This window comes from Gymnodinialimonas phycosphaerae (assembly GCF_019195455.1).
Lineage (GTDB): Bacteria > Pseudomonadota > Alphaproteobacteria > Rhodobacterales > Rhodobacteraceae > Gymnodinialimonas > Gymnodinialimonas phycosphaerae.
Genome location: NZ_JAIMBW010000001.1, coordinates 3,932,668 through 3,988,674, shown reverse-complemented (window position 1 = coordinate 3,988,674; position 56,007 = coordinate 3,932,668). Strand labels below are relative to the sequence as shown.

At 62.9% G+C, this 56,007-nt stretch carries 56 protein-coding genes (2 of these 56 cut by a window edge); 18 read left to right on the top strand and 38 right to left on the bottom strand.

What is annotated here, in order from left to right; genetic code table 11:
- From KUL25_RS20030 to pdeM, 4 genes are all read left to right on the top strand, one after another.
- On the top strand, window positions 1–487 hold the 3' portion of the coding sequence (locus tag KUL25_RS20030) for a prepilin peptidase (RefSeq protein ID WP_068353691.1). Its footprint begins 17 nt before the window's first position; only the last 487 of its 504 coding nucleotides appear in the window; its start codon lies beyond the left edge, outside the window; the stop codon is at window positions 485–487.
- Window positions 488–553: 66 nt separating this feature from the next.
- Window positions 554–1,879, top strand: coding sequence for a P-loop NTPase family protein (locus KUL25_RS20025; RefSeq protein ID WP_068353687.1), 1,326 nt, complete (start codon window positions 554–556; stop codon window positions 1,877–1,879).
- A 173-nt stretch (window positions 1,880–2,052) separates the two neighbouring features.
- Window positions 2,053–4,488 carry a ligase-associated DNA damage response DEXH box helicase gene (locus KUL25_RS20020; RefSeq protein ID WP_257894501.1) on the top strand — a complete coding sequence of 812 codons (2,436 nt, stop codon included), beginning with the start codon at window positions 2,053–2,055 and terminating at the stop codon, window positions 4,486–4,488.
- 39 nt (window positions 4,489–4,527) lie between these two features.
- Window positions 4,528–5,190, top strand: a complete 663-nt coding sequence (gene pdeM, locus KUL25_RS20015) for a ligase-associated DNA damage response endonuclease PdeM (protein ID WP_257894500.1) — start codon at window positions 4,528–4,530, stop codon at window positions 5,188–5,190.
- A gap of 18 nt (window positions 5,191–5,208) precedes the next feature.
- On the opposite strand, the gene KUL25_RS20010 is transcribed toward pdeM, so the two are convergent.
- Window positions 5,209–6,015 (bottom strand): LytTR family DNA-binding domain-containing protein, encoded by an 807-nt coding sequence (locus KUL25_RS20010; RefSeq protein ID WP_257894499.1) that lies wholly within the window; start codon window positions 6,013–6,015, stop codon window positions 5,209–5,211.
- Between the two features lie 92 nt (window positions 6,016–6,107).
- On the opposite strand from KUL25_RS20010, the gene KUL25_RS20005 reads away from it, so the two are divergent.
- A complete protein-coding gene (locus KUL25_RS20005; RefSeq protein WP_257894498.1) occupies window positions 6,108–6,524 on the top strand; it encodes a PaaI family thioesterase in 417 nt (138 codons plus the stop codon).
- A gap of 40 nt (window positions 6,525–6,564) precedes the next feature.
- On the opposite strand, the gene folD is transcribed toward KUL25_RS20005, so the two are convergent.
- Genes folD through KUL25_RS19990 form a run of 3 tightly spaced genes read right to left on the bottom strand, consistent with a single transcriptional unit; the run spans window position 6,565 to window position 9,622 of the window.
- Window positions 6,565–7,491 carry a bifunctional methylenetetrahydrofolate dehydrogenase/methenyltetrahydrofolate cyclohydrolase FolD gene (gene folD, locus KUL25_RS20000; RefSeq protein WP_257894497.1) on the bottom strand — a complete coding sequence of 309 codons (927 nt, stop codon included), beginning with the start codon at window positions 7,489–7,491 and terminating at the stop codon, window positions 6,565–6,567.
- Window positions 7,488–7,943 (bottom strand): OsmC family protein, encoded by a 456-nt coding sequence (locus KUL25_RS19995; RefSeq protein WP_257894496.1) that lies wholly within the window; start codon window positions 7,941–7,943, stop codon window positions 7,488–7,490. Before KUL25_RS19995 ends, folD begins: the two co-directional genes overlap by 4 nt.
- A 2-nt stretch (window positions 7,944–7,945) precedes the next feature.
- Window positions 7,946–9,622 (bottom strand): formate--tetrahydrofolate ligase, encoded by a 1,677-nt coding sequence (locus KUL25_RS19990; protein ID WP_257891833.1) that lies wholly within the window; start codon window positions 9,620–9,622, stop codon window positions 7,946–7,948.
- 372 nt (window positions 9,623–9,994) lie between these two features.
- Between KUL25_RS19990 and KUL25_RS19985 the strand changes: the two genes are divergently transcribed.
- Window positions 9,995–10,285 (top strand): sll1863 family stress response protein, encoded by a 291-nt coding sequence (locus KUL25_RS19985; RefSeq protein ID WP_257894495.1) that lies wholly within the window; start codon window positions 9,995–9,997, stop codon window positions 10,283–10,285.
- A gap of 131 nt (window positions 10,286–10,416) precedes the next feature.
- Here the strand turns inward: KUL25_RS19985 and KUL25_RS19980 are convergent, their stop codons facing one another.
- From KUL25_RS19980 to ruvC, 17 genes are all read right to left on the bottom strand, one after another.
- Window positions 10,417–10,866, bottom strand: coding sequence for a hypothetical protein (locus KUL25_RS19980; RefSeq protein ID WP_257894494.1), 450 nt, complete (start codon window positions 10,864–10,866; stop codon window positions 10,417–10,419).
- Window positions 10,867–10,999: 133 nt separating this feature from the next.
- Window positions 11,000–12,913, bottom strand: coding sequence for an ATP-dependent zinc metalloprotease FtsH (ftsH, locus tag KUL25_RS19975; RefSeq protein WP_068353659.1), 1,914 nt, complete (start codon window positions 12,911–12,913; stop codon window positions 11,000–11,002).
- A gap of 75 nt (window positions 12,914–12,988) precedes the next feature.
- Entirely contained in the window at window positions 12,989–14,212 is a 1,224-nt protein-coding gene (gene tilS / locus KUL25_RS19970; protein ID WP_257894493.1) for a tRNA lysidine(34) synthetase TilS, read from the bottom strand.
- Window positions 14,213–14,259: 47 nt separating this feature from the next.
- Window positions 14,260–15,096: a tol-pal system protein YbgF gene (gene ybgF, locus KUL25_RS19965; RefSeq protein WP_257894492.1), complete on the bottom strand. Its 837-nt coding sequence runs from the start codon at window positions 15,094–15,096 to the stop codon at window positions 14,260–14,262.
- 1 nt (window position 15,097) lies between these two features.
- Complete coding sequence (gene pal, locus KUL25_RS19960) at window positions 15,098–15,613, bottom strand: peptidoglycan-associated lipoprotein Pal (RefSeq protein WP_068353650.1); 516 nt, start codon at window positions 15,611–15,613, stop codon at window positions 15,098–15,100.
- 62 nt (window positions 15,614–15,675) lie between these two features.
- Window positions 15,676–16,998, bottom strand: a complete 1,323-nt coding sequence (tolB, locus tag KUL25_RS19955; RefSeq protein ID WP_427854488.1) for a Tol-Pal system beta propeller repeat protein TolB — start codon at window positions 16,996–16,998, stop codon at window positions 15,676–15,678.
- Window positions 16,999–17,051: 53 nt separating this feature from the next.
- Window positions 17,052–18,473 (bottom strand): hypothetical protein, encoded by a 1,422-nt coding sequence (locus tag KUL25_RS19950; protein ID WP_257894490.1) that lies wholly within the window; start codon window positions 18,471–18,473, stop codon window positions 17,052–17,054.
- 86 nt (window positions 18,474–18,559) lie between these two features.
- Window positions 18,560–19,054 (bottom strand): hypothetical protein, encoded by a 495-nt coding sequence (locus tag KUL25_RS19945; protein ID WP_257894489.1) that lies wholly within the window; start codon window positions 19,052–19,054, stop codon window positions 18,560–18,562.
- Complete coding sequence (locus KUL25_RS19940; protein WP_257894488.1) at window positions 19,051–20,229, bottom strand: hypothetical protein; 1,179 nt, start codon at window positions 20,227–20,229, stop codon at window positions 19,051–19,053. Before KUL25_RS19940 ends, KUL25_RS19945 begins: the two co-directional genes overlap by 4 nt.
- A 19-nt stretch (window positions 20,230–20,248) precedes the next feature.
- Complete coding sequence (gene tolR, locus KUL25_RS19935) at window positions 20,249–20,746, bottom strand: protein TolR (RefSeq protein WP_257894487.1); 498 nt, start codon at window positions 20,744–20,746, stop codon at window positions 20,249–20,251.
- The gene (gene tolQ / locus KUL25_RS19930) at window positions 20,746–21,438 is read right to left on the bottom strand and encodes a protein TolQ (protein ID WP_068355198.1); all 693 of its coding nucleotides are present in this window, start codon (window positions 21,436–21,438) and stop codon (window positions 20,746–20,748) included. The genes tolR and tolQ overlap by 1 nt, the downstream gene beginning before the upstream one ends.
- Before the next feature lie 124 nt (window positions 21,439–21,562).
- Window positions 21,563–21,970, bottom strand: a complete 408-nt coding sequence (gene ybgC / locus KUL25_RS19925) for a tol-pal system-associated acyl-CoA thioesterase (RefSeq protein WP_257894486.1) — start codon at window positions 21,968–21,970, stop codon at window positions 21,563–21,565.
- Window positions 21,967–22,596, bottom strand: coding sequence for a hypothetical protein (locus KUL25_RS19920; RefSeq protein ID WP_257894485.1), 630 nt, complete (start codon window positions 22,594–22,596; stop codon window positions 21,967–21,969). Before KUL25_RS19920 ends, ybgC begins: the two co-directional genes overlap by 4 nt.
- The gene (locus tag KUL25_RS19915) at window positions 22,593–23,429 is read right to left on the bottom strand and encodes a hypothetical protein (RefSeq protein ID WP_257894484.1); all 837 of its coding nucleotides are present in this window, start codon (window positions 23,427–23,429) and stop codon (window positions 22,593–22,595) included. The genes KUL25_RS19920 and KUL25_RS19915 overlap by 4 nt, the downstream gene beginning before the upstream one ends.
- 77 nt (window positions 23,430–23,506) lie before the next feature.
- On the bottom strand, window positions 23,507–24,517 hold the full coding sequence (gene ruvB / locus KUL25_RS19910; RefSeq protein WP_257894483.1) for a Holliday junction branch migration DNA helicase RuvB: 1,011 nt from the start codon (window positions 24,515–24,517) through the stop codon (window positions 23,507–23,509).
- A 119-nt stretch (window positions 24,518–24,636) separates the two neighbouring features.
- A complete protein-coding gene (ruvA, locus tag KUL25_RS19905) occupies window positions 24,637–25,332 on the bottom strand; it encodes a Holliday junction branch migration protein RuvA (protein WP_257894482.1) in 696 nt (231 codons plus the stop codon).
- Entirely contained in the window at window positions 25,329–25,832 is a 504-nt protein-coding gene (ruvC, locus tag KUL25_RS19900; RefSeq protein WP_068355187.1) for a crossover junction endodeoxyribonuclease RuvC, read from the bottom strand. The genes ruvA and ruvC overlap by 4 nt, the downstream gene beginning before the upstream one ends.
- 382 nt (window positions 25,833–26,214) lie before the next feature.
- Between ruvC and KUL25_RS19895 the strand changes: the two genes are divergently transcribed.
- The gene (locus KUL25_RS19895; protein ID WP_257894481.1) at window positions 26,215–26,418 is read left to right on the top strand and encodes a DUF1127 domain-containing protein; all 204 of its coding nucleotides are present in this window, start codon (window positions 26,215–26,217) and stop codon (window positions 26,416–26,418) included.
- Window positions 26,419–26,599: 181 nt separating this feature from the next.
- Here KUL25_RS19895 and KUL25_RS19890 read toward each other — a convergent pair whose 3' ends face one another.
- A complete protein-coding gene (locus KUL25_RS19890) occupies window positions 26,600–26,914 on the bottom strand; it encodes a hypothetical protein (RefSeq protein ID WP_257894480.1) in 315 nt (104 codons plus the stop codon).
- Window positions 26,915–27,096: 182 nt separating this feature from the next.
- Complete coding sequence (locus KUL25_RS19885; protein ID WP_257894479.1) at window positions 27,097–27,969, bottom strand: 50S ribosomal protein L11 methyltransferase; 873 nt, start codon at window positions 27,967–27,969, stop codon at window positions 27,097–27,099.
- Between the two features lie 147 nt (window positions 27,970–28,116).
- Between KUL25_RS19885 and KUL25_RS19880 the strand changes: the two genes are divergently transcribed.
- Window positions 28,117–28,536: a hypothetical protein gene (locus tag KUL25_RS19880; protein ID WP_257894478.1), complete on the top strand. Its 420-nt coding sequence runs from the start codon at window positions 28,117–28,119 to the stop codon at window positions 28,534–28,536.
- Window positions 28,537–28,548: 12 nt separating this feature from the next.
- On the opposite strand, the gene KUL25_RS19875 is transcribed toward KUL25_RS19880, so the two are convergent.
- Window positions 28,549–29,796, bottom strand: a complete 1,248-nt coding sequence (locus KUL25_RS19875) for an MFS transporter (protein ID WP_257894477.1) — start codon at window positions 29,794–29,796, stop codon at window positions 28,549–28,551.
- Between the two features lie 242 nt (window positions 29,797–30,038).
- Here KUL25_RS19875 and KUL25_RS19870 point away from each other — a divergent pair, with 242 nt between their 5' ends.
- Window positions 30,039–31,340, top strand: a complete 1,302-nt coding sequence (locus KUL25_RS19870; protein WP_257894476.1) for an SNIPE associated domain-containing protein — start codon at window positions 30,039–30,041, stop codon at window positions 31,338–31,340.
- Between the two features lie 266 nt (window positions 31,341–31,606).
- On the opposite strand, the gene KUL25_RS19865 is transcribed toward KUL25_RS19870, so the two are convergent.
- Entirely contained in the window at window positions 31,607–33,028 is a 1,422-nt protein-coding gene (locus tag KUL25_RS19865) for a homospermidine synthase (RefSeq protein WP_257894912.1), read from the bottom strand.
- A gap of 271 nt (window positions 33,029–33,299) precedes the next feature.
- Here KUL25_RS19865 and KUL25_RS19860 point away from each other — a divergent pair, with 271 nt between their 5' ends.
- Window positions 33,300–34,280, top strand: a complete 981-nt coding sequence (locus KUL25_RS19860; RefSeq protein ID WP_257894475.1) for a sterol desaturase family protein — start codon at window positions 33,300–33,302, stop codon at window positions 34,278–34,280.
- A gap of 44 nt (window positions 34,281–34,324) precedes the next feature.
- Here the strand turns inward: KUL25_RS19860 and KUL25_RS19855 are convergent, their stop codons facing one another.
- From KUL25_RS19855 to KUL25_RS19830, 6 genes are all read right to left on the bottom strand, one after another.
- Window positions 34,325–34,804: a pyridoxamine 5'-phosphate oxidase family protein gene (locus KUL25_RS19855; RefSeq protein WP_257894474.1), complete on the bottom strand. Its 480-nt coding sequence runs from the start codon at window positions 34,802–34,804 to the stop codon at window positions 34,325–34,327.
- Window positions 34,805–34,931: 127 nt separating this feature from the next.
- Window positions 34,932–35,552 (bottom strand): 30S ribosomal protein S4, encoded by a 621-nt coding sequence (gene rpsD / locus KUL25_RS19850; RefSeq protein WP_257894473.1) that lies wholly within the window; start codon window positions 35,550–35,552, stop codon window positions 34,932–34,934.
- Window positions 35,553–35,801: 249 nt separating this feature from the next.
- The gene (locus KUL25_RS19845) at window positions 35,802–36,800 is read right to left on the bottom strand and encodes a Hint domain-containing protein (RefSeq protein ID WP_257894472.1); all 999 of its coding nucleotides are present in this window, start codon (window positions 36,798–36,800) and stop codon (window positions 35,802–35,804) included.
- A 246-nt stretch (window positions 36,801–37,046) separates the two neighbouring features.
- Window positions 37,047–37,982: a lipid A deacylase LpxR family protein gene (locus tag KUL25_RS19840; protein ID WP_257894471.1), complete on the bottom strand. Its 936-nt coding sequence runs from the start codon at window positions 37,980–37,982 to the stop codon at window positions 37,047–37,049.
- A 148-nt stretch (window positions 37,983–38,130) separates the two neighbouring features.
- Window positions 38,131–38,265, bottom strand: coding sequence for a hypothetical protein (locus KUL25_RS19835; RefSeq protein ID WP_257894470.1), 135 nt, complete (start codon window positions 38,263–38,265; stop codon window positions 38,131–38,133).
- Window position 38,266: 1 nt separating this feature from the next.
- The gene (locus KUL25_RS19830) at window positions 38,267–40,768 is read right to left on the bottom strand and encodes an adenosylcobalamin-dependent ribonucleoside-diphosphate reductase (protein ID WP_257894469.1); all 2,502 of its coding nucleotides are present in this window, start codon (window positions 40,766–40,768) and stop codon (window positions 38,267–38,269) included.
- Window positions 40,769–40,894: 126 nt separating this feature from the next.
- On the opposite strand from KUL25_RS19830, the gene KUL25_RS19825 reads away from it, so the two are divergent.
- Together KUL25_RS19825 and KUL25_RS19820 are read left to right on the top strand one after the other, a co-directional pair.
- Window positions 40,895–41,587: a phytanoyl-CoA dioxygenase family protein gene (locus KUL25_RS19825; protein WP_257894468.1), complete on the top strand. Its 693-nt coding sequence runs from the start codon at window positions 40,895–40,897 to the stop codon at window positions 41,585–41,587.
- 61 nt (window positions 41,588–41,648) lie between these two features.
- Window positions 41,649–42,080, top strand: coding sequence for a DUF1489 family protein (locus tag KUL25_RS19820; protein ID WP_257894467.1), 432 nt, complete (start codon window positions 41,649–41,651; stop codon window positions 42,078–42,080).
- Window positions 42,081–42,139: 59 nt separating this feature from the next.
- Here KUL25_RS19820 and KUL25_RS19815 read toward each other — a convergent pair whose 3' ends face one another.
- From KUL25_RS19815 to hisS, 4 genes are all read right to left on the bottom strand, one after another.
- Window positions 42,140–43,123 carry a porin gene (locus tag KUL25_RS19815; protein WP_257894466.1) on the bottom strand — a complete coding sequence of 328 codons (984 nt, stop codon included), beginning with the start codon at window positions 43,121–43,123 and terminating at the stop codon, window positions 42,140–42,142.
- A gap of 202 nt (window positions 43,124–43,325) precedes the next feature.
- On the bottom strand, window positions 43,326–44,012 hold the full coding sequence (hisG, locus tag KUL25_RS19810) for an ATP phosphoribosyltransferase (protein WP_257894465.1): 687 nt from the start codon (window positions 44,010–44,012) through the stop codon (window positions 43,326–43,328).
- Window positions 44,009–45,121 (bottom strand): ATP phosphoribosyltransferase regulatory subunit, encoded by a 1,113-nt coding sequence (locus tag KUL25_RS19805; protein ID WP_257894464.1) that lies wholly within the window; start codon window positions 45,119–45,121, stop codon window positions 44,009–44,011. The genes hisG and KUL25_RS19805 overlap by 4 nt, the downstream gene beginning before the upstream one ends.
- Complete coding sequence (hisS, locus tag KUL25_RS19800; protein WP_257894463.1) at window positions 45,118–46,593, bottom strand: histidine--tRNA ligase; 1,476 nt, start codon at window positions 46,591–46,593, stop codon at window positions 45,118–45,120. Before hisS ends, KUL25_RS19805 begins: the two co-directional genes overlap by 4 nt.
- A gap of 75 nt (window positions 46,594–46,668) precedes the next feature.
- On the opposite strand from hisS, the gene KUL25_RS19795 reads away from it, so the two are divergent.
- Window positions 46,669–46,875 (top strand): SlyX family protein, encoded by a 207-nt coding sequence (locus tag KUL25_RS19795; RefSeq protein WP_068355152.1) that lies wholly within the window; start codon window positions 46,669–46,671, stop codon window positions 46,873–46,875.
- 82 nt (window positions 46,876–46,957) lie between these two features.
- Here KUL25_RS19795 and KUL25_RS19790 read toward each other — a convergent pair whose 3' ends face one another.
- Entirely contained in the window at window positions 46,958–48,181 is a 1,224-nt protein-coding gene (locus tag KUL25_RS19790; RefSeq protein ID WP_257894462.1) for an MFS transporter, read from the bottom strand.
- 172 nt (window positions 48,182–48,353) lie between these two features.
- Here KUL25_RS19790 and KUL25_RS19785 point away from each other — a divergent pair, with 172 nt between their 5' ends.
- Complete coding sequence (locus KUL25_RS19785) at window positions 48,354–48,782, top strand: hypothetical protein (protein ID WP_257894461.1); 429 nt, start codon at window positions 48,354–48,356, stop codon at window positions 48,780–48,782.
- Window positions 48,783–48,879: 97 nt separating this feature from the next.
- On the opposite strand, the gene KUL25_RS19780 is transcribed toward KUL25_RS19785, so the two are convergent.
- Together KUL25_RS19780 and dnaE are read right to left on the bottom strand one after the other, a co-directional pair.
- Window positions 48,880–49,575 carry a VPLPA-CTERM sorting domain-containing protein gene (locus tag KUL25_RS19780; RefSeq protein ID WP_257894460.1) on the bottom strand — a complete coding sequence of 232 codons (696 nt, stop codon included), beginning with the start codon at window positions 49,573–49,575 and terminating at the stop codon, window positions 48,880–48,882.
- 280 nt (window positions 49,576–49,855) lie between these two features.
- Window positions 49,856–53,389 (bottom strand): DNA polymerase III subunit alpha, encoded by a 3,534-nt coding sequence (dnaE, locus tag KUL25_RS19775; protein ID WP_257894459.1) that lies wholly within the window; start codon window positions 53,387–53,389, stop codon window positions 49,856–49,858.
- 117 nt (window positions 53,390–53,506) lie between these two features.
- Here dnaE and KUL25_RS19770 point away from each other — a divergent pair, with 117 nt between their 5' ends.
- From KUL25_RS19770 to xdhA, 4 genes are all read left to right on the top strand, one after another.
- Entirely contained in the window at window positions 53,507–53,827 is a 321-nt protein-coding gene (locus KUL25_RS19770; RefSeq protein WP_257894458.1) for an ArsR/SmtB family transcription factor, read from the top strand.
- Entirely contained in the window at window positions 53,824–54,279 is a 456-nt protein-coding gene (locus KUL25_RS19765; protein ID WP_257894457.1) for an SRPBCC family protein, read from the top strand. The genes KUL25_RS19770 and KUL25_RS19765 overlap by 4 nt, the downstream gene beginning before the upstream one ends.
- Window positions 54,276–54,761, top strand: a complete 486-nt coding sequence (locus KUL25_RS19760; RefSeq protein WP_257894456.1) for an SRPBCC family protein — start codon at window positions 54,276–54,278, stop codon at window positions 54,759–54,761. The genes KUL25_RS19765 and KUL25_RS19760 overlap by 4 nt, the downstream gene beginning before the upstream one ends.
- 140 nt (window positions 54,762–54,901) lie before the next feature.
- Window positions 54,902–56,007, top strand: partial view of a xanthine dehydrogenase small subunit gene (xdhA, locus tag KUL25_RS19755; protein ID WP_257894455.1) — the 5' portion only. The gene runs 337 nt beyond the window's last position; only the first 1,106 of its 1,443 coding nucleotides appear in the window; it begins with the start codon at window positions 54,902–54,904; its stop codon lies off the right edge, out of view.

Below are 56,007 nucleotides of genomic sequence, written 5' to 3'. Positions count from 1 at the left end.
GACGCTGGAATCCATGTGGTTCCTCCCCCTCGCCTTGCCGATCTGTATCTGGGTCGCCCTTTCGGACCTGCGCCAGATGCGCATCCCGAACGTAGCGGTGCTGGCGCTGACGGGTGTGTTCCTTGTCACGGGGCTTTTCGCCCTGCCGATGGACGCCTACCTCTGGCGTCTTGCGGCCCTGGGCATCGTGCTCGTGGCGGGCTTCGTCATCACCTCCCTCGGCCTTGTGGGTGCGGGCGACAGCAAGTTCGCCGCCGCCATGGCGCCCTTCATCGCGCCCGGTGACTACCTGTTTTTCCTGGCTCTTTTCAGCCTGGTGCTGATCGGCTCATGGATCACCCACCGCTCTGCGGGCCGCGTGCCCGCCGTGCGCCGTGCGACGGCCCATTGGTCCAGCTGGGAACAGGGCAAGCTCTTCCCCATGGGGGTGGCTCTGGCCGGTGCCTTGGTCATCTACCTTGCCATGGGCTTCACCGCCGGCGTCTGACATCGCCACTCTCCTGCCCCATTTCTGGGGCAGGTATTGCTTGAAAGATTCTCCAAGGGTCAACCGATGAACATGCAAGCCCCCCCCGCTGAGCCCGGCTTCGCCCCGCCTGCCCTGCGCACGCTGGCCGACACCGGGCTGACACCTGTGATGATGCGCGACATCCTGCTGAAGACCATCTTCCGCAAGAACGTTGAACAGGCCTCGGACATCGCGAAGGCGATTTGCTTGCCGATCCCACTGACCACGCAACTCATTGATATGTTGCGGGATATGAACTTCCTGCAGGCGACCGGCACGATGCACGCCACCTCCAGTAGCGAGATGGGCTTTCAGTTGACCGATGCGGGCAAGGCGCGCGCCCTCGATGCGCTATCGCAGTCCGAATACTACGGCGCCATGCCGGTGCCGCTGGAAGACTACAAGGTGCAAGTGAAGCGCCAGTCGATCCGTGATATCAAGCTGACCCGCCCGATGCTGGAGGCCTCCATGGGCCATCTGATCTTGCCCGATGGCCTGATCGATCAGCTTGGACCCGCCGTTGGCTCTGGCCGCTCGGTCCTGATGTACGGCCCTCCCGGAAACGGTAAATCTTCCATCGCGGAGGGCATCCGCGCCGCCATGGGTGACAATATCTACATCCCCCACGCGCTGTCCTATGCGGGCCAGGTGATCACGCTGTTTGACCCGATCGTCCACACCCCCGTGACCGCCGCCACGGAAACGGAAGGCCAAAGCCCCCTGCGCAAGAACGCCGCCCGTTTCGACACGCGCTACCTGCTGTGCACCCGCCCCACCGTGATGACGGGCGGTGAATTGAAGTTGTCCATGCTGGATCTGAACTACAATGCCGTCTCGCGCACCTATCAGGCCTCCATGCAGTTGAAATCCACCGGCGGCGTGTTCATCGTCGACGACCTTGGCCGTCAGGCTGAACCGCCCCAGACCCTGATCAACCGCTGGATTGTTCCGATGGAGGTCAACTACGACATCCTCGCCCTGCAATCTGGTGAGAAGTTCGAGGTGCCCTTCGACACGCTCGTGGTGTTCTCCACCAACTTTCACCCGAATGAGATCTTCGACCAAGCCGCCCTGCGGCGGATCTTCTTCAAGGTGAAGATCGACGGGCCGAACCAGGAACAATTCCTGAAGATCTTCGCCATGGTCGCCAAGAAAAAGGGTATTCCGCTGGATGAGAAATCGCTTATCCACATGCTGAAGGTCCGCTATCCCACGATCGACAACGTCTACGCCAACTACCACCCGGTGTTCCTGTGCGACCAGATCAAGGCAATCTGCGATTTTGAGGGGCAGCCTTATCACATGACCCCCGAATACATCGACCGCGCGTGGGAGAACCTCTACGTCCGCGAAGAGACGATCGTGCACTAAAAGCCAGCTCGACAAGTTACGGCACGCCTTTACGGGACGGGGGGCGGGGCGCCTTTGGCCAACGGCCAAACAGCGTCGCCCCGTCCTGCAAACCGTAAGGCGCGGTGTCGTCACGAAATAACTACAGAATAACTACGGGTTCATTACGCCGATTTTCGACCTATCTTAGCGGCATGGACACCTGCGCCCCCCGGCCCCTCCCGCCTCAGATCGAAGACTGGTTCACGGCCCGGGGCTGGTCGATCCACCCCCACCAACGCGACATGCTCGCGCTGGCGGATCAGCCCTGCCAACTGCTGATCGCCCCCACTGGCGGTGGCAAGACGATGGCGGGGTTTTTGCCCACTCTGGCCGAACTGGCAGACGGCACCCATGAGGGGCTGCACACGCTTTATATCAGTCCCCTCAAGGCGTTAGCCGCCGATATCAAGCGTAACCTTTCGGGTCCCGTGGCCGAGATGGGCCTGCCCATTCGTATCGAGGATCGCACCGGCGACACCCCGTCCTCGCGCAAACGCCGCCAGCGCGCCGACCCGCCCCATATCCTCCTGACCACCCCGGAATCGCTGGCGTTGCTGACGTCTTATGAGGATGCCGCGCGCACCTTCAAAGGCCTGAAGCGAGTAATTGTTGACGAAATTCACGCCCTTAGCGAATCCAAACGCGGCGACCAGCTTATGCTGGCGCTATCGCGCCTCAGCACCCTCGCCCCTGGCTTGCGTCGCGTGGGCCTGTCGGCCACGGTCGAAGACCCCACCGCCATCGCCCGCATCCTTGCCCGCAACCCCGATCCCTGCGCCATTCTGCAGGCCGACCCCGGCCCTGATCCCGATATCGCCATGCTGACGACCGACACGCCCCCGCCCTGGTCCGGCGGCGGCGGAAAATACGCGATGGAAGCGGTTCTCGCACAGGTAAAGGCCCATAATACAACGCTTATTTTCCACAACACCCGCGCCCAGGCCGAGATTTTCTTTCACAATCTCTGGCTTGCCAATGACGATCAAATCCCTATCGGCATCCACCACGGTGCCCTGTCGCGCGAGCAGCGCGAGCGGGTGGAGCAGGCCATGGTCGCGGGCGCGTTAAAGGCCATCGTCTGCACCGGCTCCCTTGATCTCGGGATCGACTGGGGCGACGTGGATCTCGTGATCCAGGTCGGCGCACCAAAGAACGTCAAACGCCTTGTTCAACGGATCGGGCGGGCCAATCACCGCTACAACGCGCCCTCCAAGGCCTTGATTGTACCGGCAAATCGGTTCGAGGTCATCGAATGCGTCGCCGCCCTGCAAGCAGTGCGTGACCGCACCCTGGATGGCGATACCGACCATACGGGCCCCCTCGACGTGCTGTGCCAGCACATCGCGATCCGCGCCTGCGCGGGGCCCTTCACCGCCGATGACCTCTACGCCGAGGTCAAGACCGCTGGCGCCTATACCGATCTGCCGCGCGCCACGTTCGATCGGTGTCTCGATTTCGTCGCCACCGGCGGCTACGCGCTGCGGGCCTATGATCAATGGCAGCGCCTGATCCAGATCGGCCAGGAATACCGCCTTCGCGACCCCCGCGCGACGACACGCATTCGCATGAACATCGGCACCATCGTCGACGCCGACAAGATGCCCGTACGGATGCAAAAAACCCGTGGCGGCAAGCCCTTGGGTGAGGTGGAGGAGTATTTCGCCTCCACCCTGCGCAAGGGCGATACCTTCCTGATCGGCGGCAAGATCGTGCGCTACGAGGGCATGCGAGAGATGACGGTCGAGGTCTCTCGCACCGCCCACAAAAAGCCCAAGATCGCCACCTTCATGGGCACGAAATTCGCAACCTCCACACAGCTCTCGGACCGCATCCTGAGCATGTTCCAACAAGAGGATTGGCCCGAGCTGCCACACCACACCCGCGATTGGCTGCACCTGCAACGCGCGGTGTCGCAGCTGCCCGAGCGTGACCGCCTGTTGGTCGAAACCTTCCCCCACGACGGGCGCGAACACCTTGTCGCCTACGGGTTCGCGGGCAAGAATGCGCAGCAGACCCTTGGCCTGCTTCTGACCCAGCGGATGGAGAGCCAAGGCCTGAACCCCTTGGGGTTTGTCTCGACCGACTACGCGACGATGATCTGGGGCCTGGACCAAGTTACTGATCCACAACCTCTTTTCACGCGCGACAACCTGCTGGAGACGATGGAAACCTGGCTCGCCGACAATGCGGTGATGAAGAAGACCTTCAAGGGCAGCGCGATTATCGCGGGGCTTGTCGATCGCGCATTGCCCGGCGGCAAGCGGAAGACGGGGCGGCAGGCGACGTTCTCGACCGACATTCTCTATGACACCCTGCGCAAGTATGACCCCGACCATGTGATGATGGAGATCACGCGCCAAGAGGCGATGCGCGGTCTCGTGGATTTCGGCCGGATCGAGGAAATGCTGGCACGCATCGCCGACCGGATCGACCATCGGCCCCTGTCCCGCGTCAGCCCGCTGGCCGCGCCGCTGTTCCTTGAAGCCGGACGCGTTCCCGTCCAGGGCCTCGCCAACGAGCGGTTGTTGGAAGAAGAGACGCAGCGCCTGATGCAAACGGCGGGGCTGGATTTCGGACCGGGCCAATGACGCTTGCGCCCAACAGTCCGGCGCAGCTATGAACGAACCATGAACGCCTTGGCCTTTACCTTCTGCGGTGCCCCCCTGCGTGCCCTGCCGTCCGGGGCGCTTCATTGGCCAGGGCAGGCCACGCTAGTTGTCAGTGACCTGCATCTGGGAAAGACCGAACGCACTGCCCGGCGCGGCGGGCCGATCCTGCCGCCCTACGAGGTGATCGAGACGCTGGATCGCCTGCTGCACGACATCGCCACGACGCAGCCCCGTACCGTCATTTGCCTGGGCGACAGCTTCGATGACCTCACTGCCGCCCGCGCCACCCAAGGCGCGGTATCCGAGCGTCTGGCCCCAGCCCTTGCCGGGCGGCGCTGGGTCTGGATCGAAGGCAACCACGACCCCGGCCCTGTCGACTTGGGCGGCGAGCACTTGCGCGACCTCACACTCGGCCCCCTCACCTTTCGACACATCGCGCAGCCGACGGCGCCCGGGGAGGTTTCTGGGCACTACCACCCAAAGGCCCGCGTACGCACGAAGGGACGCAACATAACCCGACGCTGCATGCTGATCGATGATAACCGGCTGATCCTGCCCGCCTACGGCACCTATACGGGCGGCCTTTTCAGCCATGAACCGGTGTTGTCCGACCTGATGGCCACCAACGCCAAAGCGATCCTGATGGGGCCGTCTCCGACCGCCCTGCCCATGCCGCGCTAGGACGGCGCCGCCACCTTCCTACCGGTCCTGAACGGCGATACCCGCCTCTTTCAAGGCTTTCAGGCCGCTTGGACTGACCGGCAACTGCATCCCGCAGTCGAGTTTTGCTGTGTGACGGCGGCCGTCGGGCACGACGGCGACAATCGCGCTATAGGCCACCCAATGGGATCGATGGATACGCGTGCCATCGAAAGCTGTCAGTTCCTCCAGGGCATCGCCGAAGCGCAGCCGCAACTTCGAGCCCCCCTGATCGGTCCAGACCTCCACCTGATGGTCATCGGCCGAGACCCGAATGACGACGCCACGTTTCTCGGGCTTCAGCCGTCGCACGAAGGCCGCCTGCGCTTCGGTCATGATCGGCTGATCGACATCATTGGCCACAGATTGCGATTGGATATCATGAAGGCTCATGCGCAAGTAGACGCGGACAGACACCGGCACCAGGCAGACCAATAGGACGATCACGATATGCTCCAAATAGAAGAGCCCTGTGGCGACGTCGAAAGACATGAAAAAATGGTTGAATGCCCAGACCACGGAGCCGACCATGATCGAGACAGCCCCAGCCGCAAGGAGATCGCGCTTCAGGGGAGAGCCGGGAGAAATTCGATAAACGGTGTCGCGAACGATTTGCGCGGGAAAAAGGAGCACCATGATCAATCCGCCCCAATAGAGAAGGCGTTCAATAAATGAATAATGCTCATAGGTCGCAAATGGGCCTAGCATAGCTGCAACCAGGCTGGCGAAAATCGCAACAGCAAGGCGAATGACCCAGTCTTGCCTCTTTCCAGCAAGAGATCCTGATGCATTTGTTTTCATTCGCATTTATGGCCTCAGCCAAAGGATGGTCTTTGAGGATATGCGGCTGAAACGATCATGATCAAGCGCGTTCTGAATGAAAATTGGACTTATCACCGATGGATGAAACGAAAGACCTCCGCATTAGGGAAAGCTTTGCCCGCCAAGGATTGATGCAAACACTCGGGTGCAGGATTAATCATATAGAAGAAGGTCGCGTGGTGCTTGAGTTGCCAATAACGCGTGAAGTCTCTCAACAGCACGGCGTGGCCCATGCGGGCGCGAGCTTTGCCTTGGGCGACAGCGCCTCGGGCTACGCGGCGCTAAGCGTCATGGCGGCGGACGCAGAGGTGATGACGGTGGAAATGAAGATCAATCTGGTAGCACCGGCAGCCGGTAGGCGGCTTTTGGCCACTGGCGAAGTCGTGAAAGCGGGCCGCAGGCTGGTCATCACCCGCTGCACCGTTCAGGCGGAGGCCGATGATGGCAGCCTCCACGACGTGGCCTTGCTACAGGGCACGATGATCCCGGTATGACGCCCCTTTGGCGGTGTTGATCCTAGGCTGACGTCCCGACCTAGGCGGTCAACCCCTCAGGCTCTTCCAACCCATTGGCCCGGCAACAGGCCGTGATGGTGTTGGCCAGCAGGCAGGCAATGGTCATGGGCCCGACGCCCCCCGGCACGGGCGTGATCGCGCCCGCAACCTCTACCGCTTCCGCGAAGTTCACGTCTCCGATCAGTTTCGTCTTGCCCGGCTTGTCGGGGTGCGGCACGCGGCTGATGCCTACATCGATCACGGTTGCGCCTGGCTTGACCCAATCGCCCCGGACCATCTCGGCGCGGCCCACGGCGGCCACCAGAATGTCGGCGCGGCGGCAGACTTCGGCCAGGTCCTTCGTGCGCGAATGGGCGATGGTCACGGTGCAATTATCGCCAAGCAACAGTTGTGCCATGGGTTTGCCGAAAAGGTTCGAACGCCCCACCACCACGGCCTCTTTGCCAGACAAGCTGTCAAATTCGGCACGCAAAAGCATCAGGCACCCCAGGGGCGTGCAGCTGACCAGGGCTTTCCCGCCGGTCGACAGAAGGCCCGCATTGGTCACGCTCAACCCGTCGACGTCCTTGGCAGGGTCGATGCGCGCGACTGTGCGGCGCTCATCCAGATGGTCGGGGACGGGGAACTGACAAAGGACACCGTGGACATTCGGGTCCGCATTCAACTTGTCGATCAGCGCGAACAGCTCTTCTTCCGATGCATCGGCAGGCAGCTTGTGCTCGAACGATGCCATACCGACCTCGACCGTCGCCTTGTGCTTGTGACTCACATAGACCTCGCTGGCGGGGTCCTCGCCGACCAGCACCACCGCCAAGCCCGGCGTGATCCCGTGATCCGCCTTCAGGCGCGCCACATGCTCGGCCACCTGTGCGCGCACAGTCGCAGCAAAGGCCTTTCCGTCGATAATTTTCGCACCCGAGGTGCGATCATTTGAAACGTCCGTCATGGGGCGTCCTCCAGTAGATTGACCACGATCTCTGTCTTGACAGAATTCGCGATGAAACAGGCGTGATGCGCTTGATCGTGCAGCGCTGTGTGGGTGTCGGCGTCGGGGGCGACCGCCCATGTGACGAGAATGTTCAGGTCGACGCGGGGAATCCACGTCGTGCCATCCTTGCGCACCAGAGCGCCTGTGGCGCGGTCCTCATAGCGGCGTGGCTCGAAGCCCGCTTGCCGGGCGAAGTCCAGAAACCACAGCATGTGACAAGATGAAATGGAAGCGATGAACGCCTCTTCCGGGTCCACGGCAGCGGCGTTTGACATGGGCTCCGGCACCACCGACGGCGAGGCGGAGGCCGCGACCTCCGCCCCCCCATCAAAGCGCCACATGTGCCCGCGCGTATAGCGATTGGCGGCAAAATCGCCGCTCGACTGCCAGATCACGCGGGCTTCATGCATGTTCAGAACAGCCCCTCGATCTCGCCCGCGTTGTTGAGGTGGATGGCCTCGGCCGAGGGTTTGCGGGGCAGGCCCGGCATGGTCATGATCTCGCCGCAGACCGCGACGATGAAGCCGGCGCCCGCGCTCAGGCGCACTTCGCGGACGGGGATGGTGAAGCCCGTCGGCGCGCCCCGCTCGTTCGGGTCGGTGGTGAAGGAGTACTGGGTTTTCGCCATGCAGACGGGCAGGTTGCCATAGCCCTGATCCTCCCACAGCTTCAACTGATCGAGGGTTTTCTTGTCCATCACCGCCTCATCGGCGCGGTAGATGCCTTTGCAGACGGCCTGGATCTTCTCGGCCAGGGGCATGTCGTCGGGGTAGAGCGTGTGGAAATCCGCCTCGCCCTTTTCGATCACTTCGACGACCTTTTCGGCCAGCGGCGCCGAGCCCTCGCCGCCCAGTTCCCAGTGCCGCGACAGCACCGCCTCGGCCCCTTGGGAGGCGACGTAATCCTTCACCGCCTGCACTTCGGCGTCGGTGTCGGTGACGAAGTGGTTGATCGCCACGACCACCGGCACGCCAAAGGATTTGACGTTCTCGATGTGGCGCCCAAGGTTAGCGCAGCCGCTGTTGACCGCCTCCACGTTCTCCGCGCCCAGGTCCGCTTTCGCGACGCCGCCGTTCATCTTCATCGCGCGCACGGTGGCCACCACGACCACCACAGAGGGCGCCAGGCCCGCCTTGCGGCACTTGATATTCATGAACTTTTCAGCCCCAAGGTCCGCGCCAAAGCCCGCTTCCGTCACCACGTAGTCACACAGTTTCAACGCCGTGGACGTCGCAATGACCGAGTTGCAGCCGTGGGCGATGTTGGCGAAGGGGCCACCGTGCACGAAGGCCGGGTTGTTCTCCAACGTCTGCACCAGGTTGGGCTGCATCGCATCCTTCAACAGCACCGTCATCGCGCCGTCGGCCTTGATGTCGCGCGCATAAACCGGGCTGCGGTCGCGGCGGTAGGCCACGATCATCGCCCCCAGTTTTTCCTGCAGGTCCTTGAGGTCCTTGGCCAGGCACAGGATCGCCATCACCTCCGATGCGACGGTGATGTCAAAGCCGGCCTCCCGCGGGAAACCGTTGGCCACGCCGCCAAGGGACGTCGTGATCTGCCGCAGCGCACGGTCGTTCATGTCCACCACGCGGCGCCAGACGACGCGGCGGGTGTCGATTTCCAGCTCATTGCCCCAATAGATGTGGTTGTCGATCATCGCCGACAGCAACGAGTGGGCCGAGGTGATCGCGTGGAAATCCCCGGTGAAGTGGAGGTTCATATCCTCCATCGGGACAACCTGCGCGTAGCCGCCGCCCGCAGCGCCACCCTTCATCCCGAAGTTCGGCCCAAGGGACGCCTCGCGAATACACACCATCGCGTTCTTGCCGATGCGGTTCAGGCCGTCGCCCAGACCCACCGTGGTCGTTGTCTTGCCCTCTCCAGCGGGCGTCGGATTGATCGCGGTCACCAGAATCAGGTGGCCGTTGTCGCGATCCTGCACGGAATTGATGAACGATTGGCTAACCTTGGCCTTATCGTGGCCGTAGGGAAGCAGATCCGCACTCTCGATACCGATCTTCGCGCCAACCTCCTGGATCGGCCGCTTGCGCGCCTCACGAGCGATTTCAATGTCAGATTTGTAGCCCATGGTGCGGTCTCCAGTCGCGAAATTGCGGTGCCTCACTCGGCTATACCGGGCGCAGAGGTGGGGGATAGGGCCAATTCCGACATTTTCGCAGGGCATCACGCCATCGAACGCACCCGCCGTTTCCGAAAGGAAAACGCGGACGCCGATGGAACAATCTTACCGCTTAAACCGTTTTTTAAGGGAACCCCACGACAGTGGGCGGACAGAACACTGGGGGAAAAACCATGCGCATCCACACGATCAGCTTGATGATTTACACCGGCCTCGTCTTGGGTATGACCGCCGGGATCGCCGTCGTCGCGGGCGTATAGACCGCAGCGCCTTTCTTTTCCGATCTGTGTTAAGCTCTCCTTGTATAAAGGAGATTGACTGATGACAGACCCAAAAGACTTCATGGCTCAGGCCAAGGCGCAGATGGATGCCTGGGGCGCCGAGATGACGAAAATGCAAGCCAAGATGCAGGAGGCCGGTGAAGCGGGCCAAGCGCAGATGGTCAAGCAGATGGAAGCGCTGAACGAGCAGCGCAAGCAGGCCGAAAAGCACATGGAAGAGCTTGGAAAAGCCAACATGGAGGCCGCAAAAGACGTTCAAGCCAGCATGCAGAAGGCTTGGAAAGATATGGAAGCGCAGATGGAAGAGGCGCGCAAAAAGATGATGGGCTAAGCCCCCGTGTGGGGTGGCACCACCTTGGCGGTCTACCCCACCCGTTTGCGTTTGAGGGCCAGCGACAGAGCCAGAATGATTAGCATTGGGAAGGCGATTTCCAATGTTTCTTCCAAGAAAATGGCGGCATCCTAGACAGCCGCATCGATCTGGATACCGTAGGGCTCAAGCGTGCGTCCCAACCCATCGAGTTGAGAACTGGTCGCCGCACATCCCATCGCGACCAACAAGAGCCATGCCGGCGTATCCCGGGCGCGGAGCGCACGGACGAAGCGGCCAATGCCCAACCAACCGACAGCGAACACCACCGCGAGAATACCAACCATCGCGCCCAGACTGACCGCCTTTTGCCACAGCGGCGCGGCGCCGGTCAGGACCTTCACATGCAACAGACCCGGATCGAACCACCAGTCGTGGAAATCCAACTCGCGCAGGAAAAAAACGTTGAACAATCCAGCCAGCCAGCCCGCAAGACGACGATCCGGAACCTGGCCCAAGACCGCGTAGGCCGAGGTGAAAAGCCAAAGTGCGGCTGAGGCGACTTCGAACGCGCCGCCTTCATGAAGCAACGTCCGGTCCACACCTACGCAAAAAGGTGATCACCGCAAGAACAACAAGCGTTGCGCTAACAACCAAAGGCCCGACCCGATACATAGCGTTCATGGGCCGGGGCCTCTGCCAGAAATCTTCATCACCCAATCAGGCCCTTGGCATTTACGCCGACGGTTCAGGCTCCATGTCGCCCGAGGGCTTGGACTTGGGCTTCAACTTCGGGATCGCGGTGACGGAAGGGGTGCCACCCGACGTCGGCGCCTCATCATCGTCGTCGCCGCGATTGAGCGCCTCTCCGGCAATCACGCGGGTGATCTCTTTGCCAGTCAGGGTCTCATATTCCAACAGTCCCTGCGCCAGCCGCTCCAGATCTTCGCGCTTCTCGGTCAGGATGCGTTTGGCGGTTTGGTATCCCTCTTCCACCAGCTCCTTAACCTTGTCGTCGATGATCTTCTGCGTGTCAGCCGAGTGCGTCGTTCCACCCCCATAGGGCCCCAGATGCGACTGCTGCTCGTTGGCGTAATCCACGTAGCCAAGTTCTTCAGCATAGCCGAATTGCGTGACCATCGCGCGGGCGATCCGCGTGACCTGCTGGATGTCCGACGACGCGCCCGAGGTGATATGCTCTTTGCCGAACACCAATTCCTCTGCCACGCGACCGCCCATCGCCATAGCGATTTTCGATGTGTATTTGCGGTACGAAACGCTGAGTTGATCCCGCTCTGGCAGCGACAGCACAAGACCCAACGCACGGCCCCGGGGGATGATCGTGGCTTTGTGGATCGGGTCATGATCCGGCACGTTCAGACCCACAACGGCGTGGCCTGCCTCATGGTAAGCGGTCAGCTTTTTCTCATCCTCGGTCATCACCATGGAGCGCCGCTCGGAGCCCATCATGACCTTGTCCTTCGCGGACTCAAAGTCGTCCATCGTCACGAAGCGACGCCCGATGCGCGCCGCCGTAAGGGCGGATTCGTTCACCAGGTTCGCCAGATCGGCACCCGAGAAACCCGGCGTACCGCGCGCGATGATGCGCAAATCCACGTCGGGACCCAACGGCACCTTGCGGGCATGAACGCCCAAGATACGCTCGCGGCCCTTGATGTCAGGGTTGGGCACCTGAACCTGACGGTCGAACCGACCCGGACGCAGCAGCGCAGGGTCCAACACGTCGGGGCGGTTGGTGGCGGCGACGATGATGATGCCCTCATTGGCCTCGAAACCGTCCATCTCAACCAGCAACTGGTTCAGCGTCTGTTCCCGCTCGTCGTTACCGCCGCCGTAGCCGGCACCGCGCGAGCGGCCCACGGCGTCGATTTCGTCGATGAACACGATGCAGGGCGCGTTCTTTTTCGCCTGCTCGAACATGTCGCGCACGCGGCTTGCACCCACGCCCACGAACATCTCCACGAAGTCAGAGCCCGAGATGGTGAAGAACGGCACGCCCGCCTCGCCCGCAATCGCACGCGCCAGAAGCGTCTTACCAGTACCCGGAGGGCCCACCAGCAGCGCGCCCTTGGGAATTTTACCACCCAAGCGCGAGAACTTCTGCGGATTGCGCAGGAATTCCACGATCTCTTCCAGCTCTTCCTTGGCCTCGTCGATGCCCGCCACGTCATCGAACGTCACGCGACCGTGCTTTTCGGTCAGCAGCTTCGCCTTGGACTTGCCGAAGCCCATGGCCCCGCCTTTGCCGCCGCCCTGCATCCGGTTCATGAAGAAAATCCAGATGCCGATCAGCACCAGAACCGGCAGCCACAGCGACAGCACACTCAGGAAGCCTGACTGCTGCTGCGCGCGCGCCTCGATGCGGACGTCGTTGGTCAGAAGCGTATTCGTGGTCTCGGCATCCGCCGGGGCGATGGTCGAGAATGCCCCCTCACCGGTGGTGAACTGCACGTTCTCTCCGTCCAGCGTGGCCGAGATAACGCTACCGTTTTCAACCTGCTGCACGAAATCCGAATAGGCCACGGTGCGGCTATTCACTTGCGTCTGTCCGCCTGAAAACAGATTGAACAGCGCCAGGATCAACAAGAATAAGATGACCCAAAATGCGATATTTCTCGCGTTGCCCAAGGCAAATCTCCTCAACCGGGAAAGCGCGGACCGTGCCCGCGTGTTACCAGTAAGATAAGCCTTGCCGCACTGAGTTCAACGCGAAAGCAGCGATGCGACGAAAGACTCCGGTTTTGCGCGCAACGTCGCCTTGAATTTCGGTCCGTGCGTGGTCGCAGCGCAGGCCACCAGACGGGCGCCGTCGAACAACGCCGGACGCGCGATCGCCGCATCATGGGGCGCGCCGTCACCCGGCCGCGCCGGCAGTTGCTGCCAGCCGTCGGGCCCCAGCGCGCGCAGGGTCAAGCCGGGCGTGTCGGTGCAGATATGCCAGCGGCTGTCCCAGATCGCCTCGTGCTGAAGAGTGACGCGCAGGTCCCGCACGGCCGCAAATTCACGGCACACCCGCACGTGGGTCGGCGTCACGATGACTTGCGCGCCATGCAACGTGCCGCCACCGCCCCCCAGCATGCGGTCCAGCAACCCGTCAAGCGCACGGGCGCGGGGACGGTAGGGGGCCTGCGCCACCCACCGCAGCGCCGCCGCCAGCAGGCGCAATTGCGTGTCCCGCTCCACCGGGGCGAAGGCGTCGCGGTCAATAAGGAGGTCACCGGTGGCTGCGCCCTGGACCACATCCTCGGCAATACAGACGCGCGCCACGTCCCCGGCACGGGCTTCCAACGCCTCTCGCGCCCGGGCCATGCGCGTGGCGGTCTCGGCCAGGGTGCCGACGTCAAGATCCACGGCGGCAATCGCACGGCGCATGCGCACGCGGTCGTAGGTGGTATCCTCGTTGGAAGGGTCATCGACGTAAGGAAGGCGCAAGACATCCGCGTAGTGACGCAACGCGGCGCGGGTCTCGGACAACAGGGGCCGGACGATCTGCCAGCCGCCCATGTCGCGGGTCTCGGCCATGGCCGACAGCCCCTCAACGCCCGAGCCGCGGGCCAGCCGCATAAGCAGGGTTTCGGCCTGATCATCTTGGGTGTGGGCGAAAAGAACATGGGCGATATCCCCGCGCCAATCGCCGATCAGCCGCAGCCGCGCACGGCGCGCCGCGTCTTGGAGGTTGCCGGTGCCGTCCCAGTGCCAGCGCAGCGTGGTGTGGGGGTGGCCAAGGGCGGCGCACTCCTCGGCCACTTGAGTGGCCTCCTCGCAGCTTTCCGCCCGCAGGCCATGATCGACTGTGACCACATGAAGGCCAACGCCAAAAACCCGCGCCCAGTCGTGGGCCAGCGCCAGCATCGCCATGCTGTCGCCGCCACCGCTGACGGCCAGCGCGATCCGGGTCGGAAAATCAGGCCCCAACAGCCGCCCCATCTGCGCAGCAAAGCGGTGGGGCAGGCCTGGGGGTGCGGCCCCTGCCGTCACTGGCAGCCCAAACGCCCCATTTCGGATTGCGCTTCCGCAACGGACGCGCTGCCAGGGAAGCGCACGGCGACCTCGGCCAACGTCAGGCAGGCCTCTTCCGGCTGACCGATCTGCGCAAGAGCGACCCCAAGCGAGGTCAGCGCGATCGGCGCACGGGGCCCGTCTGGTCCCGCCGAGAACGCCGCAAGGAAAGCCCGCGCAGCGGGGTTCCATCGGCCCAGGTTGGCCTCGGCCTCTCCGCGCAGGTAGTGGGCATCGGCGGACAGGGGCGAGCCGGGATAGGTATCCACGAAGGTCTGGAATCCGGTAACGGCATCGGCGAAGTCGCCTGCCTCGAACGCCGCATTGGCGCGGTCGAAGTCGGCCTGTTCCGCCACCGCCAGGCCGGTGGGTGCCGGCGTGGACGGCCCCGCAGGGACCTGTGGGAGGGTACCGGCGGTGCCATTGGACGTCGGCACAACGCCCCCCAGCGACGGCGTTTCGCCAAGCGACGCGATATCGCAGGACGGCTCCAACTCACACAGGCGGAACTCCAGATCACCGATCCGGTTTGTGCCATCGCGCACGACGTTGTCCACGTCCAATTGCAACCGCTCGGTCAGGGACGTCAGCCGCGTGACCTCCGCCTCAATGGCATTCACCCGGTCCAACATGGAGCCACTTGCGCCTGATCCAGACGCCCCGCCGGTGGTGTTCAACTCCCCGCGAAGACGTTGGATTTCGACGTAAAGCACCGACAGTTCCTGCCGGATATCCGCCAAGGTCTGCGCGTTGTCCTGGGCGACCGCGGGCCCCGCGATCAGCGCGCAACAAACTGCCAGGGCCAGACGCATCTTACGCCCCCAGACCGGCAGAGATCACCGTGACGGCACGGCGGTTCTGGCTGTAGCACGCCTCGGACGAGCAGATCTGCAATGGACGCTCCTTGCCGTAGGAGATGGTGCGCAGGCGGCTATCGGGCACGCCTTGGCTCACCAGGTATTCCCGCACTGCGGCGGCGCGGCGCGCGCCAAGCGCAAGGTTGTATTCCCGCGTACCCTGCTCATCCGCGTGACCCTCGATCAGGGCGGTGAACTCGGGGTTGGACAACAGCCATTGGGCCTGCCCCGCCAGGACGCCCTGCGCCTCGGACGACAGGGTGGATTGATCGACGGCGAAAAGGACACGGTCGCCCACGACCTCGTTGAAATAGGCCGGGCTTGTGGGATCACCCACGCCGCCCGCCCCGATGCCGCCTGCACCGATGCCGCCGGCCCCGCCTGCGTCATCGCCGTTCAGGCCCCCTTGGGAACAGGCCGCAAGGGCCAGGGTCGTCACCAGAAGGACTGGTTTCAGGAAAGAAAATGTCATGTGCTCTGATCCTCGGATCTTAAGTTTTTACCGGTATAGCATGGGCGTTGCACCCAGGCCAATTACGTTTGAAGCGGCGACCATGCCGGGTCCGATGCCATGCCGGGCGTCGCCACCCGTTGCAGGTTCCGCCCCGAGATATCGACCGAATAGACCGCTGGCGCGCCGTCATCGCCGGGCGTTTCGCGGGTGAACATGATGACCCTGCCGTTGGGTGCCCATGTTGGCCCCTCATCCAGGAACGACGACGTCAGCAACCGCTCTTCCGAGCCGTCGGTGCGCATCACGCCGATGTGGAAGCGCCCGTTTTCCTGCTTGGTGAAGGCGATGTAGTCGCCCCTCGGCGACCAGACCGGAGTGCCATAGCGCCCGGTGCCTGCGGACACGCGCCGCGCCTCACCACCGCTCGCGGACATAATGTAGATTTGCTGCCCTCCCGAACGGTCGCTCTCGAAGGTGATCTCAGTGCCATCCGGTGAGAACGACGGCGCCGTCTCGATCGAAGGCGCCTGCGTCAGGCGCGTGCGCGTCCCCGTCGCAAGATCCAGCGAATAGATGTCCGTGTTCGATCCATCCACGAGGCTGAACACCACCGATTGCCCCGAAGGACTGAAGCGCGGCGAGAAGGTCATCGTCTCGGCCGGGATCGCCTCCAGCGGGCGGCGCTGAACGGTGGCCACATCCATGATGTAGACCTGCGGGAAGCCGGATTCGTAGCTGGTGTAAAGGATCCGGTCCCCTTGCGGCGAGAAGCGCGGCGCCAGCACAATCGCGCGGCTGTCGGTCAGGTACTGCACATTCGCGCCATCGTAATCCATGATCGCCAGACGCTTCAGGCGGGCGTTCTTCGGCCCCTCTTCGGCGATGAAGGCCACGCGGGTGTCGAAGTAGCCGCCTTCCCCGGTGATGCGCGAATAGACCTGATCGGCCACCGTATGGGCCATGCGCCGCCACGAATCCGCCGGGCCGACGAATTGCAGCCCCTCGCCCAGGGGGGCCTGGCTGAAGACATCGAACAGGCGGAACCGCACGACCAACTGACCGTCGGCGCGTTGCTCGACCTGGCCCGTGATCAGCGCCTGGGCGTTGATCGCCTGCCAATCGGGATAGGCCACGGGGGCGCTGAAGTTGGTCACCTGGCTGATGTAGGCATCGGGTGGGATCTGCCGAAACAACCCGGTCCCGCGCAGATCCGCCGCGATCACGCGGCTGACGTCGGCGGCGACATCATCTGTGCCGCCCTCGGCCAGGAATGTCGGCAAGGCAAAGGGCAACGGCTCGATCACGCCTTCGGTGATTTCCAACCGCAGCGGGCCGGACTGTGCGAGGGCAAACCCCGGCAGCACCGTGGACGTGGCCAAGGCCGAGGTAGAATGGATAAACATGCGGCGGTTCAACATGTGAGACCTCCTTTAAAAATAGGCACAAAGCTGGCGCATCATTGCAAACGCACCCCGCTGCGATCAAAGACAAGGGTCGTGGATGTGGTCGCGGGTGCCGCAGGCGTCGCCGCCGCGCATCCCATCAGCGCCGCATGGGCGGCGCGGTACGCTTCTTCCGCCGCGCCCGAAAGGACGCGGGCAAAGCCCGTCAGCCGGATCGACTCCGCCGAGGGCATGTTGGTTTCGTCAAGCGCCACGTCGACCGACAGCCGCGCCCATTGCGCTTCCATGCCCATCTCTGCCAGGCGCCAGCAAATCGTGACGTCATCGACCATCCGCGCCACGGCGCCCGGATCCGGCGCGGGCAATTCCACGGCGGCGTCCGGGTCCGCGACCGGAACATCGAAGCTTGGCGTGGCCGAGGGTACTATCGCGGGCATCCGTACCGGGATCACCGATGGCTGCCCGGCCAAAACGGCGGCATTGGCCTCCACAAAGGGGGGCGGCGGCTGGATCGCACGCGTCAGGCTTTCCGGGCCCACAGGCAATTCCGAGGGTGGCAGCGCCGAAAACGGGAACGGATCGCGGGCCGGTGGCGCCGTCCGCGCAAGGCGCAGCACGGGCGCGGCCTGGCCTGCCGGGGACGGCAACAGAACCGCCGACAGCGGGGCCGTGCGCGCCGATGCCAGTTGCGCGACCGCGTCCTGTGCAGCCGGCCCCGAGGGATGCAGGCGCGGCAGAATCGGCGAGGATTCCAGTGGCGGCATGATGAAGGCCACTGGCTGCACGACGGGGCGCGTTGCGGGGCCTTGAACCGGCAACATGACCGCCGACATAGGCGCAGGCGCCTCGGCCCGCGCGACCGGCGCGAAGGCCATCGTCAACATCGGGGCGACACTGGGTGGGGTCAGCACCCGCACCGGGGCGGGCCCGCGTACCGCCGCCTCGGGAACGATCTCGAGGGTCATCTGGGGGGGGATCTGGGGATGGGCGGGCGCCAGTGCGTCGTAGGGCGCGATCTCTGCCACAAGGGGCAAGGTGCGCGGGGCGGCAACCATGATCGCCTGGGCCTCTGCCGCGATCTGTGCGGCCAGGGCCTCGGCCAAGGCCGCAGTCATCGCCGTCTCGGGCCGTGGCAGCGGGCGCGTTTCTGGCGCTGGCATCGCCGGGGCGGGTGGCGTGGGGACCTCGGCACTCACGACGGTAGTTTCTGTCACCACCGCGACGGGGGTTTCTGTCGCTACCGCGGCGGGGTCAACCTCACCGACCGCGACCCTTTCCCTAGGGCGCGGCACGGGCCGTGTCTCGGGTACCACAGGCGGCGCGATCAGCGCCGCTGGTTCCGGCGCCGTCAGGACCACGCCGGGGCCGGAAGTGCCGGTAATCAGCGGGCCGGATGAGGGCGGTTCAAGGATAACCGCCTCGCCTGCGGGCGCTTGCACGACGGACGCCGAGGTGCCGGGAACGGATATCCACATCCCCGGACGGTCGCTCAACGCCGTCTGGGCCGCTGCAACATGCGCCAACGGGGTAGCCAGTACACTGAAAAGGAGGGCCAGGCGGATCATCGCGTTGCAACACTCCCCGCGTCAAACGTCATTTCGATCCGTTGCCAGATCGGATGAGTCTCGGACGGCAGATCAAGGCCGTCGTTGCCGCAGCGCATGATCGCGGCAAACGCCTGCACAAGAGCCTCTTCTGCGGCATCCTGGGTGCCGTTCGAGAACTCGAGCATCTCGATACTCTCGCGTATGACTTCGCCCTCGGGCGTGGTGTCAAACCCAAGACGGATGCTGACGGCCATGGCCTCTTCCGACAATGCGCCGACGTTCCAGCAGGCCCGAATGGCCTCGCTGATCTGCGCCGCAATCGCCGCGCGATCGGGGGGTGCCGCCTGCGCCACCATCGTCCCCCCTGCCTCGGCCTCGGCCTCTGCCTCGGCTGCCGCCTGAGCCGCTGCGCGCGCGCGCTCCACCAAGCCGTCGGGGCGTGGCATTGGCACCGTGTCGGCCAGAACGGGCGTGGCAATGAGGCTCAGGATCAAGGCAAGACGGATCATCGCAGGCGCATCCCTTCCGGGTTGAAGACTAGCTCGATCTGGCTCCAACGGTCATAGCTTTCCAACGGCAGGTCAAACCCGTTCGCGCCGCAGCGAATGATCGCCCGCCGCGCCGCTTCATAGGCCTGGTTGGCCGCCGCCTGGGTGCCGCCAGAGAACTCGATCATTCGGATCGTGCCCGCATCGGGCCGCGCGTCACGGGCCATGTCGAAGGCCACCACAACGGTGGTGCCCAACGCCTCGGTCGACAGCGCACCGACATTCCAGCAGGCCTGCACCGCGACCCGGAAGCCATCGCGCACCCCTTGGCTCAGCGGCGGACCGGACGGCGCGGCGGGTGTCGGGGTCGGTGTTTCCACGGCATCCGCAACCGCCGAGGCGATGGCGGCGGCAAGCGGGTCAACCTCTGCCTCCGGCGCTTCGGAAGGGGTTTCCGTTGGGGTCTCCGCAGGCGTCTCCACGGGCGCCTCCGCAGCGGGTTCAACGGCAGCCGCGACTTCCACGGGCTCTTCTACCGGGGCAGGTCGCGCGGGCCGGGCCGTGGGGCGCACGGACGACGTCGGGCCCAAGGGTGCTGCTGCGGGCTCTTCCGCCTCGGTCACGATTTCAGTCGTGGCCTGCTCGGGGGCGGTCTCGGGCGCCTCTTCCACCGGCATGTCATCGGCCACTTCAGGCTCGGTCGTCTGCTCCAACACATCCGGCGCGGTTTCCACGTCGGGTGCTGGCAGCGGCGCGGCCACGGGCGCCACACGCGGCGCCTGATCCGGGCGCGGCGTCGGTGCCACGGCGGCATCGGGCGCGCCGGGCGGGGGGGCGAGCGTTGCGACCTCGTCGGTCACCTGCGTGTCGGGGACAGGCTCGACCGGTACGGGGGTCTGCTCTGGCGGGGGGGCTTGCGTTTCAGCCGGCGCGTCCTGCGCGGGGGGCGGGGCCTCGGCCGTGGGGGCGGCGACATCCTCGGGCAAGGCGGGCTGCGCCAACGCCGCCGGGGCCGGATCGACCAAAGGCGTTGGCACAGCCCTTGTCAGGGCCTCGAATTCAGACACGGACATCAGCGTCACGCCGGTCACCTCGAACTCAACCTCCGGGCTGCGGTCAAACAGCAACCCGCCAAACGCCACCCAGGCCAAAAGACCCACGTGCAACGTTCCAGAGGCGTAAAGAGAGAGACGCATGTCCTGGGGCATTGCCCTGTCACTCCCCTGTTCCGGCGGTGCCATCCAGACCGCCGTCAAGTCTGGGGCCACCCGCGTCCGTCACCAAGCCGATTTCGCGGAAACCACCGGCGTTCAACGCGCCCATGACCTCCATCACCTCCGCATAGGGGATGCCGCCATCTGCGCGCACAAAGATGCGCGGGCTATCGCGTTCTGCTGCAATGGCTTGCAGGCGGGGAATGATCTCGTCTCGCGCGATCTCCGTGGTCTGCAACATCACCCGCCCGTCGGCGGCAAGCGTCACCGTCAGCGGTTCTTCCTGCTCGGACGGCAAGGCCTCGGCAGAGGTATCGGGCAGATCGATCGGAACCCCCACCGTCATCAGCGGAGCCGCCACCATGAAGATGATCAACAGGCACAACATCACGTCCACGAAGGGCGTGACGTTGATCTCGGCCATCGGCTGCGCGCCACCGCGCCGCCCCCTGCCCCTGCGACGGCCACCGCCGCCGCGCTGTGCGACCGACGCGCCCATCAGTCAAGCTGCCGGCTGAGAAGGGTCGAGAATTCGTCCGCAAAGCTCTCGTACGTCCCGATGATCCCATCGGCGTCATTCGACAGCTTGTTGTAAAGGATAACCGCCGGGATCGCCGCCAACAGGCCCAGACCCGTCGCCAACAGCGCCTCGGCGATACCGGGGGCGACCACGGCCAGGGACGTCTGGCCACTGATCGCGATTTCCTGGAATGACCGCATGATGCCCCAGACCGTGCCGAACAGGCCCACGAACGGCGCAGTCGCGCCGGTGGTGGCAAGGAAGGTCAACCCGTTGGTCATGCGCGCGGATTCCCGCGCAATCGCCACATCCATCGACCGGTCGACCCGCTGCTGCACGCCCGGGATCAACGCCCCGTCATCGCGCAAGCTGCGCCGCCATTCCGTCATGCCCGCCACGAAGACCCGCTCGGACGCCGACCTCGGCGCATCGGCAACCTTGTCATAATACTCATCCAGCGGCTCACCGGACCAGAACGCCGCATCGAACACCGCCGCATTCGCGCGCGAGCGGCGGAACATGGCAAATTTCGAGAAGGCAATCGCCCAAACCCAGACAGAGGCGATGATCAACGCGATCATCACCAACTGAACGATCAGGCTTGCACGAAAGAAAAGAGCGATGAGGGTAAAATCCGCCTCATTCGCCAACGCGAGCGTTTCAGTTTCCATAAGTCTTCTGCTGTCCTCTGCCCCGGCCTCAACACCGTATGTCAACGTGCGGGCGCTATTTTCGCGCCTCATTTGTGCCTTAGTTTAGCAGGTGGGAAGCCCCATGGCGAACACTTCTGCGTAACTAGCTGTCACTTGCCGTGATCGCTGTGACTTTTGCGCGAATATCCGCCGGAAGTCTGGCTGCACGGCCTTGTGAGTCGATGATCACGACCTTGATCCGCGCCGCCAGCAGCACGTCATCGCCCCTCAAAACGCGCTGGGGCATGTCGAAACTGGCCCCTTTCAGGCGATCCAGACGGGTTTCCACCACCAGTTCGTCATCGTAGTTGGCGGGTTTCAGGTAATCGGCCTCCACCCTCCGGACGGCAAAAACCAGCCCCGCCGCTTTCATCTCCAGCTGGCTGATCCCGGCCTCGCGCACCATCTCCGAGCGCCCCCGTTCCAGGTACTTCAGGTAATTGGCGTAGTAGACGATGCCTGCCAGATCGACATCTTCATAATACACGCGCAGGGGCCAAAGGTGGATCATTGGAGGCCTCCGATCCGGGCAGACAACCGCAGGGCCAACGACGCATCCGTCGCTGCCACGGGCAAGACCGGATCGTAGGCGGCGCGGATGATGTCGGCGATCTCGGGCTTGAGGACAGCGGGCCCGTCGTCTTTCAAGATGGCCAGGGGCGACGTGCCCAGAAACGCCGTGTCGCTCCACAACAGGATCGTCTGGACGATCTGCGACAGGGCAATCGTGTCGGCGCTGGCCTGCGCCATTGCGTCATCCATGCGGATGAACACGAAGGCCGCCTTGATGCCGCCCTCCGCGTCAAAGCGGAAACTGCGGTACTGGTTCGCCTGCGCCTGCTCCAGCCGCGTGACCAAGGGCGCAAGGTCGGGGATCAAACGGTCAAGGTTCGGCGTCGCGGTCAATTCCGCCCAATCGCGGATGAAGAACACCATCAGGTTGGCGCCCAGTTCGGGATCATGCTCGGCCATCTTGTGGTCGGCCAAGGCCACGACGGCCTCGATCGCGCCCTTGAAGACGCTGATCGTGGAATCTTCGACCCCAAAAACGATCGGCACGATGGGCCGCCCCCAACGGGCAAACAGGAACTGCCCATCGGCGCGGGTGAAGAACTGTTCAACGGCTTCTGGGGTCATGGCATATTCTCTTCGATCCAGGCCCGGAACACCGGGTCGTTCGCGGCGGTGCCGTAGCTGCGCGCGCTTAGTCCCACGTCCATCGTCGCCGCCGCCGGGACGCCATCGGCGATGCGGATGCCCCACACCCCCCGGCGCGTGTTGCAATTGTGGGCCATGCACCCTGCCCCCAGAACCCAGCCGTCGCGCTCAATCACCGAATTGGCCGGACCGATGCGCGTGGCCAGCTCTTCGATCTGCCACTCCCGCATGATCTGTCCAAAGCGCACACGCTCGGCCGCGTCGTCCAGCGCCGCGTAGGGGTGCTGCCCCACCCATTGCCGTGGATCGCCGGGCGCGACCGTGGCCGCTGCCTCGGCGACCTCTCGGCTTTGCAGCGCTGTGCCATCCCAGCTGAAAACCTCCCGCGCGATGCCCAGATCGCGGTGGGGGGTGTCGATCTCGATCCGGCCGGGGAAAAGCCGCACGTCCAGCGCCATCGGGTAGACGCAGCCGCCCACCAGCGGCCCCACAATCGGGCCACTTTGCGTGATGCGCAGCAGCCGGATCGGCGGATCGCAGGCGTTGCCCCCGCCGTGGTCGCTGACCAAAAGGTAGTCAAACGGCTCATCAGCCAGCGCGAAACTGCCCAGAATACGAAGCCCCCAGTTCTCGACCCCCTCGATAGGCACGCCGTCCAACGTCAACCGGTTCGCCCCGATCGGCCCGACGACCGCCACGCGTCCAAACCGCGTGTCCATCGCATCGACCGAGATCAACGTGACTTGCGCCGCAACGGGCAGCGTCAGGGTCAGGGGCAGCATCAGGCTCAGCAAAAGCAGCATCCATCGCATCTTTTCGGGTCTCCTCGGTCGATGGCCCTCGGACGGCATCTCCCGGACCTGTAGTGCCATATGCAATGAGTTGCGCCTCAGATGAAACGATCTCTGGGCGGCGGGGCCAAGCCCAGATGTGTCCAGCCCTTGTGCGCCAGCATCCGCCCGCGCGGCGTGCGCGCGATCAGGCCCTGTTGCAGCAGGAACGGCTCGATCACCTCTTCCAAGGCATCGCGCGGCTCGGCCAGGGCGGCGGCGACGGTTTCGATCCCGACAGGGCCACCGTGATAATTCTCGGCAATCAAGGTGAGATAGCGCCTGTCCGCCCCATCGAGGCCCAGGGCATCCACCCCCAGCCGCGTCAGCGCCGAATCCGCGATCTCCTGTGTCAGGCGCCCGTCGCCTTCGACGACGGCAAAGTCGATCACGCGGCGCAACAGCCGCCCCGCGATGCGCGGCGTGCCACGCGCGCGCTTTGCGATTTCCGCCGTGCCCTTGGGGTCTGCCGAAATCCCGGCCAACCGTGCGCCCCGGGCAACGATCAGATCAAGCTCTTCAATTGTATAGAAATTCAGTCGGGTCGGGATGCCGAAACGGTCCCGCAACGGCGTCGTCAGAAGCCCCAGCCGCGTGGTTGCGCCGACCAGCGTGAACGGCTGCAATTCGATCCGCACGGTCCGCGCCGCGGGCCCCTCACCGATCACCAGATCAAGCTCGAAGTCTTCGAGGGCGGGGTAGAGTACCTCTTCGACCGCCGGGTTCAGGCGGTGTATCTCGTCTATGAATAGTACGTCTTTCGCCTCAAGGTTGGTCAGAATGGCCGCCAGGTCACCCGCCTTGGCCAGGACCGGCCCCGAGGTCATCCGAAACCCGACACCCAGTTCCTTCGCCATGATCTGCGCCAGCGTCGTTTTCCCCAACCCCGGTGGGCCGTGGAACAGCACGTGATCCATCGACTCACCGCGCCTGCGCGCGCTTTCGATGAAAACGCGCAGATTGGCGCGCGCCTCTTCCTGGCCGGTGAAATCGTCCAGCGATTGCGGGCGCAACGCGCGATCATCTTCGGGAAGACGGTCGGGGCGCAAGGTGGGGTCGGGCTCGGTCATGGTGCCCCCTTATGGCAACCGGACGTGCCGATTGCCATGGGGCGCAGCAAACCCTTGCAAGGGTTTGTACAAAGCCTTGCAAGGCTTTGGGTGCGGCGCGGGGGGCGGGCGCATCGGGCTCAATCCCTGGGGGCCAGAAGCCGCAGGGCGGCGCGGATCAGGTCGGGCGTCTCAGAGGCCTGATCGGCGGCCTCATCGGCGGCCTGCGCCACCGCCCGCGCCGCGTCCGAGGGACCGTAGCCCAGGTTCTGAAGCGCCGAAAGCGCCTCGGCCTGGGCATTGGACGCGGATCGCGCGCGCGTCGGCGCGGCGGTCGGCGCGGTGGCCACAGCCGCAGCGGCAGCCGCCCCCGGCGCATCGTCCTCGACAACCGCGTCCAGCGCGTCGTTCAGCGTCCCCCCCATCGCCATCACGGCCGGGGCCTTGTCTTTCAACTCCATCACCACGCGCTGCGCCAATTTCGGCCCCACGCCGGGTGCCGCCTTGATCGCCGTGGCATCCCCCAGCGTGATCGCGCGGCCTGCCCCCTCTGCCCCAAGGGTGCCCAGGATCGCCATCGAGGCCTTCGCGCCAACGCCTTGAACAGACGTCAACAACCGGTGCCATTCCTTCTCGTAGGGCGTCAGGAAACCGAACAGTTGCAACAGGTCTTCCCGCACCAGAAGCTCGGTATAAAGCGATACGACGTCGCCGCGCCCCGGCAGGGCCGCCAGCGTCCGGTCCGAGCAATGGACGACATATCCCACGCCACCCACGTCAATCAACGCGTGGTCAGTGCCGCGATAATCCAGCCGCCCCGTCAGCTTGCCAATCATCGGCCTGCTCCGATCGCAGCCGCCAACCGATTGGCCGTCGCGGTGTGAAACGAATGACAAATCGCAATCGCCAGCGCGTCGGCCGCATCGGGGCCTGCCGGCGCACAGCCGGGCAATTGCAGCTTTACCATATGCTCTACCTGTTTCTTGTCCGCGTGGCCGACGCCAACGACGGCCTTCTTTACCGCATTTGGGGCATATTCCCCAACGCTCAGGCCCGCCTGGGCTGGCACCAGCAGCGCGATCCCGCGCGCTTGCCCCAGTTTCAGCGTCCCCGCCCCATCACGGTTCACGAACGTCTGCTCCACCGCCGCCGCATCCGGCGCATAGTGGGCCATGACGGCGCTCAACTGTGTGTGAAGCGATAGCAACCGCATCGCCAGATCGCGTCCTTCGGTCTTGCATTGACCGTTGGCTACGTGACTGAGGCGCCCGTTCCGAGCCTCGATCACCCCCCATCCGAGGGATCTGAGCCCCGGATCGATTCCAATTATGCGCATGCTCGCCTGTCCGCCCATGGTTCGTGGCCGTTATTCAAGCCCGTTATTCGGCCTTTTTATCGCATTAGCACGAAACGCGAACATCGCCAAGCATCCTGCGACTGACCTCCAAAGCCGACACTTGCCGATCCGTTTTCGACAAGCGCGGCGCACACGGGACAAAGTCGACATTTCAAGGCCTGTTCGCGACACGTCGGAACACGGATTTTTGTAGTATTTACGGTATGTTAACCGAAATCGCAGCTATGCGAAAAACACATGGAACCCATGCAAAAATAGCGGCTTGTTTCGATGCATTTCCCCAACTACCTGCCGTCCATCGCGGAACGGCAAAAAGCCCCCGTCAGACCTGATGAAACACTAACTGGAAAGGATGAGACCAATGGCCTCGATCACCAACCGCCCCCTCGGTGCAGGCTTCAATGTCGTGCGCGCGCTCTCCAATCTGGTTGCCCAGGTTGCCGCCTGGAATGACGCGCGTGTGACACGCAAAGCCCTGTCGTCACTGTCCAACCGCGAACTCGATGACCTTGGCCTGTGCCGCGGCGATATCGATGACATCGCGGCCGGTCGCAACTACCGCTAAGGCGAAACCGAAAATCAGTCGAAAAAAGCGGCCGGGGATTGCTCCCCGGCCGCTTTTTCGTTTGCGCGCGCTGCGCCTTCAAGGTGCCAGTATGGACCTGCCCGGGCCATCCCCGCCCCTTGCAGGCCAGATGCGCCGGGCCCACCCGTACGGCGGGCCCAGGCTGCAAAAGCTTCAGCTGTCAGGCAGGCTCGCCCGCTGCCAGTCCAGCTTGGATAAAGATATTGATCGCATCGTAGCGCTCGACCAACCAGGCCGACAGCGCGTCAGGCATCAGAACCATGGCTGCGATTTGCTCGAAGGGTGCGCCATTCAGCAGGGCTTGAACTTCGAGGGCATAGATGTCGGCGCCAAGGAACCAGATCAGGTAGGCCTTCACAGCCACCGCAATCGCAAATCCCGCCAGCACCCCTTTCAGGGGGAAGCCGAAGCGCAATCGCGAAGAGGGTTTTCCGATGGGTGCCACGATGCCGTCCGGATGCACGACAAAGCCCATGCCGCCACGATTCCGTCGACGGACCCGCTGGATCCGATTCAAGCGATCGTTGAAGTGTTCAGTTTCGTTTACCATTGGGCAGCTCTACTCATAAACTGCCCCCACCGAGGTTCACTGTAATGAATATCGAACGCAAATGCGACAAGTTTTAGGCGAATTCACGTCACCAAGAGCCGAACCGGTTAATGAGCCTTCCGCAGGGTCAACGTCGTCCATTCGCCGATCTGATCGTGACTGTGAAGCTCAAGGCCCTGCGCCTTGTAGGCGGCGATCACGTCGTCGGCCTGGGGGTTCAGAATACCCGATAGGATGACATAGCCCCCGGCCTTGGTATGGGTGGCGACGTCCGGCGCCAATTCCACCAGCGGACCCTTCAAAATATTAGCGAAAACAAGATCATAGGGCCCGATTTCCGCAATGGCCGGATGATCGAACCCGGCCGCCTCAACGCAGGAAACCAGCTCGGACACATCGTTGGCCGCCGCATTGGCAAGGGCCACATCGACGGCCTGCGGATCGATGTCCGAGGCCATGACGGGAAGGCGCAAGACCTTTGCCGCAGCGATCGCCAGCACCGCCGTACCGCAGCCGATATCAGCCACAGATTGTGGCGAAAATCCGGACGTAAACAGTTTGTCCACGGCTTCGAGACAGCCCTTTGTCGTCCCATGATGCCCTGTCCCGAACGCCATGGCAGCCTCGATCAGCAGCGGAACGGACCCCTCTGGAACCTTGTCCGCGTCATGGCTGCCATAAAGGAAGAAGCGCCCGGCCTCGACCGGGTGCAGCTCTCGGCGCACATGGGCGACCCAATCGGTATCGGGCACCTCGGAGACGGCGAAATCATTGGCACCATAGGCCGCCGCAAGGATCGCCAGCGCCACCTCGTCGGGCGGCTCCACGAAATAGGCCCCGACCTCGAAAAGGCCCGATCCGTCCTCCATCTCGAAGACGCCCACGCCGGTGGGGGTCGGGTCCAACTGCTCCAGGGCCTCGCCCAACGCCTCGGCGGGGGGCTTTTTCGGCAAGGTGGTGAGGGCGGTCCAAGTGGGCATGAGAACTCCGGCTGCGATGTTTCGCCTGTCGGTATCCGCTTCTGGACGCCTTGGCAAACCCGAGAAAGCACCGCAGGTTTTCCCCACATCGCCGGATTGTCGCCGATCTGCCATGGTCGTTGCACCCAACCATAGTGAGGACACATCATGCTCAAAGGACCCCGCGGCCTTCTGGTCACCCTTCTGGGCGCCGCAATCGTCGTCGCGGGTGCCATCTATTTCGGCTTTCAGGACCAGAAAGGCGATGCCGAAACCGCGCGCCTGTTCATGACCCACGCCGCCGCCGGTGAAACCGCCGAGGCCCACGCCCTTTTGCACGCCTCGATCGCCGAGCGTCACAGCGTCGAAGACCTCGCCGCGATGCTGACCGGGATGGAGCCCTATACCCAGATCAACTTCCCGACCTTCAGCTTTTCCACCACCAACGGCCAGCGCACGGCCGCGTTGCTCGGTACCGGCACCACCGACAGCGGTTGCGAAAGCGCGCTACAGTTCAATCTGCTGAACGGAGAGATCACCTTCTTCGACATCGCCCCCCTGTGCCGGGACGGTGCCACCGATGCCTGAGCGCGGCGTCGCCTACTCTGCCGGATGCACGTTCAGGCGGGCGACCGTCGTCTCGAAGCCCGCCTCAGGGTGACGCGGCACAAGGAACGACAGCCCCAGCGACACCAGCGCCATGCCAGCGGCCGCCACGAACACCGACGTGGGCGATGACAGCCACAGGTACCCCAACCCCGCCGGCAGGAACACCGCGGCGATATGGTTGATCGTGAAGGCCACGGCTGCCGTTGGCGCGATATCCTCGGGGGCGGCGATTTTCTGGAAGTAGGTTTTGATCGCAAGCGCGAGGGCGAAGAAGATGTGGTTCAGGATATACAAGGCCGCCGCCAGCCCAGATCCCCAGTCAAAGACGTATAGCCCCGCATACAGCACGAAAATCATCGCAAGGCCGGTGTATTCGATGATCAAGGCCAGACGCTCTCCGAACCGGGCCACGAGGCCCCCCAGAAACGGCGCGGCGACCATGTTGGCCAACAGCGTCACCATGTAAAGCGCGGTGATCTGGTGCACCTCGAACCCGTAGCGCTCGACCATCATGAAGCCCGCGAAGACCATGAAGATCTGCCGCCGCGCGCCGGACATGAACTGTAGCGCATAATATAGCCAATAGCGGCGGCGCAGGACCATCTTCTTGGTCTGCGGCGTGGGGCTCTCGAACTGCGGATACAAAAGCAGCGACACCAGCGCCAGCACCGCCGTCACCCCGCCCGAGATCCAGTAGACGAAATCATAGCTCAGGTCATACGCGCGCCACGTGACGACAATCAGCAGATAGGTCAGCAACGTGGCCCCTGACCCGATGCTCATCAGCCATCCCAGGACCTGCGGCGCGCGTTTCTTGTCGATCCATTGCAATTGCAGGGATTGGTTCACCGTCTCGTAGTAGTGGAACCCGATGGAACTGAAGAGCGTCACGAACAACAGCCCCCCCAGCGATGGGAACTGCGCCGTCATCGCGGTCGCCGTACCCATCAGGATCAAGGCGACAAGGCCCAGCACTTGCTCGCGGATGAAGATGATCAGGAAGATCACCCCGATGGCAAGGAAGCCCGGAATCTCGCGCACCGTGTGCAACCACCCGATGTCCGACCCGTCGAAGGACGCGACCTCGACCACGAAGTTGTTCAGAAGCGCGGACCAGGTGGCGAAGGCAATCGGCATGGCGAAGGACATCACCGCCAACAGCGCGACAGGCCTGCGCCAAAGCGGCAGGTCCTGCCCCTCTTTCAGGGTCATCGTGTTCAGGGAGTCTCCAAGAGCCATGAAACCGCTTTACGCCCATCGCGCGGGGATGGCGAGGGGGGAGGGAGGAGAGAGGAATGCGCACACCGCAGCGAAGGGCGGGAGTGAGGCCCAAACTACTCATTCGTCATAGAGCAGCAAAGACCTGAAAACCATTTACTTGGTCGTCTCTTCCGCACTAGTCAATTTGACAGAAATAAATTGGAAGGTTGCAGAAAGTGGACCCCATTACAATTTTTGCAATCGCTTGGTTGCTCTTACCCGTGCTCCTTTTGATCCTCTGGCTTCGCGCTCGTGGCGCAAAGAACCTCGGCGAAAAGCGGATTATGGAAGCGGAAGCGATCGCGGAATCGCTCAAGGAAAAATATGCGCCAATTACGTCTGTCGAAGAAGAAGTCTCGGCGCTAGCAGAAACGGCAACAGAGATACAAAAGCAAATCGACGAGACACGTAGCTCTTATTCTGAGAAGCGCGCCACGCTGAAAAAGCTAGAGCAACAAGTCGCAATTTATGACGAAAAGCTCTCTTTCGCAGAGCTGGGCATCTACGAGCCCCATTTCGAGTTCAACGACGCTGACGAGTATAAGCAAGAGATCAAACGCATCCGTGATCGCCAGAAAGCAATGGTCTCGGCCAAGACCTCAACCCTCTGTCCGACTGACTGGCAGGTGGACGGAAGCCGCGCTAAAGGTCAGACGATGATTAACCGCCAGACCCGTCTGACCATGCGCGCCTTCAATAACGAATGCGAAGCCTCAATCGCAAACACGCGCTGGAACAACGTCAACGCGATGGAGAAGCGTATCGTCAACGCGGCCACGCAAATCGACAAAGCAAATGAGTCCATGAGCCTGCGTATCAGTGAGCAGTATGTCAGCCTCAAGCTGGACGAATTGCACGCAACCCATGAATATCGTGAGCGCATTAAAATCGAGAAGCAAGAACGCTCAGAGATGGCACGCGCGGAACGCGAAGAGAAAAAGCTGTTGGCCGAAGCCGCAGCAGCAGAACGGGAGGAGGAACGATATCAGAAGCTCTTGGACAAGGCGCGCTCTGAGGTCGGGGTAGATCAAGGTCGCATCGCGGAGCTGGAAGTCGCTTTGGCAGAAGCACACGCCACAAGCGAACGCGCCCGCGCAATGGCTGAGATGACCAAATCCGGCTACGTCTACATCATCTCGAATATCGGTTCCTTCGGCGAGGATGTGGTGAAGATCGGTCTCACTCGACGGCTTGAACCCGATGACCGTGTGAAAGAGCTTGGCGACGCAAGCGTCCCTTTTGGCTTCGACACCCACGCCATGATCTACTCGGATGAAGCTCCCGCCCTCGAAAGCGCTCTTCATAAAGAGTTCTCAGACCAACGCGTGAACGCCTCCAACTTGCGTAAAGAGTTTTTCCGAGTCGGGTTAGAGGAGGTCGAGGAAGCTGTGAAACGCATTGCCCCGTCCGCCAGCTTCTTCTCAGACCGTGAAGCGCAGGAATGGCACGAAACCCTTTCCCGACGCAAAGAGGCGTTGAAGGGCATAGTACTACCATCAGACGAATTGCCGGAAGCCATATAATCGCGAAAGCCGCCAATGGCGCAACTGCTGCGAAAGTTGGCTTCGTCCGCAAAGCCGACGTTTACGGCGTAAGCGGGTGCATCGCACTCGAAGCGTAAAGACCGCCGCCTGCGGCCCGCCTACACGCAGCGCGCAATTTACCCGCAGTCCGCCGCAGGGTGGGTGCCCCCCCTCTCAAACCCTTTACAAACCGTTAAGATCAAATCTAACATCTCATGAATTCAATGCCTTACCAAGATGCTCAAGCTTGAGCACCCGCGCATATCTCATGTGGCCAGCACGTTCCGGAACGCCCACGGCTCGTTGAAATCCAGGTCTTCATCAAACAACGACCAGCGATCATCAAGCGGCGTCCAATCGGTATAATGGGCCTCCACCGGCCCCAGGTACGGACGTTGAACTTCCAGGCAGCGGGCGTGGTCCATCTCGTCGCTCTCCACGATCCCCGCACCCGGATTTTCCAACGCCCAGACCATGCCCGCCAGCACCGCAGAGGTGACCTGCAAGCCGGTGGCGTTCTGATACGGCGCGAGCGATTTCGCCTCCTCATTCGACAGGCGAGATCCGAACCACAGCGCGTTCTTAGCGTGGCCGTACAAAAGCACGCCCAACTCGTCGATACCCGCCACGATCTCGTCCTCGCCCAGAATGTGATGCTCGGTCTGCGTGATGCCGCCGCCAAACATTTCATGGAGGCTGAGAACCGCGTCATCGCAAGGATGGTAGGCATAGTGGCAGGTGGGCCGGAATTCGGGCGTCTGCCCCTCGCCCACGGTGTAGTAGTCACTGATCGACACGGCCTCATTATGGGTCACCAGGTAGCCGAACTGTGCGCCCGGCGTCGGACACCAGGTGTGGACGCGGGTGACGGCGCCGGGGCGCTCCATCCAGATCGCGGCTTGGCAGCCTGTCTCTTGCCGGTGGCCGTTTGGCGGGAACCACGGCTCGAAGGTGCCCCACCCCAGTTCCGCCGGTTGGAACCCTTCCGAGATGAAGCCCTCCACCGACCACGTGTTCACGAAGACATCGCGCGGGCGTGGCTCCAGCCGCACCTGCGTGTCACGTTCGGCGATGTGAACGCCCTTGACGCCAAGCGATTGCATAAGCTTCGCCCATCCGGCCCGGTCGGTTGGGGCAGCGTCCGCGCGGCCCAGATCCTTGGCAAGGGTCAAAAGTCCCTCTTTCACGAACCACGACACCATGCCGGGGTTCGCGCCGCAGCACGATACAGCCGTCGAGCCGCCGGGATTGGCCGCCTTCTCATCGCGCACCGCCTGGCGAAGCGCATAGTTCGTGCGCGCGGCATTATCGGTGGTGCCAAAGTAGTAGCCGGCCCAGGGCTCCACCACCGTGTCGATATAGGGCACCTCGATTTCCCGGCAGAACCGCATCAGATCGAGTGAGGACGTATCCACGCTCAGGTTCACGCAGAACCCCTTGCCGGGCGCCAGAAGACCTCCCAGCACGTCGCGGTAGTTTTCGGGCGTCAGGGCGGTGTCCACGAAGGCAAGATCATTGTCGCGCAGGAAGTCGTGCTGGCGGGCGTCCGGTTCGATCACCGTGAACCGCGTGCGGTCATACTCAAAGTGCCGCTCGATCAGTGGCCACGTGCCTTTGCCAATGGAGCCGAAGCCGATCATCACGATCGGGCCGTCAATCTTCGCGTAAACCGGATGCGCCTGCGCCATCATCTCTCCTCTCAAGAACCTGTTCATGTCTTAAGACGCGGGCACGGAAAAGAAAACCAAGCGGGGTTCGGGTCTACCGGGTATTCCGCCTCGGCGGCGACGCTTTTGGGGTGGCGCAACGCAACCAAGGCCCAGTATCTGGCCCCCTGCCCCACGCGACGGGGGCCCGAAAAGACGGCGCGATCAGGGGACCCCAAACCGAAGCGATCCATCTTTACGGTTTCAAATCGTCCGGGTTTGGTATCTGATGCTACAGGTGCAAGGATCTACGATGACTGAAACTCCGCTCAAAGGGTGGCACCATTCGCCGGACGTGCCGCTTCAGGTCTCGCCCCTTTTCCGCTGGCCTCTGCGCCCGTGGGAGGTGCTGCGCTGGTTTTGGGATTCGTGGTTTCTGATCTCGGAACGGTTGATCCTCGTGGCGGTGGCGTTCATCTCATGGACATGGCTGCAACCGCCGATGGAGGCCATGGCAACGCTGCAACCCGGCGCGATCGCGCTGATGCTGCTGCGCAACTTGGCCCTGATGACCCTTGTGGCGGGCGGGTTGCACTTGTGGTTCTACACCTTCACCAAGCAGGGCCAGCGCCTCAAATACGACCCGCGCCCGCTGATGGTGAACGGGCGGCAGTTCACGTTGGGCGGCCAGATCCGCGATAACATGTTCTGGACGCTCGCGTCGGGCGTGACGATCTGGACGGCCTATGAGGTCCTGTTGCTCTGGGCGATGGCCAACGGCTATGCGCCGTGGCTGACCTGGGCGGCGAACCCCGTCTGGTTCATCGCGCTCTTTTTCCTGATCCCGATTTGGGAGAGCTTCTATTTCTACTGGATCCACCGTCTTCTGCACGTGCCGTTCCTCTACAAACACGTCCACGCCTTGCACCATCGCAACATCAACGTTGGCCCTTGGTCGGGCCTGTCGATGCACCCGGTGGAGCATGTTATTTTCCTGGGCTCGGTGCTGATCCACTTCATCGTGGCGGCCCATCCGGTGCACATCCTGTTCCATTTACAGTACTACGCCCTGACTGCCGCCACGACCCACACCGGGTTCGAGGGGATGGTGATCCGCGACCGTAACAGGCTGAGACTGGGGACGTTCCATCACCAAATGCACCACCGCTATTTCGAGTGTAATTACGGCAGCCTGGAGATCCCCTGGGACAAGCTTTTCGGGTCGTTCCATGACGGCACACAGGCCGCGCAGGCCCGGATTGCTGCGCGGAGAAAGCGGATGCACGGGCGCTGAGGCAGCATGCGATCCGCTTGGTACATGCCGCGCAGGTGGGGCGATTAGAAGACCACGTCGCCCTGATGACCGGAATCCGGCGTCTCGCCCTTGAGATGGGCCTTGGCGATTTCGTAAAGGAATTTAGCGCCGCCGCCGTCGGTGATGGACACTTCACCCGAGGCGGGCGTGAACTTCAGCAGGCAGACGTCCGAGTCGTGCTTGCCACCGTCGAACCACGCATCGGCTACGAAGCTCCAGACCTCGTCCAGCGCCTCGCGGTCAGTGGAATGCTCCAGCATGCCGTCGATATCGGCGTAGAGCCCCTCTCCATCATCGGAGACCACGAATTGCGCGGGCTGCGGGCCAGCGGCCACGCCGTTGGCAAGGCCCGTCCCCTTGGCGGTGATGAACCAGATAGCGCCGGGGACATCGTCGTCGACCTGCGGCGACATGGGCACCAGACGGCCCTGCCCCTTGATCCCCAACATGCCCGAGCGGATGTCTTCAATGCGGTCCCAGAATTCGTGCTTCAGATCGGCCATTGTATGCCTCCTTTTGAACAAGTCTCGGCAAGACAACGGCTATTGCATCGAAGGGGTTCCATGTGCGCCCCACGAAAAAGGCCGCCCGGATGGGGCGGCCTTCTGAATTCTGCATGGGATGCGAAGATCAGTTCTTCGCGTAGAATTCCACAACCAGGTTCGGTTCCATCACGACCGGGTACGGCACATCGCCGAGACCGGGGGTGCGCACGAACGTGGCGGTCATCTTGTTGTGGTCGGCGTCGATGTAGTCAGGCACATCACGCTCGGCCAGTTGCACGGCTTCCAGAACAACGGCGAGTTGCTTGGACTTGTCGCGCACGGCGATCACGTCGCCCTCTTTCACACGGTAGGAGGGGATGTTGACCCTCTGGCCATTCACGGTGACGTGGCCGTGGTTCACGAACTGACGCGCGGCAAACACGGTCGGCACGAACTTGGCACGATAGATGACGGCGTCGAGGCGACGCTCCAGCAGGCCGATCAGGAATTCACCGGTATCCCCGCGCAGACGCTCGGCTTCGGCATAGATGCGGCGGAACTGCTTCTCGGTCAGGTCGCCGTAGTAGCCCTTCAGCTTCTGCTTGGCGCGCAGCTGAAGACCGAAGTCGGACAGCTTGCCCTTGCGGCGCTGACCGTGCTGGCCGGGGCCGTACTCACGACGGTTGACGGGGGATTTCGGACGGCCCCAGATGTTTTCACCCATCCGGCGGTCAATCTTGTACTTGGCAGACGTGCGTTTGGTCACGGCTGATCTCCTTTTATTATGGCTCCACAACTTGATCCGAAAACCGGTTCCCACTTTTCGGGTCGTGGACGCATGCGCCCGGCAACCGTGGGTCTCAATTCGAACCTCGCCATGGGGCCAGGGAAAAGGGCGTTGTCCTCTCAGCTTGCACTGCGACAGGGCTCCCCTTGCGGGGGCCACCAACACCAATAAAAACCCCGGCATCTCTGCCGGGACCTGGGCGGTCTCTAAAGCGGGTTCAGGGGGCTGTCAATGCGCGGTGAAGGCGGATCTTTCGGCAATCGGCTTGGTGGGCGCGCCATGGATCAGGATCGCTGCCTCGGCCCGGCTCAACATGCGCCGCACGGGCGCGCCGTAGGCGTGGGGGTTGTCGGCCAGTTCAGGCCGCATCTCGAGCATTGAATTGCGTTGCAGGTTGGTCAGATGATCGAGACCCATGAAGCCGGGGTGGAACGATTCCACCGCCATGCCATTGGCCCAGACGACCTCGTGCCGGTCCAGCATAAGGTGGATATAGAACGTCTCGCGCAGGGAATGGTCGACGGTGATGCGGCTGTCGCCCACCAGATCGGCGGCGCGCACCAAAACCTCATGCTCACCCCAGAGGTCCATCGCGGCGCGTCCGGTGACAAGTACCCGATGTTCGGGCGAGACGATCAGATCATCGTCGGGCCGGTCGATCCCCAACGCGCCCGCGCGCATCCGGATCGGTCGTTGATCAGGCATCGCGAACAGGCGCGCGCCGGACATGCGGCGGTGGCCGGACCACAGAACCTCTTGCGGGCCATTGTCGCGGGTCAAGACACGATCGCCGGTGCCGAGCTCTTCAATCGCGACGTCGCCGTCTTCCGTGCGAATGCGTGTGCCCGGCGTGAAACAGATCACCGAGGGCGCATCAGACGGGGTCGGTGTGAGGGTTTCCTCGTTGCGGTGCACGACCGTCAACTCGCGCCCTGAGGGTGGCGGATTGCCTGCAAACAACAGCAGCGGCGCGGCGCCATCTTCCAGCAAGATCGGAACGACGGTATGAAACTTCGCGCCATCGCTGACGATAAACGCCCCACGAAACAGGGGATCGGCGTCGGACGCGGCGAATTCTGCGGGGCCCGGCGCGGGGTGCTGCAAGAGTTTGCGCACCACCCGCGCCGCTCGGGCACGAAGCTCATCCTGATCCCGGCTGGCTGTCAGGAGAAGGGCCGATGGATCACCCTCCAACGGCATCAGCTGGCCATGCCAGCTCCAACTCATCCCTTCAACCAGTTCTATTTCTGGTTCTGCCGGAAATCCCTCAATACAGGTCTGCGCCCATGCAATCACGAACGCGCCCTGAAAGCCCGTACCCATAGTGTATGCCCTTGCCTCGCCGGTTTTTGGCGTAACCCGGTGGTTTATCCCCGGGCCTTGGAAAGGACGCTAGCAGAGGTGATTCGCTCTGGGAAGAGGGTGATTCGCAAAACTGTGACGGGGTGAGTCCCCAAGGACGCAGGGGGATACTCAGAATTGCAGCATCAGCGACAGGGTGCCCACCAGTTGCCCCTCGTATTGACCCTCGAATTCCTCGGACAGATACGTCACGCCATAGAAGAAATCCGCCGGACCATAGCCTCGGCCCACGCCGCCGCGCAGACGATAGCGCAGGTTTTCGGCGTCTGGGCCATTGGACGGCAACAGGACCGAGCTTTCGACATAGGCCGCGTCTGCGCCAAGCGAAAAGCTCCATCCACCGACGCCACCGCCGGGAATGCCCACAATGCGCTGGCCCGTGGTCGCGTCGCGGATCAACAGCGCCTCTGGATCATAGTTGCCAAACCGAACATCGGCGCCGACACGCAACAGGTTTTCCACCCCGGCCTGCGCTTCCACGAAGGGGCGCAGGCTGCTGGCACCCAGATGGAACGAGCGTCCGGCCTCGACCGTCGCGTTCAGGTAGGTGCCGTCTTCGATCATGAAGTTTCGCAGATCCACGTCGGACCCGCCAAAAGTGCGGTGAATGCCATCGTGCAGGTTCATCAGACCGGTTTGATCGCCGGTCAGCACCAGGTCTGCCCCGGCAGAAACTTCCAGCCCCTGATAATCGAAATGGGTTGCGGCCCCGAAATAGAGCGCGGGCGCATAGCGGCGGTCGTCGGCCGCGGGGACGGCAAGGTTGTCGGGGGCGATGATCTCGCCGCGAAAGCGGAACTCGATCAGGGCGAATGGCGTGTAAGGCAAGGCGCCGTCCCACTCATCGCGGCCCCAGAAACCGCTGACCTGGTAGGCCCCGGTGCGCCACCGATCAAAGCGGTCGCCGATGGGCATGCCGAACCAATCGTTGGAAAAAATTTGCGTGACCCCAAGGCGCGTCATGCCACTGTCTTGCGCCAGCCCCGGCCCGGCCAAGGACGCCAACAATAGGGAAAGGGCCAGCGCCCCACGTTTCAAGAATGCCATTGCTACTGCCCGTACTTTTTTTTGGTTCCGGCATCGATGCCGGTGATTTGTGGCGTTTTTAGCACCGATTGTGGGCAACTTGCATGAAATCGGCCCAAACGCCCCGGAACGTTTCGGGCTGAGGCATCGGGGTGACACCCAAAGGGCGCTAGTCGAACAGATCGCGGAGGGCCGCGGCCTCTCGCTCAAGCGGCTCGGGGATCCGGGCCCAATGGCCACGGCGCCAGAGCAAGCGTCCCGAGGGAAGCGTGATCAGATGATCCTCCACCCGTCGGAACCGCATGTCAGCCACACTTGGAATGGCCGCAACTGCCGCAGGTCAGGCACCCCTCGACCATCCGCAGATCATGCTGCCCGCAGGCGGGACAGGCCGGGCCAGGACGCAGGCCCAGGTTCACGACCTCGGCCTGCGGATCGGACTTCAGGCCCATCCCCTCCCCCGCCAGAAAGCCGGTATGGATCATGTGTTTTTCGATCACGCCGCCAATCGCCGCCAGGATCGAAGGCACGTATTTGCCGTTCATCCACGCCCCGCCCCGCGGGTCGAAGACCGCCTTGAGCTCTTCCACCACGAAGGACACGTCGCCCCCGCGCCGGAACACGGCGGAAATCATCCGGGTCAGCGCCACGGTCCAGGCGAAATGCTCCATGTTCTTGGAGTTGATAAAGACCTCGAACGGACGGCGGTGACCCTGCAGGACGATGTCGTTGATGGTGATATAAAGCGCATGCTCGCTGTCGGGCCATTTGACCTTGTAGGTGTTGCCCTCCAGCGCCTGAGGCCGGTCGAGCGGCTCGGACATGTAGATGACGTCGCCATGGGGTTGGAGCGGTTCGGCGTCGGTTTGGGCGACGACTTCGGGGGCGTCAGTCTTTTGCATGAAGTATTCCAGATCCATGCCGAAGGCTTTGGCGATCAGCACGGCGTTTTCCGCACTTGTCGAAGATGATTTTCGGGTCATCAATTTCTTCACTACATCATGTGAAACACCAGACTCGCGCACCACGTCGGTGCCCTTTTTTCCTGAATCTGCGAGATGGAAAAGTAGGGCGTCCCCGAATGTTGCATGCATCGCAGCTTCTGCTTTCTCCTCCGTCACACTCAACACACTCCCCGTAACGTCGTTGGGGCGGTAGGTGGTGCAGCCCTTGCAGCCAGTCGCATAGGCCTCGGCGTAGACGTCCTTGAAGGCCTCGAAGCTGATATCCTCGGGCACGTTGATCGTCTTGGAGATGCTGCTGTCCACCCACGGCTGTGCGGCGGCTTGCATACGAACATGATCCAGCGGCGCCAGCGTCTGGGCGTTGACAAAATAGTCCGGCAGCGGCGTGTCACCGTGCAAATCGCGCCAGGCGGCGACGGCGAAGTCCACGACCTCCTCTTCCGTCCGCGTGCCATCTGTTTGCAGCACCTTGCGAGTGTAGGCGTTGGCGAAGATCGGCTCGATCCCCGACGAGACATTGCCCGCAAACAGCGAAATTGTGCCCGTGGGCGCGATCGAGGTCAAAAGCGCGTTGCGCAACCCGTGCTTCGCGATCAGCGCCTGCACGTCGGCGTCCAACCGTTTCACCATCGGGGCCTTGGCGTATTCGGCTGCGTCAAACAGCGGGAACGCGCCCTTTTCTGCGGCCAGCAATGCCGACGCCCGGTAAGAGGCGTTGGCGATCAGGGCCATCCATTCCTCGGTCTTGGCTGCCGCCTCCGGCGCGCCATAGCGCAAGCCGCACATGGCAAGCGCGTCGGCCAGCCCCGTGACACCCAGGCCAATCCGACGCTTCGCGGCGGCCTCTTGCGCCTGCGCCTCCAGCGGGAAACGAGAGGCGTCCACGACGTTGTCCATCATGCGGATCGCCGTGGCGGCGATATCGCCCAAGGCGTCTGAATCCAGATCCGCGTCGGCCTCGAAGGGCCGCTCCACCAGTTGCGCGAGGTTTACGGACCCAAGCAAACAAGCACCATAGGGCGGCAAAGGCTGCTCGCCGCAGGGGTTCGTTGCACAGATGGTCTCGGCGTAGTTCAGGTTGTTCTCGGCGTTGATCCGGTCGATGAAAATCACGCCAGGTTCGGCGTAGTCATAGGTCGCGCGCATGATCCTGTTCCACAGATCCCGCGCCTGCACGGTGCGGTAGACGCGATCGCCAAAGACCAGGTCCCACGAGCCGTCCGCCTCTACGGCTTCCATGAAGGGGTCTGTCGCCAAAACGCTCATGTTGAACATGCGCAGACGGGCGGGGTCCTGCTTTGCGGCGATGAAATCCTCGATATCGGGGTGGTCGCAGCGCATCGTGGCCATCATCGCGCCGCGCCGCGAACCCGCCGACATGATCGTGCGGCACATCGCGTCCCAGACGTCCATGAAGCTGAGCGGGCCGGACGCATCCGCCGCCACGCCCTTCACGTCCGCCCCCTTGGGCCGGATGGTCGAGAAATCGTAGCCGATCCCGCCCCCCTGCTGCATCGTCAAGGCGGCCTCTTTGAGCATGTCGAAGATACCGCCCATGGAATCCGGCACCGTGCCCATCACGAAGCAGTTGAACAGCGTCACACTGCGCCCCGTGCCCGCACCAGCGACGATGCGGCCCGCAGGCAGATACTTGAAGTCCTCCAGGGCGGTGTAAAAACGGTCTTCCCACGTCGACGCGTCCTCTTCCACTGCCGCCAGGGCCCGCGCGATACGGCGCCAGGTATCTTCGACCGAGGAATCGATCGGCGTGCCGTCAGCCTCTTTCAGGCGGTACTTCATATCCCAAATCTGTTCGGCAATGGGGGCGGAGAAACGGGTCACGGGCACCAGTCCTTGATCAATTTGAGCGGGGGGCGTCAACATAAACCGTATGCCATAAATGTCGCCCCTAGACCAGACGTCGTCACCGAACCCGTGTCAAATGGGCCCTACCGTGAGGAAAGCACTGTGAGTATCAAAGCTGAATTTCAACGCAAGGGCTATGCAATCTGGCCCAATCGCGTAGGGGGTGACGCCCTGGCCGCCCTGCGCACAGCGTCCGACGCCCTGATTGCAGAGCCTTCTGCGGCGGACGGCGGCAACCACGACATCAATCGCGGCGCGGATCGGCTGTTCCTGCACAAACGCCACGAAGACTTCCCGGACGTTGAAGCCTTCCTGTTCGGCGACCAGATGCGCGCCGTGACGGCCATGGCCCTGCAAGACCCGCATCTGTTCAACGAACAATTCGTCGTCAAGGGCCCACGCACCGGGGCCTCTTTCGCATGGCACCAGGACGGAGCTTACGTGCCTTTCCCCCATAAGCCGTACCTGTCGGTCTGGATCGCCCTGGACGACGCGACGTTGGAGAATGGGTCGCTGTCATGTCTTCCCCGGGACCTGAACCGCGAGGGCCACATTGACCCGCACCATTGGGACGACATCGGCAAGGAGAAGGTCGGTTACGACGGCCCCGACGCGGGGGAAGCCCTGCCCTGCCCCGCTGGCAGCATCGTGATCTTCTCGTCCCTTACCCTGCACCGGTCAGGCGCGAATACTACCGAGCGTCCCCGCCGCGCCTACCTTGCGCAGTATTCCGATGGCCCGATCCTTGATCCATCCACAGGTAATCCGCGCAACTTCGCCAAACCCCTGGCCTGAGCCCTTGCCCACAGTGCGCCACGTGTTAGCTTACCGCGCACATCATCTTGGGGGATGAGCCGTGAGCACTACCACACATATTCTGAAGCTCTGCGTCGGTGCGACCTGCGTAGAGGATCTTCTGGAGTGGCAAACCACCCCCCGCGCCAAGGGGCCCGATGGACTGCCGCGCCACGTCACACGGATGTGGCCCAAACGCGCCGATGAGGTGCTGAACGGCGGCTCTTTGTATTGGGTGTTCAAGGGTGTGATCCTTGCACGCCAACCCATCGTGCGCTTCGATCCGGTGGATCGCGGCGATGGCATAAACCGTTGCGGCATCGTGTTGGACCCCAACGTGACGCGCGTCGCCGCCACGCCCAAGCGGGCTTTCCAGGGCTGGCGTTACCTCTCGCCCACCGATGCTCCGCGCGACCTGCGGGCGGGCTCAAAGCAGGAAGAGGCACTGCCGCCGCAACTGGAAAGCGCCCTGGCCGAGATCGGCGTGCTTTAGCTGCATGAAAAAGGCCGGGCACCCCACGATGTCCGGCCTCAAAATCGTATTGCATCACCTTAGAACGAGTTGAACACCGCCGCCACGGCCGAGCGGTACTCGCCCCGTGCTGTCCGCGTGTTGGAGTTCAGCGCCGCACCAGAGCCGTTGCCGATCGGGATCGTCAGACCCACGGCGAACCGGTCCACGGTCGGATCAGTGGTGAGCCCAAGTACAGATAGGTCCAGATTGGTATGCGAGTACTCGGCACTCACGTACATCGGGATCGACGCCGCGCTGGTCAGGTCGTAAGAGGCGCCAATCGTCAGGCCCGTCGCCGTGATGTCATCGGGGGCGCCAAGGGCGCTCAGGTCGATGATCGTCTGACCGACGGACCCATAGACGGCAAGTTCGGGCGTCACGTCATATTCCGCGCCGATGGAAAACGCGGTGAAGTGCAGATCCGTGCCGCCCAGGTCGACGTCCGTGCGCAGGACGCTGCCGAAGATGTCCAACTCAGGCATCGCCTGGTAGGAGGCCGAGATGCCGTAATCGGTGACATCGGTATTGCCCAAGGCCCCCAGAAGCGCATTGTCGGTGAACTGGGACTGGCCGTAGAAAACCTCCACGTGGCCCTGACCGAAATCATAGCCACCGAAGATCCCGTATTGCGAGGTATCAAGGCCAATCGTCAGCGGCCCCACAAGTGCAACGTCAAGGTCGCCCATGCGGTAGTAGGCGCCGACATAGGCGCCGTTGCTGAAGCGGTACTCGGGCTCGATCGAAAGGCTCAGCAGATCGATGTTGATGTCATTGGGCAGCCCGGTCACTTCCAGGTTGCTGGACCCGAAGCTGAACCCAAGGCCAACGCTGAATTCATCGCTGAAGCCAAGGTCACCGTCGAAATCAAGCGAGGCACCGTTCAGGGAGATGTCGGTGCCGAGGTCATTGACGGTGGTGAAGCTGTACCCCAGGGTGGCTGCGCCGTCGAACGTGATGCCTTGTGCAAGTGAAACGGAAGGGAGTGCTGCCAGCACCCCCACAAAAATGGCAGGTCTGATCATTTTATACGTCCTTTGACCGAAAAACCGGTCTGATGAAAAAAAAGAAATTTTCGGGAAAAATCCCCGTTAAGCATGTGTGGGCTTAACTTAGGTTAACGAATGGTTAAGCCTCAAGTGCGGGATTCCGGACCTGCGTCTTAGGCGGTTTGTCTTGCGCCGTGACCGCCTTGCCACAACGGCGGAACCTGGCCTAGGTGGCGGATTATCCGTCAAGCCGCGCGGAAATTGCCGCAAGGCTTGCGCGCTCGGCGTCGCCCCAAGGGGCGGTCCGGGACCGGAACAGCGTCGCCTCAGAGCGATGGATCAACCCGTCGCCCAGAATGGCCAAGTGATTGGCCCGCAATGTTTCTCCGGTAGAGGTAATGTCGGCAATCGCCTCGGCGGTGCCATGGGCCACGGTGCCTTCGGTGGCACCTTGGCTGTCGACAAGCCGGTAGTCGGCGACGCCCTTGTCGCGCAGAAAATCCCGCACGAGCCGATGATATTTCGTGGCGATCCGCAAGCGATGACCGTGGAGTTTGCGAAAATCTGCCGCCACTGCGTCCAGATCATCCAGGCTGGTGACATCCACCCACCATGCGGGCACGGCGATGATCAGATCGGCGTGGCCGAATCCCATCTCGGCCACAACCTCGACGGCTTGATCCCAGGCGGGGATTCGCTCCTGCACAAGATCACTTCCGGTAACGCCCAAATGGATGCGCCCGGCGGCCAGCTCACGCGGGATTTCTCCCGCCGCGAGCAGGCGCAGCTCCACGGGCAGATCGGCAATCTCCGCGCCATAGTCACGGTCCGACCCGGTGCGGCGCATCTCGATCCCGCGGTCGGCGAACCACTGGAACGTCTTCTCCATCAACCGCCCCTTGGAGGGCACCCCCAACGTGATCATTGCGCGGCCTCCCGTGCGGCAAGCACCAGTTCAGGCCGGATCACCCCGCCGACGGCGGGGATTTCCCGGGGGTCTTCTCCTTGTCGGGCTCCCAATACGCGGGTCAGCGCGTCATAGCGCCCCCCGGTGGCGAGCGGCGGCTGGCCGGGCGTGGCCGAAAGGATGCCGAAGACGAACCCGTCATAATATTCCATCTGCGTGCGCCCGTATGAGGCCTCGAACGGGAGGGTATCGACGGCGACACCCGCGGCGGCCAGCGCCTCGACCCGGGCCGCAAAACGGTCGACCGCGCCCTGCAATCCCGGCAAGTCCACCGCGTAGTTCGACAGAATATTGGTGGCCTGCACCAAGGGGGCTTTCAGGGCCAGAAGCTCGGTCAGCACCTCGGCTTCCATCGCATCGATCATCGGCGCCTCGGCTTCGGCCTCCAGACGCGCAAGCCGCGCGTTGATTTCATCGGTCGTGCGCAGACCAATCGGTGGGCCCGCCTGCGCGATCATCGCCGCGAGGCCTTGCGCACGCGCGGCCGCCAGGTAGGCCTCCCGGCCATGGGGCGCAGGTGCCGCGCCGGTATAGCGATCCAGCAGCGCGCGGAATCGGCGCGGACGCCAGACGTGGCGGCGCAGGGCCGCCTTGCGGGCCTCGGTCGTGGACAGTGCCTCGATGGCCGCCAGGAGCACGCCGATATCGCCGGTGACTGCACGCGTCGGCACATCGGCCAGTGCCTTGGAGAACAGCGCGAACACTTCCGCATCGGCTTGCAAGGGCGCGGTGCGATCGAAGACCTCATACCCCACCTGCAAATACTCCGACGGCAGACCCGCGCCCACGCTTTGCATCCGAAAGACTTCGCCAAGGTAGGTGTAGCGCGCAGGCTCCGCCCCATCGCGCATGTGCATTTCGACCACCGGCACGGTGAAGTCAGGGCGCAGCATCATCTCGCCCCGGTCCGGGTCATGGGTCGTGTAGGCGCGCGCGCGGATGTCCTCGCCATAAAGGTCAAGCAGCGTGTCCGCGCTCACCAACATCGGCGCGTCCACCGGGACGGCACCTTTGAAAGTGGCCTGAAGCGCCTCGGCCTCGGCCCGTATGGCGGCTTTGTCCGTCACTGGTGGCGCGCGATGATGGCTTGAACCTCGGCCACAAGGTCTGCTGTCGCGACTTCGGTCTGGGCGGGTTGGGATTTCCACTCCTCCAAAGTGGCGTCTTGGGCCAGCTTCGCGCCAAGCACCAAGTCCTTCAACTGCACGACACCGCGCGCGGCCTCGTCCGAGCCCTGGATGATCGCCACCGGGCTGCGCCGCTTGTCCGCGTACTTCAACTGGTTGCCGAAGTTCTTCGGATTGCCAAGGTAGACCTCCGCCCGGATGCCCGCGTTACGCAGGGTCGCGGCCATGGCCTGATACTCCGCCATCCGATCACGATCCATCACGGTCACGATCACCGGGCCAGGATCCTCGCCCTTGAGTTTCCCCGTCGCATGCAGAGCGGCCAGCAAGCGATCAACGCCGATGGAGACGCCCGTCGCCGGAACCTCCTGCCCTGTGAAGCGCTTGACCAAATCGTCATAACGCCCACCGCCGGCGACCGAGCCGAACTGCACCGTCTGGCCCTTCTCGTTTTGGACGTCAAAAGTCAGCTCTGCCTCATAGACGGGGCCGGTGTAGTACCCGAGGCCGCGCACGACCGAGGGGTCGATGACGATGCGGTCGGGGCCATAACCTTGGGCGGCGAGGAGGTCGGCTATTTGTTCGAGTTCTTCGATACCAGCCGCGCCTCTGACTGACTCACCAATTAATTGCGACAGTAGACCAAAAGTCTCCTGGGCATCATCACCTTTAGATTGCAAGAACTGCCCAATGATCTGAGCTTGCTCAATCGTTAAGCCAACGCCATCAATAAAGGCCCCAGATTCATCAAGTCGACCCTTGGTTAGCAGCTGCCAAACACCCTCAATTCCTACCTTGTCGAACTTATCGATCGTCCGCAGGACCGCTGCTCGCGTGATTTCATCATCATCTTCAAGCCCCAAGGCCTGCAACACACCGTCCAACACCTTGCGGTTATTAACGCGCACCACGTAATCGCCGCGCTCGATGCCCACGGCCTCCAGGCAATCGGACAACATCGCGCAAATCTCGGCATCTGCGGCCACGGACCCCGCACCCACGGTGTCGGCATCGCACTGGTAGAACTGCCGAAAGCGCCCCGGGCCGGGCTTTTCGTTCCGCCAGACGGGCCCCATGGTGTAGCGCCGGTAGGGCGAGGGCAGATCATTTCGGTACTGCGCCGCGACACGGGCCAGAGGCGCTGTCATATCGTAGCGGAGCGCCAGCCACTTGTCGTCTTCCTCGAACGCAAAGACGCCTTCATTCGGGCGGTCCACGTCGGGGAGGAATTTGCCAAGCGCCTCCACCGTCTCCACGGCGCTTGTTTCCAGCGGGTCGAAGCCATAGCGGTGATAGACTTCGGCGATCTTCGACAGCATCGCCTGCCGCTCCACGACCTCCGCGCCGAAATAGTCACGGAAGCCCTTAGGCGTCTCGGCCTTGGGGCGGGGCTGTTTTTTCTGCTTGGCCATGGGCTAGGATGCCTTCAAATCGCGTCGCGCACCGTCTAACGGGTGGGGTGCGCCGGGGCAAGGAGGCCGATGGACATGTCAAAGACCGTAGAGATGGAAGAGCAACTGGCCCACCTGGCCAAGGCCGTGGATGATCTGTCCGACGTTGTCGCCCGCCAGGACGTTGAAATCGCCATTCTGACCCGCCGTGTCGAAATGCTGATGTCCCGTGAGGCAGAACGGGAAGTCGCCGGCAACAGCGGCTCCATCCCCTTGGCCGACCAGAAGCCGCCACACTGGTGAAGCGCCCCAGATCCTTGCAAGGATCTGTCCAATCCCTCGCAAGGGATTGTCAAAACTCTTGCAAGAGTTTTTGCGCGGCCGCCTAGGCTGGTGCAGGCATTGCAGGCGCGCGTGGCCGAGATCGTGTCAGGATGTAGATCATCACCGCCACGTTAAGCGCATTGAAGGCAATTCCGTTCAGGAACGCCCATTGATACGACCCCGTGACGTCATAAATGACGCCCGAAAGCCATCCCCCGACGGCCATACCGACAATCGTCGACATGATCACGAACCCGACCCTTGCGCCGGCCTCCCGCGCCGGAAGATATTCCCGCACGATCACCGCATAGGAAGGCACGATACCGCCCTGGCTGAGCCCGAAGATCATCGACACCAGGTACAGCGACGTCAGCCCTGAGGTCGGCAGGTAGAGAAACAGCGCCAGCATTTGCAGGGTAGAGCCAATCAACAGTGTCGCCACACCGCCCAATTTGTCGGCCATCACGCCGGACACCAGCCGGGACGCGACACCAAACAACAGCATCAGCGACAGCATCTCGGCCCCCACCGCCGGCCCGTACCCAAGGTCGACGCAATAGGCGACGATATGAACCTGCGGCATCGCCATCGCCACGCAGCACCCGATACCCGCCACCGCCAGCAGCGCCGTCAACGCCCTTGGGCTCAGCCCGGTGGTCCTTGCACGCGCCGCAGCCGCCGCTTCCGACATCGCCATCGCGCTTTCGGGCAGGCGGCGGCGCAGTAGCCAGGTGGCGGGCAACATCACCACGAGGCAACTCACGGCCAGGATAACATAGCTCGCGCGCCACCCGTCCGCCGCCAGCGTGCCCGCCAGCAGCATTGGCCAGAGCGCCCCAGAAAGGTAGTTCCCCGACGCCGCAATCGCGACCGCCAGACCCCGTCGCTTCAAGAACCACTGCGAGACATCGGCGATCAGCGGCCCGAAACTGGCCGCCGACCCGAAGCCGATGAAGAACTGCGCCAAGGCCAGAAGCGCCAGGGACGGCGCCAAGAATGCGGTCCCATAGCCCACGCCCATCAGCACGGCCGAACCCGCCAGCGACCATGCCAAGCCGTAGCGGTCCACCGCCCGCCCGATCAGGAAATTCCCCAGCGCAAAGCCGATCATCGTGACGGTGTAAGGCAAAGACGCGCTCGCGCGCCCCACCTCGAACTCGGCCTGCACATCAGGCAGGATCAGGATGATCGCCCACATCCCCGCATTGCCGATCAGCGACACCAGCAGCGCCAGCGCCAAGCGTCCCCAGGACGCGCGGGTATCAAGGATGCTTGATCCAGTCATGGCGCGACCCTAGAGCGCCCGCACGGGCGGGGAAACTGCAATTCCTATCCCCTTGAAAACGGCCACCCTCGACCCCGCTAGGGGCAAAACGTCTCGGCAGGTTTCCGGCCCGAAGCACGCGGCCCGAAATCGAGAATTGACACGGAACGAATGCCGCGCTCAAAAAGCGCCCATGAAAATCAAACGCATTACCCCCGCCTTCGCCCTTCCCCTTGCCCTTTGCCTTGCGGCCCCCGCAATGGCCGAGCCCGATTGCTCGGGCGGTGGCTACGCCGCCGACGCGCTTGTCGTGCCGGCCCCTGAAATTGGTGACATCGAAACGTCGACCCAATACGCCTGGGACGGTGGCGGCCGTCTGGTCGAGGTCTGCAACCTGCTGACCGAGGGCGCTGACTTCTTCGCCACCTGGTCGCTGTTCTCCGGCGAGATCGACGCCGTCTACCCCGGCATCTGCGTGTCGCTGACGAATACCCAAGGCGTCGAATGGTTCTCCTGCGCGGCCGCCGACGTGGTCGCCGCCGCCTTCGCCGCCGCACCGCAAACCGAGGCTGGCATCATCCGGTTCGAGGCATGGGAGCCTCAGGCACCGACGTTGCAGTAAACAGAGACGCGATCAACAAAGAAGGCCCCGCTGGTTTGCGGGGCCTTCTTTGTTGGTCGATCAGCCAGACGCACCGACAGATCATGAAACGATGCGATCAAGCGGTCTTGCGACGCCGCACGAACGCCAGACCACCAAAGGCTGCCGCAAGCAGCAAACCACCGGCGGGCAGGGGAATTGCCGCAAGCTGGAAAGAGTCGACGCCGCCGGACCCGAGCAGTTGGACCCGAAGCGTGTCACCCACGTTGAAGATCGGCGAAACCGATAGCGTATTGTACTGTGCCGTCTCGCGGTTGCCCCGATCATTCACAGGCCCGAAAAACTGAACGTTGTTGTGGAACAGCGAAATGATCGACCCGTCGATGGCCGAGAACCCCTCCAACGTGAAGGCCGGGCCGGACGTCAGTGTCATCAACAAACTGCCATTACCGGCGGCATCGTCATCCAGCGTGGCCGAAGCTTGCTGGCGGATCAGGATATTGCCGTAGACGCCGTTTTCGCCCTGAACCTGCGGTACCAGATCGCCGTCGTCGTTGCCGCCACAAGCGGCGACCAAAGGAGTGGTGTTGTTGGTGCATGCCAGCGAGTCGAACAAGTTCGCACCGCTGGATACCTGGCCACTTGTCGTAATTTGCGAGAAAGAGAATTCGCGATCGCCTACGATGTAGCCTACAAGCACATTGGGTCCCGAGAAAATCGCGGTATCGTTAGGCCCATCAAAATCAAGCGTCGTCGCTTGGGCGGCCATTGGCAGCGTTGCAAGCGCTGCTACCGCAAAGAATTGCTTAAACATTGGTTATCCCCAGATAGACACCAAAACATTGGTGCCAAATAAATACATACAATTCTCTTTAAATTATGACGTTTTACATCGTCAACCGCCTCGCCCGGAAAGAAACAGACTGTCCCCGTCAATGGGCTCAAAACCTGTCCAAAAGGATAGGTCAGGTGGTCACGGTTCCGTGAATATCTTCGGGCGCGAGACCCTTCGAGTAGGAGAAGCTGATTCCATCGACTTGCTTAGACGGTCTTTAGACAGAGGTTATAGCGCGTGCGTTCTTAGTCCTAACGCTTCAAACCTCCTCCACCATCACCACGCCTTCCAACGACCGCAAGGCCCCCTTGATCTGGGGTGACACCGGGAAGTTCTCGCCCAGGATCACCTCCACCTCCCCCGGCAGATCGGGGGCTATCAGGCACAGATGGATCGGACCTTTGGCGGCTTTCGCCCCCTCCGCAGCCGTACGCTCCATCAGGGATTCCACGGACACGATGCCCGCCTCGTCCTCGATGAAGACCCGCAGGCCGTTGGCTTCGCCCGCAATCGCGCCATCGACCGGTTGGATGGAGCGGCCCAGTAACTTCAGTTGATCCGCCTCCAGCGTCGCCTCGGCCTGGATGATCACGTTGTTGCCGGTCTCCAGGAATTCGCGGGACGCCTCCAGTGTGTCCGAGAAAATCGTGATCTCGTAGAGGCCCGTTGGGTCGCTCAGCGACACGAAGGCAAAGCGGTTGCCCTTCTGCGACTTGCGCTCTTGCTTGACGGAGACGGCGCCTGCCATCTTGGCCACGAAGGGGCCTTGCTGCACCCGGTCCTCCACCTCTTTCAAGGTCATCACCTTGCGGCGTTTCAAGGCAGGCATGTAGTCGTCCAGCGGGTGGCCCGAGAAGTAGAAGCCCACCGCTTGGTGTTCGGCGGCAAGCCGTTCGTTGGGCAACCAATCCGGGGCGGCACTCAGGCGCGGCTCGGGCAAATCCTCGCCCGCATCACCAAACAGCGACACCTGATTGGAGTTCGCCTGATCATGGATCGCGGCGGAATAGGCGGTCAGCCCGTCAAGGCTGTCGAGGATGCGGCGGCGGTTGCGGTCCAGCGCATCGAACGCCCCTGCGCGGCACAGCATTTCCAAGGACCGCTTGCCAACACGCTTCAGGTCCACCCGACGCGCCAGATCAAATAGCGTCGCGTAGGGCTTCACCCCCTGATCGGTTTTGCGCCCCTCCACGATCATCTTCATCGCCTCGACGCCCACGTTCTTGAGCGCCCCCAAGGCATAGAGGATCTTGCCATCTTCCACCGTGAACGTCGCCGCCGACCGGTTAACGCAAGGCGCAACAGTCTCGATCCCCATCCGGTCGACCTCTTGCTTGTAGACGGCGAGTTTGTCGGTCAGATGGATGTCGCAGTTCATCACGGCGGCCATGAATTCCACGGGGTGGTTGGCCTTGAGCCATGCCGTTTGGTAGGACACCACGGCGTAGGCGGCGGCGTGGGACTTGTTGAAACCGTAGTTGGCGAACTTGTCCAGAAGCGCCCAGGTCTCCAGCGCCTTGGACTCATCCACACCGTTTTCAGCGGCCCCCTTCAGGAACTTCGGCCGCTCCGCGTCCATCGCTTCCTGGATCTTCTTGCCCATGGCGCGGCGCAGCATGTCGGCCCCGCCAAGGGAGTATCCCGCCATTTCCTGTGCGATCTGCATCACCTGTTCCTGATAGACGATGATGCCCTGCGTCTCATCCAGCAGGTGGTCCACAGTAGGGTGCAGCGTGTCGCGCTTTGACAGCCCGTTCTTCACCTCGCAGAACTTCGGGATGTTCTCCATCGGGCCGGGGCGATAGAGCGCAACCAGCGCGATGATATCCTCGATACAGTCGGGCTTCATGCGCCGGAGCGCATCCATCATGCCGCTGGATTCCACCTGGAACACCGCGACCGTCTTGGCACTGGCGTAAAGGTCGTAGGACGCCTTGTCGTCCAGCGGGATCAAGTTGATCTGGTTTTCCGCCCCCTCGGGCGGCTCATAAAGCCGTGTCCCGTCTGGCCCTTCGTGCAACTGACGACCCGAGGCGTGGATCAAGTCAATCGCGTTCTGAATCACCGTCAGGGTCTTAAGGCCCAGAAAGTCGAACTTCACCAGCCCGGCAGGCTCCACCCATTTCATGTTGAACTGCGTCGCGGGCATGTCCGAGCGTGGGTCGCGATACAGCGGCACCAACTCGTCCAGCGGACGGTCCCCGATCACCACACCCGCCGCGTGGGTGGAGGCGTTGCGCAAGAGCCCCTCGATCTTCTCGGCATAATCCATCAGACGACGCGTCGGGTTCACGCGGCCATCGCGCTTATCCTGCTCGGACTCGCGCATTTCCTCGATGAAGCGCGGCTCATCCTTGATGGCTTGGGCGATGCTCACGGGCTTCACGCCCTCCACCGGGATCATCTTCGACAACCGGTCCACCTGCCCGAACGGCATCTGCAACACCCGGCCCACGTCACGCACGGCGGCCTTTGAAAGCAACGCGCCGAAGGTGATGATCTGCCCCACCCGGTCACGGCCATATTTCTCCTGCACATAACGGATCACCTCTTCCCGGCGATCCATGCAGAAGTCGATGTCGAAATCGGGCATCGAGACACGTTCAGGGTTCAGGAAGCGTTCAAACAGCAGGGAATAGCGCAGGGGATCAAGGTCGGTAATGGTCAGCGCATAGGCCACCAGCGATCCGGCACCCGAGCCCCGCCCAGGACCCACCGGGATCGCCTGATCTTTGGACCATTGAATGAAGTCGGCCACGATCAGGAAGTAGCCGGGAAACCCCATGCCTTCGATGATCTCCAACTCGAAATCGAGCCGCGCCTGGTATTCCTCTACCGATGCTGCATGCGGGATCACGCGCAGGCGCTCCTGCAAGCCCTCATTGGCCATGCGGCGCAGTTCGGACACCTCGTCGTCGGCGAACTTCGGCAGAATCGGGTCGTGCATTTCCGCCCGGAACGCGCAGCGCTGTGCGATTTCTATCGTGTTTTCCAAGGCCTCCGGCAGGTCCGCGAACAGGGCGGCCATCTCTTCGGGCGACTTGAAATAGTGCTGCGGCGTCAGGCGACGGCGCGGCTCGGACTGGTCGACGTAGGCGCCTTGGGCGACGCAAAGCATCGCGTCGTGGGCCTCGTAGATCTCGGACTTCGGAAAATACACATCGTTAGTGGCAACCAGCGGCAAACCCAGCGCGTAAGCCAACTCCACATGGCCGCGCTCCGTCAGTTTTTCTGCTTCTGGCAGGCCGTTTTCGCCGGGGTGACGTTGCAATTCCACATATAGACGGTCCGGATAGATCGCCGACAACGTCTTCAACATCGCCTCTGCCTTCGGCAATTGCGCCGCGCGCAGATGCTGGCCGACAGGTCCGTCGGGGCCACCGGACAGGCAGATCAGGCCGTCGGCATGCTCTGTCAGTTCTGGCAAGGTCACATGGGGGACAGAGCCGTCGCCGCGCAGGTACAGCGCGGAGTTCAGCTTCATCAGGTTCTCATAGCCCTTGCGATTCTGGGCCAATAGCACGATGGCGGCGGGCGGGCGCGGCTTCTCTCCGGGGGCGGCGACCTCGTACTCAACATCGATCTGGCAGCCAATGATGGGCTGTACCCCCGCTTTCTTCGCCATTTCCGAGAATTCGAGCGCGCAAAACATGTTGTTGGTGTCGGTCACGGCGACGGCGGGCATGCCTGCGTCGGCCACCATACCGGGCATTTTCTTCACCTTCATCGCGCCTTCCAGCAACGAGTATTCGGTATGGAGGCGCAGGTGGATGAACTTGGGTGCTTCGGTCATGGCGACAACGCTACCGCACCCCCTAGCGGCGCGCCAGCGCTCCACCACCTGATCTTGTGGATAAATAAACTTAGCCAAACGGCTATCTTTTGGCTACACCCCATGTTACTTATCCCTATGGCTAACCATCTAGACCACCTCTTCGCAGCCCTCGCCGACCCCACCAGGCGTGCCGTCATCGCTCAACTCTGCGAGGGCGAGGCGCCCGTCAAAGCGCTCGCACACCCCCATGCCATGGCGCTTCCCAGCTTCCTCAAGCATTTGGCACAATTGGAGCGTGCGGGCCTCGTGACCTCCCGCAAAGTCGGTCGCACCCGGATCTGCACCCTCCATCCCGAGGCGCTGGAGGCCGCAGACACCTGGATTGACCAGCAAAGAACCATCTGGACTGCGAAACTGGACCGGCTTGAAGCCTACCTGCAAAAGGACACCCCATGACTGACACCAAGACGCTCACATTCACGCGCAAACTGCCCGCCGACCCGGCCCGAGTGGCGACCGCCCTGACCAGCCCCGAGGCGCGCATGGTTTGGGGCACTCCGGATGCCGACATGGTCGTGCTGATCAAGGACCAGCCTGCCCCCGCCCCCGGTGTCCGCGAGATTTCCACCTGCTGGCCAGCGGACAACCCCTATGTCACCGTGCGCACCGACTGGGTCGAGATCACGCCCAACCGCATCTCCTACGCCGAGACGCTGGAGGCCGAGGGCGCGGCTTTCGCGACGTCTCTGGCGATCTTCGATCTGGCTGCGACAGGCACGACCACCGACCTGGACGTTACGATCTTCGTTGCCAGCTTTGCGGGCCAGGAAGTATTGCCCGAGGTCGAAGGCGGTTGGACCCACGCGTTGGAAAACCTCGCCCGTCACATCGAAGGCGTCACGACGTGACATCGCCCAACCTGCCCACGGATTTTCGCCCAGACCTCGACCTTGTCCTCGACCGCACCCTCACCGCGCCGCCCGCCAAGGTCTGGCGCTGCTGGACCGATGCGGACGTGTTGTGTCGCTGGTTCACGCCACCCCCTTGGCGTTGTGCCGAGGCCGTGATCGACCCCCGTCCCGGCGGACGCTTCTTCACCCGCATGCAAGGCCCCGATGGCGAAGACATGCCGTCCGAGGGCTGCTTTCTGACACTTGAGGAAGGCCGAAGCCTGTCCTTCACCGACGCGCTGTCCGAAAACTTTCGCCCCACCGGGGGCGGCTTCATGACGGCGACCGTCACGCTTTCCCCAAGTGGCACTGGCACCGCGTACCGGGTTGTGGTGCGTCACGCGACGTCCGAGGCCCGCGCCCAACACCAAGCGATGGGCTTCGAGGACGGATGGGGCACCGCCGCCGCGCAACTCGACGTCACCGCCCAAGGCCTGTGACGGGCAAGAACATTGCTTGATTATTGACGGCAAATGGTTTGTCCTAGCGCGCAGGTCAGACAAACCGGGCCCGCCCTCTACGCCGCATCGAGGGCCGGACGACCACCCCAAAGCTCCAGTAACGCGGTGGGCATTGCCATATGACAACCCGGTTCCTTCTGAACGGAGAGCCGCAGACGGTGGAGGCGGCGCCAACACGCACGCTTCTGGACTGGCTGCGCGAAGATGCGCGACTGACCGGTACCAAAGAGGGCTGCAATGAAGGCGACTGCGGTGCCTGCACCGTCATGGTGACGGATGCTGACGGCACCGCCCGGTCGCTGAACGCCTGCATCCTGTTTCTGCCGCAACTCGAAGGCCGTGCGGTGCGCACGGTCGAAGGTATCGCCGCCCCCGATGGCACCCTGCACCCCGTGCAACAGGCCATGGTCGAACATCACGGCAGCCAATGTGGCTTCTGCACGCCCGGCTTCATCGCCTCTATGGCGACCGCGCACCTGAACGGTGCCACGGATCATGAAGACCAGATCGCTGGCAACCTCTGCCGCTGCACGGGCTACGCCCCGATCCTGCGCGCCGCGCGCGCCGCTTCCACGGCGCCCATCCCGCCCCATATGAAAACCGACGCCGCCGCTATCGCCTCTCACTTCTTCCCTGTTCCAGAAATATCCCAGGGGGAGTCCGAAGGACGGGGGACAGCGTCCCCCCTTTCTTCCAACAAGGACTCCTCCCCCTTCATACCCACCGACTCCGACGCACTGGCCGCATGGTACGCCGCCCATCCCGACGCCACGCTGATCGCCGGCGCCACGGACGTGGGCCTTTGGGTCACCAAGCAGCACCGCGACCTGGGCGAGGTCGCATTCCTGAACCAATGCAGCGATTTGAAGGGCATTGATGCGGATCAGGAAACCATCCGCATCGGCGCGATGACCAATATGACCGATGTTCTTACCGCCATGGCCCCGCGCCACCCCAGCTATGCCGAGATGATCCGCCGCTATGGTTCAGTCCAGGTCCGCAACGCCGCGACGATCGGCGGCAACATCGCCAACGGCTCGCCCATCGGCGACAACCCTCCCGCTCTCATCGCCCTCGGGGCCACCCTGCACCTGCGCCACGGCGATGCCCGCCGCGATTTACCGCTGGAGGAGTTCTTCCTCAGCTACGGCAAACAGGATCTTGCGCCCGGTGAGTTCGTCGAGGCCGTCAGCCTTCCTGCGCAGTCCGACACGCTGCGCGTCTA

Excerpts from the sequence above, each read along its gene's own strand:
- KUL25_RS20025 (WP_068353687.1), top strand. The coding sequence starts at position 554 with ATGAACATGCAAGCCCCCCCCGCTGAGCCCGGCTTCGCCCCGCCTGCC.
- KUL25_RS20020 (WP_257894501.1), top strand. The coding sequence starts at position 2,053 with ATGGACACCTGCGCCCCCCGGCCCCTCCCGCCTCAGATCGAAGACTGG.
- pdeM (WP_257894500.1), top strand. The coding sequence starts at position 4,528 with ATGAACGCCTTGGCCTTTACCTTCTGCGGTGCCCCCCTGCGTGCCCTG.
- KUL25_RS20010 (WP_257894499.1), bottom strand. The coding sequence starts at position 6,015 with ATGCGAATGAAAACAAATGCATCAGGATCTCTTGCTGGAAAGAGGCAA.
- KUL25_RS20005 (WP_257894498.1), top strand. The coding sequence starts at position 6,108 with ATGGATGAAACGAAAGACCTCCGCATTAGGGAAAGCTTTGCCCGCCAA.
- folD (WP_257894497.1), bottom strand. The coding sequence starts at position 7,491 with ATGACGGACGTTTCAAATGATCGCACCTCGGGTGCGAAAATTATCGAC.
- KUL25_RS19995 (WP_257894496.1), bottom strand. The coding sequence starts at position 7,943 with ATGCATGAAGCCCGCGTGATCTGGCAGTCGAGCGGCGATTTTGCCGCC.
- KUL25_RS19990 (WP_257891833.1), bottom strand. The coding sequence starts at position 9,622 with ATGGGCTACAAATCTGACATTGAAATCGCTCGTGAGGCGCGCAAGCGG.
- KUL25_RS19985 (WP_257894495.1), top strand. The coding sequence starts at position 9,995 with ATGACAGACCCAAAAGACTTCATGGCTCAGGCCAAGGCGCAGATGGAT.
- tilS (WP_257894493.1), bottom strand. The coding sequence starts at position 14,212 with ATGGGGCGGCTGTTGGGGCCTGATTTTCCGACCCGGATCGCGCTGGCC.
- ybgF (WP_257894492.1), bottom strand. The coding sequence starts at position 15,096 with ATGCGTCTGGCCCTGGCAGTTTGTTGCGCGCTGATCGCGGGGCCCGCG.
- pal (WP_068353650.1), bottom strand. The coding sequence starts at position 15,613 with ATGACATTTTCTTTCCTGAAACCAGTCCTTCTGGTGACGACCCTGGCC.
- tolB (WP_427854488.1), bottom strand. The coding sequence starts at position 16,998 with ATGTTTATCCATTCTACCTCGGCCTTGGCCACGTCCACGGTGCTGCCG.
- KUL25_RS19950 (WP_257894490.1), bottom strand. The coding sequence starts at position 18,473 with ATGTGGATATCCGTTCCCGGCACCTCGGCGTCCGTCGTGCAAGCGCCC.
- KUL25_RS19945 (WP_257894489.1), bottom strand. The coding sequence starts at position 19,054 with ATGATCCGTCTTGCCTTGATCCTGAGCCTCATTGCCACGCCCGTTCTG.
- KUL25_RS19940 (WP_257894488.1), bottom strand. The coding sequence starts at position 20,229 with ATGCGTCTCTCTCTTTACGCCTCTGGAACGTTGCACGTGGGTCTTTTG.
- tolR (WP_257894487.1), bottom strand. The coding sequence starts at position 20,746 with ATGGGCGCGTCGGTCGCACAGCGCGGCGGCGGTGGCCGTCGCAGGGGC.
- tolQ (WP_068355198.1), bottom strand. The coding sequence starts at position 21,438 with ATGGAAACTGAAACGCTCGCGTTGGCGAATGAGGCGGATTTTACCCTC.
- ybgC (WP_257894486.1), bottom strand. The coding sequence starts at position 21,970 with ATGATCCACCTTTGGCCCCTGCGCGTGTATTATGAAGATGTCGATCTG.
- KUL25_RS19920 (WP_257894485.1), bottom strand. The coding sequence starts at position 22,596 with ATGACCCCAGAAGCCGTTGAACAGTTCTTCACCCGCGCCGATGGGCAG.
- KUL25_RS19915 (WP_257894484.1), bottom strand. The coding sequence starts at position 23,429 with ATGCGATGGATGCTGCTTTTGCTGAGCCTGATGCTGCCCCTGACCCTG.
- ruvB (WP_257894483.1), bottom strand. The coding sequence starts at position 24,517 with ATGACCGAGCCCGACCCCACCTTGCGCCCCGACCGTCTTCCCGAAGAT.
- ruvA (WP_257894482.1), bottom strand. The coding sequence starts at position 25,332 with ATGATTGGCAAGCTGACGGGGCGGCTGGATTATCGCGGCACTGACCAC.
- ruvC (WP_068355187.1), bottom strand. The coding sequence starts at position 25,832 with ATGCGCATAATTGGAATCGATCCGGGGCTCAGATCCCTCGGATGGGGG.
- KUL25_RS19895 (WP_257894481.1), top strand. The coding sequence starts at position 26,215 with ATGGCCTCGATCACCAACCGCCCCCTCGGTGCAGGCTTCAATGTCGTG.
- KUL25_RS19890 (WP_257894480.1), bottom strand. The coding sequence starts at position 26,914 with ATGGGCTTTGTCGTGCATCCGGACGGCATCGTGGCACCCATCGGAAAA.
- KUL25_RS19885 (WP_257894479.1), bottom strand. The coding sequence starts at position 27,969 with ATGCCCACTTGGACCGCCCTCACCACCTTGCCGAAAAAGCCCCCCGCC.
- KUL25_RS19880 (WP_257894478.1), top strand. The coding sequence starts at position 28,117 with ATGCTCAAAGGACCCCGCGGCCTTCTGGTCACCCTTCTGGGCGCCGCA.
- KUL25_RS19875 (WP_257894477.1), bottom strand. The coding sequence starts at position 29,796 with ATGGCTCTTGGAGACTCCCTGAACACGATGACCCTGAAAGAGGGGCAG.
- KUL25_RS19865 (WP_257894912.1), bottom strand. The coding sequence starts at position 33,028 with ATGGCGCAGGCGCATCCGGTTTACGCGAAGATTGACGGCCCGATCGTG.
- KUL25_RS19860 (WP_257894475.1), top strand. The coding sequence starts at position 33,300 with ATGACTGAAACTCCGCTCAAAGGGTGGCACCATTCGCCGGACGTGCCG.
- KUL25_RS19855 (WP_257894474.1), bottom strand. The coding sequence starts at position 34,804 with ATGGCCGATCTGAAGCACGAATTCTGGGACCGCATTGAAGACATCCGC.
- KUL25_RS19845 (WP_257894472.1), bottom strand. The coding sequence starts at position 36,800 with ATGAGTTGGAGCTGGCATGGCCAGCTGATGCCGTTGGAGGGTGATCCA.
- KUL25_RS19840 (WP_257894471.1), bottom strand. The coding sequence starts at position 37,982 with ATGGCATTCTTGAAACGTGGGGCGCTGGCCCTTTCCCTATTGTTGGCG.
- KUL25_RS19835 (WP_257894470.1), bottom strand. The coding sequence starts at position 38,265 with ATGCGGTTCCGACGGGTGGAGGATCATCTGATCACGCTTCCCTCGGGA.
- KUL25_RS19815 (WP_257894466.1), bottom strand. The coding sequence starts at position 43,123 with ATGATCAGACCTGCCATTTTTGTGGGGGTGCTGGCAGCACTCCCTTCC.
- hisG (WP_257894465.1), bottom strand. The coding sequence starts at position 44,012 with ATGATCACGTTGGGGGTGCCCTCCAAGGGGCGGTTGATGGAGAAGACG.
- hisS (WP_257894463.1), bottom strand. The coding sequence starts at position 46,593 with ATGGCCAAGCAGAAAAAACAGCCCCGCCCCAAGGCCGAGACGCCTAAG.
- KUL25_RS19795 (WP_068355152.1), top strand. The coding sequence starts at position 46,669 with ATGTCAAAGACCGTAGAGATGGAAGAGCAACTGGCCCACCTGGCCAAG.
- KUL25_RS19790 (WP_257894462.1), bottom strand. The coding sequence starts at position 48,181 with ATGACTGGATCAAGCATCCTTGATACCCGCGCGTCCTGGGGACGCTTG.
- KUL25_RS19785 (WP_257894461.1), top strand. The coding sequence starts at position 48,354 with ATGAAAATCAAACGCATTACCCCCGCCTTCGCCCTTCCCCTTGCCCTT.
- KUL25_RS19780 (WP_257894460.1), bottom strand. The coding sequence starts at position 49,575 with ATGTTTAAGCAATTCTTTGCGGTAGCAGCGCTTGCAACGCTGCCAATG.
- dnaE (WP_257894459.1), bottom strand. The coding sequence starts at position 53,389 with ATGACCGAAGCACCCAAGTTCATCCACCTGCGCCTCCATACCGAATAC.
- KUL25_RS19770 (WP_257894458.1), top strand. The coding sequence starts at position 53,507 with ATGGCTAACCATCTAGACCACCTCTTCGCAGCCCTCGCCGACCCCACC.
- KUL25_RS19765 (WP_257894457.1), top strand. The coding sequence starts at position 53,824 with ATGACTGACACCAAGACGCTCACATTCACGCGCAAACTGCCCGCCGAC.